The sequence below is a fragment of the Enterococcus casseliflavus NBRC 100478 genome (genome assembly GCF_001544095.1).
In the GTDB taxonomy this organism is placed as follows: domain Bacteria; phylum Bacillota; class Bacilli; order Lactobacillales; family Enterococcaceae; genus Enterococcus_D; species Enterococcus_D casseliflavus.
Window position 1 is genome coordinate 1 of record NZ_BCPT01000014.1, and the last position, 57,671, is coordinate 57,671.

Below are 57,671 nucleotides of genomic sequence, written 5' to 3' on the forward strand. Positions count from 1 at the left end.
ACAAGCCGATAAACTAGGTGCCTTTTATTTATCCTCCTATTCCGCCAAGCGCTTGTTTGCTTGCACGGTAAAATTTACGGTTCATTTTGTTTAATTCGCTTGGGTTATTCGCATCGACATTGCCAATGTGGATATGCTGTTCCATTTTGGAAGGCTGTACTTTGCCGCCAATGCCTTTGCGTTTTTCTTCGTCTGATAAAGGAGTAACAGTTGTCTTGCCGTTTTTATTCGTAAGCAATTCTGGTCCAGCTTCACCAACGATCGCTTGTCCATTTAATACATGACCGCCATCTGCCAAATAAGGCAAAGTGGAAATGCTAAAGCTTTTGCCGCCAACACCAGGTACCCATTTAGGAATCTTGATATTATTCAAACCACCTAAAAATCCATTAATTAAGCCGATCATTCCGTTAATTGGAGCTTTCGCCATAGCAGCGATTCCATCTAATATACCACCGAAAATATTTGCAACACCTTTCCAAGCTAGTTCCCAATCACCAGTAAATGCACCAGTTATAAAATCTATAAAGCCGATAAAAATTTTCTTGCCGGCATCAAAGAAGTTCTGGAAATTTTGTATGATGCCACCAAACACATTACCAAAATATCCTCCAAGAAAATTGAATATCTCTACTGCGACATCCGATATACCTTGAAAGAATGCATTTACACCGTTCCTAAACCATTCTACTTTGTTGTATGCCATCACTAACCCAGCAATCAGTAACACAATACCAGCAACAACCAATGTAAAAGCTCCGCCAGAAAGGCTCAACATTTCAGCACCTTTCATCCATACGCCAAAGAATCCACTAGCCGCTGAAGCTATTTTCGTGATAGAACCAGCGATAGTTCCAAAGGCAATCAATGTAGGCCCGACAACTGCAGCTATACCCGCTATGGTCATAATAGTTTTCTTTGTGTCTTCATCTAAACCTCTAAACCATTGCGCGGCTTCTTTGACTGCATCTGCCACCCTACTGATCGTTGGTGCCAGCTCCTCACCGACATCTTTAGCCGCCATCATCAACTCATTCATGGCTGATTGATACGTGACAGATTCTTCCACACCGTCAGACATTTCTTTTGCTGCACCGTTTGCGTTTTCGTAAGCTTCCTTGTTAGCTTCAAGCGCTCCATTAGCTTGACCCATTGCCTCTACAACTTTTATACCAGCGTCTTCACCTTGAGAGCCAAATAGTGCAGCGATCGCTGTAGCTTTTTCTTGGTCGCTGTTTAGATTACTGATTTCGCCAGCGAGTAGCTGAAAAGCATCCTTGGAAGAAAGGTTTCCATCTTGGATCTGTTTGTACAGATTAACAAAATTACCTCCAAGACTTTCAACCGCCGTCTGTACATCTCCACCAACTAGTCGATTTCCAAACTCTTTTACTAGGTCATTCACCTTATCAAGGTTGTATGCACCCGAATCTAGTCCTGTTTCCAAGATTGCGAACATATCTTCTGCTGAATACCCCGCATCTTTGAAGTTAGTCGCATACTCGGCCAGATTATCTCCTAGTTCATCAGTCTTATCCAAACCATTCTGTCCAGCTTTTGCAATTAAATCAATTGCTTCTTCGCTTGATAACCCAAATTGCTCCATTAAACCATTTACACCACGCATAGTTTCAGTCATATCGGAATCTAGCGTTGTTTGAATAGCTAAAAACTTCTTGGTCATATCAGTGATAGTCTCAGCACTCGCATTGCGCAAATCAGGAAATTGGTTTGCCAATTCCATTACAGCTGTTTTTGATTCGTCAATGCTTGTAACCATTCCAGAAGTAAAAACATCTTCAATCGATTGATTCAAGCTTTCCGCTTCCTTCTTTGTTAGACCAAAAGCCGCTTGTACTTGGGATTGTGCGGTAGATAGATCGCTATACATTTTTGCGCCAGCCGTTGCGATACCTACAACTGGTGCAGTAAATGCAACGCTCAATCCTTTGCCGGCGGTTTTTATTTTCTCGCCAGCTTTTTCAATTTTTTCTAGTTTCTCGGCAGTCGTTAATGCCTTATCTCCTTGCGCATCCAATGCATCATTAGTGCTTTCAAGAGCTTTTCGAAGATTATTTTCGCTAGTTTCAGACTTTAGTAACATCTCGTAAAGCTTACGTGTTTTTTCGGAGTTTTCGCCAGTTTCTTTAGCTGATTTAGCATACTCTTCACGCAAAGCTTCAGTTTTGGCAGCTGCTATATCTAATTGCTTTTCAAGTTTTTGTTTAGCCGCTGCTAATTTTTCAGATGCACTTGCATTTTTGTCCATTGCAGACACCTGGTTTTGATATTCTAGCTTCGCCAATTTCATATCATTATTGATCTCTTTGATCGTCTTAGAATAAGCAACTTCACCATTCATCCTAAAATTGAGGACTACATCAGACTCTTTTGTGTTTTTCGCCATGCTTTATTTCACCCCTTACTTCTAATCGCAATAAATTCGTCTTGTTTTACCTTCATTTCTTGTACTAATTCACGATACTTTGCGCTGTCCATATCATTATTTTTTTGGCGTCCACTAATTAAAAACTTGCAAATCTCCAACCTTTTAGAAAGCAACGAACAATAAGCTTTTATATATTCTCGGTTAGAGCTGTTTCTCTTCTGAATCAGCCTTAATTCTCGCTCGATCGCTTTTAACTTTCGAAGTAATTCTTTGTAATTTAAAATTGAATCAAGAGAGTTTCCCAAGTCTGTTTTTAATGTGTGTTGATACCAAATGTTATCTGCCTTATCCCGCAAAAATTCTAATCTATCCATTTTTTATCCCCCGATCATTCTCTTTTTGATAGAAAGTTCATAAATTCATCCATATCAGGATCGCCTTGTCTTCCACGGTCATTTTCAATTACCAATCTAAGCAATTCTTTAACTGCGGCAGTATATCTATTGATCATCGTGTTATATGTCTTGACTGAAGCCGATTCTTTGTAAAATTCTTGGCTTCCATTCTTGAAAAGTTCAATAGACCCATTTTTATTGATGTCTTCTTCGAGTTCTGACAAAGTAACATTCATAAATGAAACTCGCTCAATCAAACCTTTAACTACTTCAGCGCTACTACTGGGTACTCCGTCCATCAATGTTGTTAGTCTTTCTTTCTCAGCCGCTATTCGTGCTTCTTTTGCTTTCTTTTTCAATGTTTGCCCCCCTCCCGTGTGTGGTCCTGTGTGTTTTTCGGAGTTCCATCCCCGATTCCTATCCGATTTTATTTTTTATAAAAATAACGGGGGGATAAATCAATCCCACACCGTTAATCATTTGATTTAATTTTTAATTTCAAATTTATTATTTGGCATGCCATTCAGTCTAATGATTTCATCTAAGTAGTTACTCACTAATCGTTTAACATCATGGAAATAAGAACCCAACCTTGAGGTATAACCCCATCCTCCTTTGTAGTATTCTCGTTGGACATTATCCAATATGTTTTTGTTCTTAATGCCCAACACATCTATAAGTTGTTTCATTGAGCTGTTATGCGATTTGATTAACTGATCATTTAATTGGAACAGTCTAGTAGTTTCTGTTCCCAGTAAAGCAGTTACTTCAGCGAATCCTTTGTTGTCAAATAGTTCTTTTGCTTCAGACAATAAAGCAGCTTCTTTTCGGTTGGTTTCATTTCTCAACTGATTGATATAATTAAGATAGATACTATTGGTGATCTCTGCACGTTCTTGGTACGCCTCGGCAATCACCTTCTCAAGATCTTCAATATCCTTATTCGCTTCTTTGTTAGCCTTGAATGTTTCTAGACTATACTTACCTTTTGCTAAAGCTTTCTTGTCTCTCTTTTCAACCAGACTATCTAGCTCTTTCTCCAACTCATTGATATTGATATCGATCTCTTTTAATTCTTTTACCTCTGGTGTGGTTACTGTGTACTCTGCTGTCATGCTTGATTCGCTCCTTTGATTTTTTCTTTGAGTTTACTTACTACTGTTTTCTTAGGTTCTTTGATCTGTGTTACTCGTTCTTTCTTATATTGAGCCAACAACTCTCTGCGGCGCTCAATGGCAATTTCATTTGTACTGTCTTCCTCGATCAGCTTATTTAATTCAACCAGCGATAGCTTTTTAATAGCATCTGGATTTCCTTCCAGCTCTTGCTTCATTTGTTGTTCTTCCAGGTATTTCTCCCATTCTCTATAGCTAAAGAAATCATCTTCTGTTTTCATTTGCCAACTCCTCTACTTTCTTACGAGTATCAGGATCTAACCCATTTGTGTTCTTTGCTACCAAGGTGAGCATTGCTTTGCGTTTAAACTCAGCGGTACAAATGCCTTTAAGCAAAACCAACTTCTTCTTATCAGTTAACACTCCATCCCGATCCTCATTTAGAGCATTCTCCACTTGTTCAGGACTTAGCCCTGTGACTTCGCACAAATGCTTCTGTTTGATTTTGCGTGTCTTCATAATCTCTACAATAGTCATTTACACTTTCCTTTCTGCTTAATCAGTCAAACCATATATCAATAAACTTTATATACTCGTCTCGAGGTTCCATTTTCTTTAATCGAAGGTACATCTTTAGCTGGCGACCCTGTATAGAGTCCTGTTTGAATCTTTTCGCTTTGGACCTATCTTGCGTGAAGATATAAGAATCTGGATCCGCGCGCTTTCCCTCGATAATTTGATAATCTTTCAAATAAATAGTCCCAACGCCTAAAATGTATTCCTCTAGTTCGTCAGCATCAATCTCGATAAACTCTTTTCTCAATCTATTAATAATAGTCTGTAATTTCGCCTCTGACTTGCTCCTGATTTTTCGATATTCAAGAACAGATATTCCTCTTCGGTCAGCCAATACCTTATCTGTTATAGGTATATAAGTTCGATAACCGTTATGCATATAACTAAAGTTGGCACCTTGTTCAGTTTCGTAATACTTCTCAGAAAGAATTAAAACATCTTCTTTTGGCAGCTCTTTTAAAGCAGTAAATAGTAGACGAGCATATCCTGCTGTATTCCCCTCTTTTAAATGATTTCTATTTACCACAAAAGCCTTCCATTGAGTGAGTATCCATTTTGGGCGAATGTCATAATCATAAACCACTATCCAAACACCTCCGCCATTAGTGCAATATTCGAAAACAAATCGTCTGTTAGTTCAACCTTTTCTTGCGGAACTTCCCATTCATATCTGAACGCCGCAGCTGTTTCTATCTCGAATATTTCATCGAGTGCTTTCTGTTTCAAAGATGGGCTTTCAACCCCTTTTAAAAGGCTCTCACGTTCAGTTATATGCAATTCATTTAAGAAGTGCATAAAATGTTTGTGCCTAAACTTCCAACGCTCTATCCGCTTGTCAATGAGCATACACGCTTCAACGTTATCTGCTACTAAATAATCAATCTTGGGAGCTTTTGCATGGATAGCAATTTCATCATAGGCAATTCCTGTGCATAGGCTTTGGCAATAAAGTTCTTGCCTGATTAATCGTTTTTCTTCTTCCAGCTTTCTGATATAAGCCTCTATGTTCAAATAGCGGTTTAAATTGTATTCACTATCCATGCTTCCCTCCTAAAAAACAGTATTCTATTATGTTGCGGCTTTGATCGTTGGTCTAGCTTGGGATTGTCATCATCTAGGACGGCTTTTTCAGCAACCGCAGTATACAGTTTTCAAAGGACAACTAATAATAAAAAACGGACACGAGACGTCTGCCATATTACTGGCTTTTTTCGTCTCATATCCGTTGGTTCTTCCTAATCAGATATTATTATTAAGTTGTCTTTATTATACCATATTTGAGCGATAAAATCTTTATAAAACGTTGATATATCAGCTTTTAACACACTTTTTTCAATCTAATTTATTTGTTGTTTTCGTCTCATATCTGACTACTTGACCATCTTTTACGATCAGTATAATTTCCCCATATTTAGGCAGCTCTACACCCACTGTTTTTGTTTGTTTATCAATATATACTTTATCCATACTCATTGTTCATTCTCCTTATTCTGCAATTTTTAATGACTCTTGCCAGTTATTTAGATCTGCTTGTTCAATATTCGTGATTGTTTGTTCCATACTCTTAAATTGGTTTCTAAACGCTTTAAGACCAATAGTCCGTTCATCTTCATTAGTAGCAATGAACATGCCGCCTTCATATCCTCTGACAGAAACAATAGGCACTCCTTTGGCTCGCAGCATTTGAATAACTGCTTTTACGTCTCGTTCGTCCAGATCAATAATAGAGCATATATCAGGTACTTTAATTTTCCTTTCAAACCCTCTTGGGATTAATTCAAGTACCGATTGTTCAATAATCGTAAGTTCTTCCATTACATGCCTCCGCTCATTTTTTTAATTTTCTTCAAACATTGGATAGTCATTTGGGTAGAGATTATGACTTTTAAAATCCAAATCATTTCTTGTAGCTAACTTGATAATGTAACCAGTTTTTTTAAACGGTGAGTGTGGGTTAATGCAATGCGCCACCCTCATTCCATCTTTCTTTCCGTGAAAATGCCATTTCGAACAATACGGACACCAAACTGCATATTGTGATCCTGTATCATAAGCGATTAAAATTGGGTATTTTCTTTCATTTTTATTGGTTTTCAGTGTTTTCACTCCCGCCTTCTTCAGTTGCACTCTCGATTGCAACAGTGTACCCTCAATAGAAATTATGTTTCTACGGCCACATTGGACACCTGTTCTGAAATGCTTTTATATCAGCGTTTAAATGTAACATTATTAATTTTTTTTCGTTTTTACGCTGGACACCTACTTGGACACCCCTTCAACCTGTCCAACATGGTGTCCAAGTGTTTTTCGTTCAAACTTCATTTGTTGTGTTTAAAAATGCTGATATAGCAACGTTTATAGTTATATGTCCAAACTGGCCAACGCTTCTAAGCTTTCCGTCGGGGTATACTCATTTCTTAAATGTAAATGTCTGTATCTCCATAATCGTGTACCTCTAACACTTTGCTTGACTTTTACAATCCCCATTTTCTCGAGTTGTTTGCTAAACTTAGGTTGTGACAATTCACGTAAACTTTCTTGGTAACAGAATTTTTGATATTCTTCGTAAATTGTTTTAGAAGAATCACCTTCACTGGATTCCATATCAATGCTGCATTTTTCTTCAATGAACCTCATAATATGGTTGGATTCTTTCAACCATTTATCTTTTGCTTGATTCATCTTGTCTGATACAGTCAGTTCTTTGCGGTCTAGCGCTTCTTTAAACATCCTTATGCAATAGGTGGCGAATAGTGGGATCTCTTTCTCAATGGCCTTCAAATCGTGCTTAGTTTTAAAGCTTTCGTCTATCACGCAATCAAAAGGAACTACATATAAGCGCCTCTCAAAACCGTGTGTGAAGTCATTGAACGCTGGCAACTCATTGGCTGAAAATATCAACTTCGCAAAATTCACAAACATAAAGTGATCTTTTCCTTTAAACTCAGCAGATAAACGATCCCCACCAGTGAGGGCTTTGAGTAGCCCTGTTGACTTGAGAAACTCGGAATCAACATCCGCAAATAGATTAGCTTCTTTCTGAAATAGGTTGGCACCAGCAAAACGATTCTGTTTATTCCCTAATTCTTGAAGCGTCATATTGCTGGTATTGTCCTTACCGATGACTTTTGTTAGAAAATCTAAGAAAGTGGATTTACCATTCTCGCCACTCCCTTGCAAAATCGTTATGGTTTGAAAAGGTGCATAACTTCGATAGAAACAGTATCCTATGATTTCCATTAAATGCTTTGCGCTTTTTTCATCACCGGTCAAATCTCGCAGCCATTCGATTGCCTTCTCTGGCTTCAAATTTGATTTCGGATCTACAACATAATCATGGCTTTGAAGAATATAGTCTTTAGTATCGTGCGGTTTCAATTCTCCAGTTTTAATGTTGTAAGTTCCGTTTTTAAAATTGGCCAGATACGGCTTGCTATTGTTAAAAGGATTTTCTTTCATAGTCGGGTCAAAAATCTTAATCATGATGAACTTTTTTGTTTCGCCTAGTTTTTGCTGGCTCCACTTATTGAAAGATTCCAATTTGTCAGTGATATAACCGTCTAAAAAGTCGCTTAAACTATCAATTCGCCATGATCCTGTTTTTTTATCAAACCTCGCACCGTAGAGCAAGCCATTTGTTCGGATCATTGGTATCTCGTTCATAATTTCATAACCTAACTTAGAAGCATTTACTTTAGTGTTTCCTTTTTCATCTGTGTAAATCCAAGAAGGCAGTTTCTTTTCTTCGCCAATCTTCTTTTTTTGTAATTCTTGTAACTCAATAATTTCACTCAATTGGCTCCCAACTCCTTCTTTGCTATCGAATAGAATGTTTCCTCCACTTCTTTATCTGACAACGGTTCTGTAAAATATTGATTGGCGACTTTAACTAATTCGAATACTGCCTTTACATCTACTGCTCTTGCCAACAACCCCCCTGTGATTTGTGCAATGCGATTGTTGCGATTTCCCTCTTCACATCCGCATACAATGCTTTCGAAAAGTTCAGTAGTTGTATTCCTATATCTTGACCCGCCTTTTTTGAAATTTGAAGATTTGAATGTTTTATAGGTGGAAACTCCATTTTTAGTATTATGATCTTTAGCCCAATTTCTAGCAGCTTCTACTCCTATATCCTTAGGGAACTTTTTTTCGCCACCATATATAATAATGTCATTCTTATCTATATATTGCGTAAACACAGGTAACAACTGAATTTGCGACCAAGTTAAATTTGAATGGTCCGAATTATTGATTAGTCCCTGCATAACTTTTTTTAAAAAAAATTCAATAAGTTGCTTATACTCTTCCTCTTCGGCATGATCGTCCAAAGGGACAACTAATCTATAACGCACGCCTTTAATTCCATGGCTGATACTTGGATACAGAATGTATTCGAATTTCGCCATTTTACTTTGAATAGATTCTATTAATTCTTCTCTTGAAACGATCACATCATCTAAATCCAAAATGAGACAGTCCCTGCTTTTCACGTTCTCGTTTTTCCTACTAAGTGAAACCATTTCTCCGCTTATAAAACCATCGGCTACAATCGTCTTGAGTTCTTTTTGTTTTTCGGCATCATCAGGAACTTCCACGCGTATAGGGTTATAATCCTTGAAGAATTGGAGAATATCTTTACCAATTGGCGGTTCCATGATCGCTGGCCTGACTTTTCCTATATAAATCATTTTTACTCCTCCTATACTGGATAAATTTCATCGGAGACAGCTTGTATTTGCCCTCGGATACTTTCTAAGGCCTCACCTATTTCGTCAAGCACTCCAGTTCCCAATTGTTTGTTTAAAGAAAATGTATCTTCAGTTACTCGTGAATATTCGATATTCTCGATAAGACGTTCGATGATTTTTAAGTCATTTACTCGTGCTGCAAGGTTCTTGGAACTGGATAGCAATTTCTTTTCATTCATGGTTAGATCCTCCTTGTTTCAATTTGATTGCGTAACCCTCGGTATCAGCTGCATGTCTTCCTGATAACTCTAAAATAGATACTAGCAATGCATTTGCCATGTTTAAATCTTCTGTAGTAATAGTTCCTTGCATCGACATTTGATTGTCAAAAAAAGCTTTAAACCCCTTCAAAGCAAAGTCAACATTAAATGCATCAGTAACTAAATTTTCAATTCCTAAAATATTTTCCATATTTAGTGCGCTCCATTCTCTAATTGTGATATACTAGAGAAAAGAAATAATAGGAAGTATCCTATCGTGTAGCCATTTGCTGATTCCGCCAAGAATCTATACAGCAAAGGCTTTTTCTTTTCTCCATCCATAGTTTTTTTTACTCCACTTCTTTTAAACTTGGAAACTGACTTTCTAGCCATGGGATCATGACCGCTAAATTTTTTCTTGCTTGTTCTTCGGTTAAATTAGCTATTTGATTTTGAAGAACAATTAGATCAGCGTAAAGTCGTGCATTCTCTTTTTCGGCTTCTTTACACTCTTTCAAAATACTTTCTGCTTCTTCTACAATTTCACGTACAGAAAAATTCTTGTACTTCTTAGGTATCCAAACTAATTTCAGCATTTCTATCCTCCTTTTAAAAATACTATTGCGGCTACCAGTTGACTAACTTACTTTCCACTTTGCCCCCAGCGGCTAATTAAATTTCAAATTGCGCCATCCACTCATCAACCTTTTTCCGATTACAACGCTTCGTTTGATTGATCACAGAAACTGGAAAATCCAATTCTTTGATAAACTTAGATAAATTGGATCGTGATACTTGTAGATAATCACAAGTCGTTTCCAAGTCCATCCATTCTTGGAAAATCCGTTTCTCAACTTCACGCTGCATTGTTTCCGCCCACACACGACTAGCAACTTCTGTTAATTGTTGCTCGATAGTCGGGCTTAAATCTACTTCTAACTTCATTAATACTCATCACCTCTCTCTAGTTTATTCATTTTGAATAAAAAGAACGCAAAATTTTTTCTTTTGGAACTGAAAATATTTCAGCCAACAAAATAATTTGATTGGATTTTAACTGTTGCTCTCCACTCTCGATTTTTCTATAACTGGATGGATACTTATATCCCAGTTTTAAAGAAACATCTAGCAGCGTGAGCTTGTTTTTTTCCCTAAGTTCTTTTAATGTACACATATATGTTCTCCTTTCTGTTATTCATATTGAATAACTTTGTGACTTTAGTATACTTATTTTAGAATGATAAGTCAACAAAAATTATTCATTTTGAATAAAATTTGTGCTATACTATCAACATATAGAAAGAAGGTGCTTTTTTTGGATTTTAAGGATAGGTTAAAATACCTAAGAGAACAACGTTCTTGGACGAAAACCGACACCGCAAAAAGAATCGGCGTGTCAACAGGAGCATATTCTAATTGGGAATATGGCAACCGTGAACCGAATCAAGAAATGATTAGAAGAATAGCGCAAGTCTTTTCAGTCTCAACAAATTATCTTTTGACTGGAGAAAGAACATTAAAAGACTTATCTGACAAAGAAAAATTGGAATTAGCTAAACAATTAAAGAAAACAGCTACTTCTCACCTTGAAGGGCGTGATCACTACGTTCAAGCGGTTATTGAATATTTTGATGATGATGCTTTTTCTGAAATGTCTGACGAGGAAATAATATTATTAGGAAGAATAATTACTTTCATGAACGAGACGAGTAAAGAATCCGTAAATTCTTTAGAATTTTTGATTCGACTAATCAACACGGCTATTAAAGAAGATAAACTAAACTCCGATTCGTTTAAGCGACAATATAAGCAAACTGCAGATAATCTTTTGAAAACCTTATTAGATTAACCTCCACCACTTTCCCCCAGCAGTACCAGGAGGGAATAATATTGGCAAAATTTGAACAATATAAAGATAAAAACAATAAAAGAAAATGGTTATTCAGTGGATATGTTGCTACTGACCCTATTACAGAAAAAAAGATTGTCACCACTCGTAAAGGTTTTGACACCAAAGCAGAAGCAAGGCTTGAGTTTGATAAATTGAAAGCAAGCATTCTAAAAGGCTCTAAAAAGAAACGTACAATCACATTCCAAGAGCTGTATGACAATTGGTTGGAACAACACCGCAAAAGTGTTAAATCTTCTACAGTAGCCACCAATAGACGGTTTATTGAAGGTCATGTATTGCCAAAATTCGGCAAGTTAAAACTAGACCAAATAACCGTTTCTTTTTGTCAAAAATGTGTGAACGAATGGCACGACAAATACAAGCAATATCACTATATAAGACGTGCTACTGCTCAGGTCATGAATTATGGCGTATCTATGGAATTAATGGAAAGTAACCCCATGAAAAAGACGATTCTTCCACGCAAAAAAGAAGAGGAAAAGAAACCTAACTTTTATAGTAAAGATGAATTACACGATTTTATGACATTTGTTAAAACACTTGATAACTATAAATATTATGCGTTCTTCCGTTTGCTTGCTATCACTGGCATGCGTAAATCAGAAGCGTTGGGGCTGTATATTAAACACTTGAACCTATTCAACAAGACACTAACAATCGGTAAAACGATAGCCATTGATGAATACGATCAGGTTGTTTTGCAGACCCCTAAAACAAAAAATTCATACCGCACCATCAGCTTAGATGATGAAACGATACGAATTTTACAAAAATGGTTCAGTATTCAAAAAGAAGATTATTTCAAACTTGGGTTTAATACTTCAAAGGCAAAACAACTCATGTTTAGCAATATGAGTAATGATTTATATTATCCGCAAGTGGTAAACGATTGGCTTGATTGGATCTATGATAAAGCAGACAAAGAAGGCTGCGCTTTAAAAAGAATAAGTCCTCATGGTTTCCGACATACTGCTTGTTCGCTTATGTTTGAAGCTGGCGCAACGATTAATGAGGTTCAGAAGCGCTTAGGTCATAAGGATGTAAAGACTACCATGAACATTTATAGCCACGTTACACCGCAACAAGCAGAAAACACCAGTCAGAAGTTAGCAAACTATTTAGGTTTCTGACAAATAGATAGTTTTTCGGATAGTATTTATGAGATTGAAGGCAAATAAAAAGCCAAGAACGCTATAATATCAACGTTCTTAGCCTATAGTTAGGTTCTAACCTACACTGCCTTCCATCTCATAACTAATCAACCGGTTCAATTCGACTGCGTATTCCATCGGTAATTCTTTGGTGAATGGTTCGACGAATCCCATGACGATCATTTCGGTTGCTTCGCTTTCGGAGAGGCCGCGGCTCATTAGGTAGTACAGTTGTTCTTCTGAGATTTTGGAGACTTTGGCTTCGTGTTCTAGGGACACCTGGCTGTTGTGGATCTCATTGAATGGGATGGTATCGGATTTCGATAGGTCATCCATGATGATAGTGTCACACTCGATATGGGAGATAGAGCCTGCGCTCTTCTTGCCGAAGGTGACTTGTCCACGATAGTTTACTGCACCGCCGTCTTTAGAAATTGATTTTGAGACGATGGAGCTGGAGGTATTTGGTGCGTTATGGATCATTTTTGCACCAGTATCTTGGATTTGGTTGGCACCTGCAAAGGCAATGGAAAGCATCGTGCCCCGTGCGCCTTTGCCATCAAGATACACACTTGGGTATTTCATGGTTGTTTTGGCACCTAGGTTGCCATCGATCCATTCAACGGTAGCACCTTCTAAGGCTTTGGCCCGTTTGGTTACTAGGTTGTAGACGTTGTCTGACCAGTTTTGAATGGTGGTGTAGCGGCAATAAGCGTCTTTTAGGGTAAAAATTTCAACGATGGCTGCGTGCAAACTATTGCTTGAATAGGTTGGGGCGGTACAGCCTTCGACGTAATGGACGCTGGCGCCTTCGTCAACGATGATCAATGTGCGTTCGAACTGACCGGTATTTTCGGCATTGATTCGGAAATAGGTTTGTAATGGCACATCGACACGAACGCCTTTTGGTACATAGATAAAGGTACCACCTGACCAAACGGCTGAGTTTAAAGCAGCAAGCTTGTTATCGGTTGGTGGGACTAATTTTGAGAAGTATTGTTTGAACAGCTCAGGGTATTCCTTCAAGGCTGAATCGGTATCGGTAAAGACGATGCCAAGTTTTTCAAACTCTTCTTTCATGTTGTGGTAAACGACTTCTGATTCGTATTGGGCAGAAGCGCCAGCCAGGTATGCCCGCTCGGCTTCTGGAATACCAATGCGCTCAAAGGTCTCTTTGATTTTTTCTGGTACGTCATCCCAATCACGGGCAGGACGATCACTTGGTTTTTGGTAATATTTGATGGCATCAAAATCGATGTCAGACAGGTCTGGGCCCCAGTTTTGCATGGGCATCTTGTTGAAGGCTTCAAGAGACTTCAAGCGGAACTCAAGCATCCATTCTGGCTCTTGCTTGACCCGTGAGATTTCACGGACGATGTCTTCGGTCAATCCTTCGCCGGTACTAAAAACAGGCTGCACGTCATCGTGGAAGCCAAATTTATATTCTTCTAATTCGGGTACACCCATGGTTCTCACTCCTTTTGTAGTGCGGTTGTCTATTCGCTGGTTTCTTCAGTGTCAGATTCATTGGCGTGGCTGTGACTGACAGATGCTTGTGTACTATCAGCAGCAATAGCTTTTTCTAATGCTTTCCAAGCTAAGGTCGCACACTTGATGCGTGCAGGAAACTTCGCCACACCTCCAAGCATGGAAGCATCGCCTAAGCGATCGCTTTGGGGAATGTCATTTCCTTGGACGAGCTCAGAAAACAAGCCTGATAGTTCACCAGCTTCTGCTAGTGTCTTACCGATAATCGCATCCCCCATCATGGATGCACTGGCGGTACTGATGGAACAGCCTTCGCCAGTAAACGCGATATCTTTGATGGTGTCTCCTTCGACAGCGAGCTCCAAGTGGATCACGTCGCCACAGGTAGGGTTATTCAATTCGACTTTATACGTTGAATCATCCAAGGTGCCCCGATGATGTGGGTGGCTGGAATGATCCAGAATGACTTGTCGATACAAATTATCTAATTTCGTTAGTGCCATGTTGGAAAAACTCCTTCGTCAGCTTGATGGCGTCAACCAGTCGATCGGCGTCCTCTCTTGTATTATACAGGTAAAAGCTGGCCCGTGCAGTCGCTGGGACTTGCAAATAGCTCAAGAGGGGTTGGGCACAATGATGACCTGCCCGTACCGCGATGCCTTCCATGTCTAAAGCGGTGGCAACATCATGAGGATGGATGCCTGCTAGATTAAACGCGATCACTCCCGTGCGTTTCGCTGCTTCTTGGGGGCCATAGATGGTCAAGCCTTCAATGGCTTGCAGTTTTGGCAAAACGTAAGCAGCTAAGTCTGCTTCATGGGCGTGGATGTTTTCTAAGCCGATTTCTGTTAAGTAATCCACCGCTGCACCTAAACCGATCGCACCGGCAATATTTGGTGTACCAGCTTCAAATTTCCACGGCAGTTCTTTCCACGTGCTTTCTTGCAGATGGACAAAATCGATCATTTCACCGCCAAATTCGACGGGCTCCATCTGATCCAGCCATTGCCGCTTGCCGTACAAGACACCAATGCCAGTTGGTCCGCACATTTTATGGCCAGAAAAGGCATAGAAATCACAATCCAGTGCTTGGACATCAACTGTCATATGTGGAACAGCCTGAGCACCATCCACCACCATGACGGCTTGGTGCTGATGCGCCAATTTGGTTAGCTCCGCAATCGGATTGATCACGCCTAAAACATTGGAAACGTGAGCGATCGAAACGATAGCGGTTTTTTCTGTGATCTGTTTCTTGGCATCTTCCATGTCCAAGGTGCCTTCTGGCGTCAGCTGGATATATTTCAAGGTAGCTTTTTTTCGGGCTGCTAATTGTTGCCAAGGGATGATATTGGAATGATGTTCCATATAGGAAATCACGATTTCATCGCCTTCATTGACAAAACGGTCGCCGTAGCTGCGGGAGACCCAATTTAAACCAGTGGTCGTCCCTCGAGTAAACAGCACTTCCGCCGTTTCATTCGCATGGATAAAGCTGCGCACTTTTTCCCGTGCGCCTTCATAGGAATGGGTCGCCCGTTCTGCGAGGGTATGGACCCCACGATGAACATTGGCATTGTCTTGATGGTAATAATCGGTGATCGCCTGCAGCACCGCCTCTGGCTTTTGCGTAGTGGCGGCATTGTCGAGGTAGATCAATGGTTCGTCATTTACGAGCTGATCCAAGATGGGAAACGCTTGTTTCACTTTTTGGGCATCGATCATGCGAGTAACTTCCCTTCGATAACGGCAACCAATTCTTGTTGCACTTCTTTGACTGGGATCGCGGTCAAGACGGAGCCTAAGAAGCCACGAATCACCAAACGTTCCGCTTCTGCTTTGCGCAGCCCACGACTCATCAAGTAGTACATTTCTTCTGGATCGACCCGTCCCACACTGGCTGCGTGTCCGGCGGTTACTTCGTGCTCATCGATCAAAAGGATTGGGTTGGCATCGCCCCGGGCTTGGTCAGAAAGCATCAAGACCCGACTTTCTTGTTGCGCGTCCGCCCCTTTTGCTCCTTTTAAAATGTGTCCGATACCGTTAAAGGTTAAGACGCCGCGTTCTCTAATGACGCCGTGTTGCAGGATATGGCCAATGGAATGCGGTGCTTTGTTGGTGACGCGAGTGTCGATTCCTTGTGTTTGACGCCCAGCACTGATTGCGACCGCTTTGACTTCCGAATGCGCGCCTTCGCCTACAAGATCAGAATCAAAGTCCGCCACGACGTCGCCGTCATTCATGACTCCAATTGCCCAATCTACCATCGCATCTCGCAACACGTAGCCGCGACGATTCATGTACGTAGTGATGTTGACACCTAACTGATCAATCGCAGAGAATTTGACCTTCGCACCTGCTTTGGCGATCACTTCCACTACGATATTGCCAGACAGTTTTTTCGCTTGGTCGCCTTTGGTTTGGAAACGTTCCAAGTAGCTGAACTCACTGTGCTCATCAGCAACGATCAAAATGTGTTTAAAGAAATGCGCTTGACTATTGCCATTGTGATAGAAAATCGCTTCAAGGGGTTCTTCGATCACCACGTTTTTTGGTACATACAAGAACATGCCGCTATTCATAAACGCCGCATGTGCTGCGGTCATTTTGTCTTCATCCATTGGTACTGCTTTGGTCATGTAGTATTGATTGACCAACTCTGGTACTTCTTTCATTGCTGTAAACAAGTCGGTGAAGATCACGCCTTTGTCAATCAGCTCTTGCGGTAATTGCTCAAAGATGGTGGTGTCATCAAACTGAACGAGAGTCGGATGGTTATCCATCGCGTCAAAGGCGGGAACCAAGCCAGCACCTGTCTCCTTAGATTCACTTGCAGGTAAGGTTGGATCGATGAAGCCTGCAAATTCTTTTTCACCAGCAAGTGCTTGTTCGTCGATATTGAACAATGGCCAACGCTCGTAACGCACCCGCTCGATTTTTGGAAACGCAAGTTCATCCACTTTCGCAAGGGCTGCTTGGCGTAATTCCAACATCCATTCAGGTTCTTCTTTTAACGCTGAAAAAACGTTGACTTGTTCAAGATAATCCTGTAATTTTGCCATTTACCTTGCCTCCTTACGCTTCTTCTTCTTTGTAGTCGATCCCTAACTCTTTACTGATCCCAGCATAGCCTTCTGCTTCTAGGCGTTTGGCTAAATCTGCCGAACCGGTCATCACGACACGGCCTTCCATCATGATATGAACCACGTCTGGTGTGATGTAGTTTAACAGACGTTGGTAATGGGTGATGATCAAAGCGCCAAAGCCTTCGCCGCGCATTTCATTGACGCCTTTTGCTACGACTTTCAAGGCATCAATATCTAGACCAGAGTCGATCTCATCCAAAATCGCAAAGGTTGGCTCTAGCATCAACAATTGTAAGATTTCATTTCGTTTCTTTTCTCCACCAGAGAAGCCTTCATTCAAATAGCGTTCCGCCATTTCTTCTGGCATATTCAATAAATCCATTTTTTCATCTAATTTTTTCAAGAAATCCATGACAGAGATTTTGTCGTCTTCGTCACGTTTGGCATTGATCGCTGCTCGCATAAATTCCGCATTGGTGATGCCTGGAATTTCACTTGGGTATTGCATCGCCAAGAACAGACCTAAACGAGCCCGCTCATCCACTTCCATTTCCAAGACATTTTCGCCGTCGAACAAAATTTCCCCTTCTGTCACTTCATAATTCGGGTTGCCCATGATGGCAGCGGACAAGGTTGATTTCCCTGTACCGTTTGGTCCCATGATGGCATGGATTTCTCCAGTTTTTAACACTAAGTCAACGCCTTTTAAGATCTTTTTATCTTCGATTTGGACGTGTAGATTTTTGATTTCTAAAACTGACATTTCTTTCCCTCCAGTATCTTTTCTTTCTCACTATTTTAGACTAATTGAGAATGAACTTCAAACGCTATTCCCGACTTTTTTAAAATATTTCTAATCTGTACATTGGAATTATTATAAAGTATTACATAGAGATAGTACATGGTTATTGTCTGTAATGCTAGAAATTTTTTAATTTTTTGTAATAAAAAAAGGAATACGACATTGGCTGCCGCATCCCCTACCTTCACTTCTGCTGTGCCCATTCTTCTCGCAAGATGCCATACTTGATGGAATCATAATAGGTGCCTTCCCAGAAACGGACTTTGCGGATCTGGGCTTCTTTGGTCATCCCTAGCTTTTCTCCTAGTTTCATCATGCGGTGATTGCCCGACCACGTGGTATAACCGACACGCTGGATATGAGGCTGTGATTCAAACAACTCATTGATCCACTGGCGAATTGCTTGGCTGCCAATCCCTTGATTCCAAAGGGAAGCATCATAGATGGCTATCCCGAATTCCAACCACTGCTGCAAGTTATTGTCTTCCCAGTAAGCGGTCGCGATCCCCACGATTCTTCCTTGATAGCTGATCGCTTTACGTAACGGGTTGTCGATACAGCTAGCGCCAAACCCCGTTCGAAATTCTTCCCACGTCAACACGGGGTCTTGGAAATACGGTCCGTCCCATTTTTTCCATTCTAAATCTGCCTTAGGCCCATAGCTGATCGACCAAAGTTCAGCAATCATTTCTTCCGTAATCGGTTGAAGTGTGACTGTTTCTGCCATCTTCAAGCCCCCCTTTCTCCTAAAAAAAGTCGTCTCCTTTATTCGTAGACGACTTTCTTTCTATTTTATCTGAAATTTCCGTAAGTTTAAATAAAGGAGTCCGAAAAAAAGGACTGGAAAAAGAGTAAAGCCAAATTGCGGCTTCAAAATCAAGGCGACAAAAACGGCAACAAACAAAAAGGTTGCTAACAAACTAACAGGCCATTTTTTCAAAGTGAAAAAAAGTGCGGTACGCAGGACATCTTTCTTAGCGGCTTTTGGATTACGCACTTGGAAGTACCACGCGTTGATACTAAGAGCTATGGAAAGCATCCCTAACAAAAGAAAGAAAGGAACGAGCCATTTGCCACTTTCAAATTGAACCGCAAACAGAATATCCACGATCGCAATGACACTTCCCAGCCAGCCGATGAGCCAATAGAGAAACCCGCGCACGGCAAAGGTTCGTAAAAAGTAGCAGAAATCTTTTACTGGATCGATGTCTTTGTGTTCTGCAAAGCGATCGATCGCAGCCAGGAGGCTGATCATGCTTGGACCAATCAGCAAGAGTGCCAATGCAAACCAAAGGAGGTTTCTAGGATCGACTGCCAAGAACATTGCCGTGAGGGTGTAGGGTGTATTCACGACCCAAAAACTGATATTCAGGGCAAAGCCAATATATAGCCAGCGGAAGATCCGCATGTAAAGATTGTTTTCAAAGGTAGGTTTGGTAAACATGATTGATCACCTCAATTTTTCATTCCCGAAGTAGCGATTCCTTCTACGAAGTATTTTTGCATTGCTAAAAAGACGATTGCCACTGGCAAAATGGAGACCACAGATGCTGCCATGATCAGGGCGTACTCGGCATCATATAAGCCGACAAACATTTTCAACCCTAACTGAATGGTTTTGTTTTCGGTTGAGGAGAGGTAGATAAATGGTCCCATATAATCGTTCCATGTATTGACGAAGGTGATGATGGTCAGACTCGCTAAAGCGGGCTTCGTCAGTGGTAGAATGATTTTTCGATAGATCCCCCACTCACTCAAGCCGTCGATCCGCGCACTTTCACACAATGAATCAGGAATACTACTATAGTATTGTTTCAACAAAAAGACGCCAAAGGCACTGAAGGCTTGTAAGAGGACCAAAGACCAAAGCGTGTCTGTCAGCCCGAACTGGCGCATCATGATGAACTGAGGAATCATATAGGATTGCCAAGGAATCGCAATCGTACCGATGTATGTCAGAAACAACAGGTCGCGTCCTTTGAAATGCATCTTCGAAAACCCATAAGCCGCAAAGCTAGAGGTAAACAGTTGGATCAAGGTAATGATGACGCTCAAAAATGCTGTGTTCTTAAAAAAAGTCAGCAAAGAAATGCGATCCCAGATCACCGTATAGTTTTCAGGGTGCCAACTTTTTGGAATCCATTGGATCGGTACGCTAAAAACATCGTTATTGGTCTTAAAAGAAGCAGAGATCATCCAGAGAAATGGGATCAGTGTCACTAACGCGAGAAATGTTAATAAAAGAATCAAGGAGACACTGCCGACCGACAGCTTGGCTTTTTGTTTTGGTTTGGCTTGAACATTCTTTTTACTCAGTGTATTTTCCATCTGTACTCCCTCCTTACACCCGTTCTTGTCTTTGGTTCCACTTAAACTGGATCACCGTGATGCCCAAAACGATCACAAACAAGACCATGGCGATCGCAGATGCGTAACCAAAATTAAATTTCACAAACGCTTCGTTGTAAATTTGATACACCAAGACATTGGTGGCTCGACCGGGTCCGCCGGCAGTCATGACTTGGACCAAATCGAAGATCTTGAAACAGTTGATGACCAGCATGATCGAAACAAAGAAGGTCGTTGGTCGCAAGGACGGCAACGTCACGTTGCGAAACTGCTGCCACTTGTTGGCGCCATCGATCGAAGCCGCTTCATACAATTCCTTTGGCACACTTTGTAACCCTGCCAAGTATAAGATCATGTAATACCCCATGCCACGCCAGACGCTGACTATGATGATCGCCGTCAAAGCCCAATCAGAGCTGGAGGTCCAATTAGGAGGATTTTCAATAAAAAATTTCAAAAACTGATTGATTGGTCCCATCGCTGGGTGAAACAACATGTTCCACACGACAGCGATCGCAACTAACGAGGTGACATAAGGAAAGAAGAAGGCCGTACGGAAAAACTTCATTCCACGTACTTTTTTATTCAATAAAATCGCTAAGCCTAAGGAACATACTAACGTCAATGGAACGACGCCAATCGTATAGAGAAAGGTGTTCTTTAACGAGATCCAAAAGGTGTCGTCCCCTAGCATTTTGCTGAAATTTTTCATTCCCACAAATTCAGGCGAACTAAAGGAATCCCATTCCATGAAAGCCAGAATAAATGAAAACACAACGGGCACTAAGGTAAATAAGAAAAAGCCGATAAAGTTTGGTGCAATAAAAGACAGCGCGGTTAGCGTATTTTTGCGTTTCAACTTATTGGCTGCTTTTGATTTTGAGGTTATTTCCATATTTGTCTCCTGCTGCTTGCCAGCAGGCCCCCTTTCATTAATAAAGAGAAGGAACTTTTTTGCCCAAGTCCCTTCTCTCGTTAGGACTATTCGGTTTCAGATTTCACCCTTTTTTCCATATTCGCAATGCCTTCTTTTGGTGTTTCGTCCCCTACAAGAATCAAGTCATGTTCTTCTTGCAAGATTTTGTCGATCGCTGGTCCATTTTCATCGACAGGAAACTCGATCGCGACGGTTTCTGGATTGAAGGCTTTTTTCGATACTTCATCGGCGGGCATGCCTTCACGGGAGAAGTAAAGTTCATCAATGGCGTCAGTCTTATACGAAGGAACGACACCGACTTCTGCTAATACTTTGGCGCCTTCTTCACCAGAACAAAAGTCTAAGAATTTTTGCGCAGCTTCTTGATGTTTTGAATTTTTATTGATGGCAAAAGCAGTCGGAGAACCAAATGTCGTTACTTCCCCTTTTTCATTTTGCGGCATTTCCGCAATACCCCACTCGACATCTGTCTTGCCATCGTCGATATTGGTCATCAACGCTCCCATATACCAAGTTCCCATGTACATCATGGCTGCTTTTTCATTTTCAAATTGTGATTGATACGTAACTTTCGTTGATTTTGCTGTCCCAAAGTCCATTTGCGCTTTTTCGTCTTGCATCCGCAATGCACGATCATAGTACGCTTCCAAGTAGTCGTATTGAGGATCGATCAAGTTGGCGCCATTTTGGGCAGCTGCAATCGCTTGGGTAGAGGATCGCCACGTGTGTTGATACGCACCATAAATTTGTTCGTCTGGTTTTGTTAGCTGCTTGGCAAGCTCCTCATATTCGTCCCAGGTGATGTTTGATGGGTAGTCTAAACCTGCCTCATCGAACATTTTTTTGTTATAATACAAGACCCAAAAATCCGTCCGATACGGTTGTGCATAGGTTTTGCCTTCTACGTCATACATGTCATAGCTTTCTTGCGCTGGGGCAATATCCAATGATCCGATATGGTCGGTGAGATCCACCAATTGGTCCCGCAACGCATAATTAGAGTAAGAAAGTAAATTTTTCATGGTCAAAATATCTGTCGTATCTCCTGAAGAGAGCATCGTCGTCAGTTTGGTATCATAATCATCTGAAGCAATATCGACAGGTTCAACGGTAATGCCCGGATTCGCTTCTTCAAAGGCACGGAATAGTTTTTCGAATTCAGGTGTCGTATCGTAATTCCAAGTGGTTACGGTCAATTTGATGTCGCCATCTTCAGAAGCAGCGGAATCATCTGTCGCTCCGCCTCCACACGCTGCCAAGGCTGCGATCGTCCCAAACATCGTTGCTGCTAATAAACCTTTTTTCAAAAAGTGCATGTTCATTCCTCCATTAAACATTTTTTTAAAGGGTCGCCCCTAAAACTACCAATAGGAATACCAACTTTGTGACACCCGCATCAGCGCTTCCATGTAATAGTAATCGCCCCAGATCATGCATTCATCGACCCCTTTGAGGGAATTCTTGTCATAAACCCCATGCATCAAAAGTCCGTTTGATTCGGGATGGTCGATCGTTGTATAGTTTTGGGCTAACGACGCCAAGATCGCCAAGGCGTTTTCCTGATAGGCGGCTTGGTTTGGCTGCGTGATCGGTAAATGTTTCGCCAGTTCTAGCAAGCCACAGACTGCGATGGCGGCGGCCGAACTATCCCTTTCTTCCTGACTACCATCGTTAAACACTAAATCCCAATAACTGACCTTGTCCGCCGGTAATTCAGCAATAAAGTAATCCGCAAGGTCTTGAGCAGTCTTCAAGAAACTGGTATCACCGGTGTAAAGGTAACTCAGCGTAAATCCGTAGATTCCCCACGCTTGCCCTCTCGCCCAGCAGGAATCATCGGCATAGCCTTGTTGGGTATTGCCGCCGATCGCCGCTCCAGTTTCAACGTCGAAGTAATAGGTGTGGTACGTCGTGGCGTTGTCTCGCACGATGTATTTCTGGGTCTGCTTGGCATGAGCATAGGCTGCTTGTTTGTAGGATTCATCCCCCGTCATTTGGGAAGCAAAATACAATAGCGGCAAATTCATCAAGCAATCAATAATGATGCGCCCCCGTTGTTGCGGATCATCGAGATTGCCCCACGCTTGAATGATCTGGGCTTTGGGTGAGTAACGGGCCATCAATAGATCGGCGGCGGCAATCGCGAGTTTTTTCGAAGATTCCCGTCCGTTCACTCGATAGTCGGCAATCGCAGTCAAACTATACAAAAACCCGATATCATGGGTTTCTAGTCCAATTCTTTGGTCCAATCGTTCTTGGAAAGAGTGCAGTTGTTTTTCGATGGTTTCATCAAATTCTGTTGATCCCGTCAGTTCTTTACTCAAAAACAACATGCCAGTCCAAAAACTCGCCGTCCAATCATGGTTGGCTTCTGGTCGATAGACAAGCTGTTCACTTGCTGCCGGTGGGACCAACGTGTCAAAGGTCTTAGTATTCTTTCTTACTTGATTAACGGTGAAGTCGATTTGCTCGGCTACCCATTGTGATAGCTGTACGTCATAGCTGGTTTCCATTTTTTCCTCCTATTCGCTCAACCTGGATCATATGTCCGGATTGATTGATCGTAATGTTGTTTGTTGTCACTTCGACGGTCACTGCTTGTTCTTGTTCTTGTGGAAGCAAGCCGGTGACGAGGGAAACGAACAGGTGCTTTCCCGCTTGTCGTTGAGCAGTTAGATACGGCAGCCACGTTGCAGGATACAAGAGGTTCGTATTTGGCTCCGTTCGTAGGACATCGCTCGTTTCATAGCCAGCGATCGCCTCGATTTTCGAATAGCCGATCGATGTTCGTACCGCAGCGCTGCGTGCGTTTTTTTCAGTGATGGCAGTAGGCTCTTTCGGTGATGAAAACCCACCTTCATAGAAAGAAAGGGCGCGCTGAGAATTGATCTCATGAATGCGAAGGTGACTGCCTATCAGTGGAATGATTGTTGTTTTTATCTGGACGTCTTCCCATGGATTCCATTCATGAATGATCCGATCAGGTAAAAGCTGATACTGGCGATCCAATCCTTTAGTGCGAAAGTAATGGTCATCTTCTGATAAAGCCAACGTATTGTCATAATTTCCTTCATAAAACCAATAATTGCTTTTGGGCACGCTATTGCCAAACGTCGTTGAGTAGACAAATTTGCTATATTTGCTGCTGGCATGGCTTTGATAGTTGATACATTGCCCTGCAGGAAACATCAAGGCATGCGTCAAGTCTTGATTGTGTTGATAAAAATTCTTACTGATTGGATGAGCCAGTGTTCTTTCAGTGATCGCTAATGGCGTCGGGGTGACTTGCCAATAGGGATGCTCCTTTGGTACCGCTAACAAAAGAAAGGTTTTTAACGCCCAATAAGGTGAACCTGGTGCATTGTAGCCTTCGGCAAAGATCAGATTCTGGTACGAATAGCCGACCGTCAGTATCCCTTCGGAAGTAAAAATGACTTGCTGCATCCACTGCTGCAGGTGACGACTGATCAACCCTTTGATCTCTCCCCATGGCAATGCTTCAACATCCGCAAAAACCAATGCGCTGAAGAAAGAAACTTGCGCAAAGCGATACGTCAAACTTCGACCAAAAGGAACGGCAGCTCCACCTGCTGCAAACCAATGTTTGAAGGTTTGAGCAAAATCGGTGGCTCGTTGTTTGAACTTCCTTCCCCTTTCAAGATCCTCAGGGACAAATCGACAGTACAGAAGACTATAGTAGTGGATCGCAAAAGATACATAGTAATCGATTTGAGTGGCTACTCCATCACAGTACCATCCTTCCCCTAAATAAAAGGTCTCGATCAATGCCAAGTCAGCATCGATCTTTTCTTGGGAAAAGCTGCGGCCACAACGCTTCATGGCTACATTGACGAGAACCCGAAAGAAATGCCAATTGTTTGCAGGAATTTCTCGTTGATTGACTTGGATCAGCCACGCATGGAGATCATCTTTTTGGCGTTGGGATAAAACATCCCACGTTTTTTCCTTGTTTAATAATAAAAAGGTACTTAGCGAAGCCATTTCCACGATTCGTTGGTCGAAGTCTTCCACAACACCCCAATAATCGGGACTCTCTGGATCTGTACCAGCAATAATTCCTGAGAGATAGGTTTCCATGAATGAATCTTCTTGCTGGGTTAGATAAGGCGCGAGTCCCCAAAGCGGTCGCAAGAACGCTTCAAGTTCCTGTACCTCTTTCTCATAGACAGTCCCATGGCTGCCTAAAGCCAAATGACCGGGACGACTGCTTGCAAAAGCGGGTTTGAGTTGATCCATGATCGTTTTGAAGCCGGCTGCTACATCTTCATAACTTTCAAATTTATTCTTTTTCAATTGCTGCAGCTTCTGTGATTGCATCCGCATCCTTCCTTTCAATCAATGTCGCTTTAATAAAACCATAATATTCTCCGTAGACCGTCACCACATCTTGCAGTTTCAGTTGTTGACTTTGTTCATTGAATACTTGGTACTGTCCAGCCGCTGTTTCTAGAATAAATCGATCCCCTTTCTCAATGTCTGCTGTTTTCGCATCACTCTTTACGATGGTGCCAGATAGCTTCACGAATTCATGCAACGGGACGACACCTTGCGAAAAATCTTCGTCAGAATAACAAAGCGCTCGTTCTTTTAATTGCTTTTCGCTGCTTTGGGAAAATGCTTGCGTCTGCGTTGCTTCATTTGGAGAACAAGCAGTCAACCCTATAAGTAGACCCAGGATAAATAACGAATTAATCCACTTCATTCATGCCACCCTCATTTTTAAAACGCTTTCTTCATTTCAAATCATACTTTTTTTTAGGAAAATAATCAATATTTTTTCCTAAAAAAAGTAAAATTTTTACTTAAGGGCAATTTCTCTCTTGGTTTTTTTACTAAAAAGAAATATACTGAAGAGGAGAAGCATTGGAGGAGGGATTCTATGGCTACGATTACCGACATAGCGACCATAGCTGAGGTATCAATATCAACCGTATCACGGGTTCTGAACTACGATCCTAGTCTTTCAGTGACCGAAGAAACCAAACGAAAGATTTTCGAGGCAGCTGAAAAACTAAATTATACGAAATACAAAAACAAGCAAAAGCAGCGTGAACTACCAGTGGATGTACCAAAAAAACACAACAAATCGATTGGGATCGTTCAGTGGCGGATGGATGATGAAGAATTGGAAGACATTTACTATATGTCGATTCGTTTGGGTGTGGAAAAACGAGCCGCCGAACTGGGTTGCGATCTGTTAAAAATCTCCAACCTTGATGAGTCAGTGATCCAGTCCGTCGACGGCTTACTGGCGATCGGCAAGTTTACAGAAGAGCGGGTCAAAAAACTCCATGAGCTACACCCCAACCTCTGTGTGATTGGCAGTAACTTTCCCCTGGATGACTACGATTCTGTCAATACCGATTTTACGCAAGCAACGGAGTTGGCTCTTTCTCACTTGATGGGACTTGGTCATCAAAAAATCGCCTTTATCGGCGCCGAGGAAAGTCAAAATATGTATGGGTATCGGCGGTACAAAACGCCAACGGTCAACACCTATGTCGATATGATGCAGCATTATCAGCTGTTTGATGAGGATTATTTTATCGTGAAAGAAAATAGTCGGTTGGATGTCCAAACGGGGGAAGAATTAACGGAGCAGGCTTTGGCTTTGTGGCAAGACCGCTTGCCGACTGCGATTTTGGCAGCCAATGATGCCTTTGCGATCGGGGTCATCCATACGTTAACGGCTCATGGAATCAAGATTCCTGAAGACATCAGTGTTATGGGCATCAACGATATTTCGGTGTCCCGCTATGTCTCCCCACCCCTTTCTTCGGTCCAAGCATTTACTGAAGAGATGGGTGAAACGGGGTTAGAGCTACTCTATAACCGCATCGAAAATCCTGGGATCGCCAGACGTATCTTTTTAAGTACCCAGCTGGTGATTCGTCAATCTACCGCAAAACCAAAAGAAGGCTGAGAAGCTGCGGTGTCTTCTTGCATTGATCAACGTCATTGCAAGGAAGCACCGCATCCTTCTCAGCCTTTTTTTATTTTGATGGTCGTTTTGATTTCCCCTGTCTGCTCAAGCGCGTATTCGGCTTGAATCAAATACGCTTGTGCCTGTACACCATGGTGATCTTGATAAGTGACTGGCTGTACTTGGATCTTATCACTGGTAAAACCAAGAACACAGCGTGCTTTTTTTGTCATTAGTTGAACGGTCTTATCTTGCACCATTGGTGGTATGTTCGTAATAAAGTTTTCCACCACCAGATTCTTTGGTTGGTGCTCGTCAAAGACAAAATGGTCTTCGATCGTTACTTGTTGCTGCGAGACCACGAAGCGCCGCTGGTATTCAGTGACCGCTGCTTTCGGATAGAACGCACTGAGGTCTAAGTCAAATTGCTGGTCATTAACCTGTAGCACCGTTGCTTCCTCGGCTGTTGGGCGTTGGGTGTGCTGGTTGATGATCGGCAGCGAATGACTGATTGCGGCTGCGGGAAAGTAGTGATAACGCGTGTTCTCGTCAAAATACTCTTTGGTGTATTCCCCTGCACCAAGGTCCGTCAGAAACAACTCCTCTGTCGTTCCTAATACAAAATGACCGACATCGAGATGATTGTGGCTTTCTTGATTGCTCCCCCCTTTGGCAGCAAAAAAGAGATCCTGCTGCACATCTTTTGCCATGAACCACTGCGCTTGTTCAAAATAGTGATGAAACGAGGCATTCGTTTCTCGTGTGATCGCCTCGTTATGCCAATACAAATTTCGATAGCTATGGGCAAACCGGTAGCAAGGATCAAAATCTAACGGACTGACCCCCGATAATTGGGGAACCGCCACGCCTAAATGCTCGTAGCAATAACTGACCAAGCCACTAGGCAGTTCGATCGCCGAATAATCAGAAAAAGGAATGTAATGGCCTGGAGAAATCATCGTGTAGTAAGGAAAAGCAGCAATTTTTCTGGTTTTAGGCTGCTTAAGGTAGGTATCTTCTTGCAATACTTCTGCCAACAATTGTGCATAATACAAAAAATAACCAAACCCATACGCCCAGTATCCGACACCTTCCACACAAGCCCCATCTTCGCCAAAGCTGTTGAGGTAGCTTTGCATTGCAGTATCCAATCGTTTGATCATCCGCAATTGTCGCTCGCTTTTTTTCGGCAATACATAGAGCGCCGTCATTCCAAGACAGCCACCAATAACTGCGGACCAATTGTTCTCTTTTGTCTCCCACTCCCAGGTTTGCTCCTCGAAGGGTAAAAAAAGCCGTTGATCGATCTCATACAACACTCGCTCTGTGATGACTGGTGAAAGGTCTCCCCCAACCAACATAAACAACTCTGCTAAGGATTGCCCAGTTTCAGCTGTAAAAAGATCGACTGTGTGGCGCGCTTGCGAAGAAAACTGGCCATCGACAATCGGCAGATGCGCTGGCAGACACCATGTATATTCATTGCAGATTTCCCAAATCACTTGCTCCAGCAGCACTTTGATAGCTGCCTTACGCTCCATTTCATAAGCAAGTCCTAAAACCACCAACATCCGTCGGCGGGCAAAATAATGGGATTCGAAGACAACACGATTCCCCGATTCGAGATACTCTTGATAGCCTTGATAAGGCAAATAGGGAACCTCACCAGTGTCAAGGTACGCCTGTGCTGCCTGTAAAATTTCTTCTTTTACATCTGCTGGATTCACGCGTTTTCCTCCTGGATAGAGCGTCCGAAGACTTCGATTTGGGTCAACGCTGGAAATGGTGAGGGATCGTCATTTTGGATCAGCTCATGCAATTTCACCCAAGTGACCGTTCGCGGCTGGAAAGAAAACCGTTGAGGCTGGCTGCTTTTGACCGTCTGCAAGATTTCTTGACTGCCATCGGAAAACGCCAACGTGACTTGTTGCCAATAGCTATCATGGGGAAAATCCGCCCGTAACGTAAGCGCACATTGGTCGATGCGGACCTCATGACCAAAGTCGATCGTCAAAGCGGCATCTGCTTGTTGATTGATCCCCCATGAGCCATAGGGATAATTGCCATGAGACGTATTGGCAAAAATGCCATCAATAGCGTTACAAGCGAAAAACGTCGCATCATCTCTTGTTTCAACATTGGCATGGGCATGCGGATAGGCACCCAAGAATTCTTTTTGATCATGAGGGTTTAAGGCGACATTGCGGTAAGCCGCTAGTTCTTCTTTTGTTGCTACCCGCACACTCAAATAATGGCTTTTCCCAGCAAAACGGCCTTCTGGCGCGGCTTCTTTGGCATTTTCACTAAGATGTACGGGGTAGATCCACTCGTTGCCTTTGATGTACACCAAAGTAGTCGCCAGCGTTTCATCGAGTGTGACCCACACAAATTGTCCACTGCGTGAGAGTGAGACAACGATTTTATCTCCGTCCTCGTAACCATACTCTTGGGATGCCAACGTGACAAAGTCTTCCGCCGTCGCTTGAAGAAGGGTAGGTTCACTTTCAGGTGTTCGTTTGCCTTTTTTTACTTGATGCTTTTGGTCATAAATCGTTAAGGAAATCTGGGTCATTGCATGTAGCTCCTCTCGTATTTTCTCCATTATAGCGATGTCGACAAAAAAATGTAACTGTTTCCAGCGATTTTTTACTATTTTTTTACTTAAAATCGAAAAATGTAACTGTTTCCATTTCTTTATTTTACTAAATAAAGTAAAATAACAAATAAAAGGAGCTGTTTACATGAGAAACTTCCAAGAAGCATTAAGTAAGAACCCTCTTCGAACCAAAACTGATCTAGAAGAGGCTCTTGTTGATCTGGTCACTCCCGTATACGAATGTATGGCACAACAAGGAACTCCCGGGAGGGTCCACCTAGGAAATTCAGGAGCGGTGTACACTCAGGAAAAGAGTGACATCGAAGGCTTTTTACGGACACTCTGGGGATTGGGCCCATTGTTCAGCCAAGAAGAAGCGTGCCTTCGTTACCCAAAACTTTTTCAACAAGCCAATGCCGGGATCGTTGCAGGCACCACCCCGACCTCTCAGGAGTACTGGGGAAAACTGCATGACTACGACCAATTGTTTGTGGAAATGGGTGCCCTTGCTAGCTATTTGATTTTTACCAAACCCGTCTTTTGGGATCTCCTCACACCAAGAGAGCAAACAAATCTCTTTGATTGGCTCAATCAGATCAATCAGCACACCATCCCTAAAACCAATTGGCTCTTCTTTCGGATTTTAGTTAATACCTTCTTTGAAATGGCAGCATTGCCTTTTTTAGAAACGACCCTTTTGGCTGATCAAGAAGAGATCGAGAGGTATTACTTAGCAGACGGCTGGTATTTTGATGGCTATGAAAACCAAATCGACTATTATATTCCTTTTGGGATGCAATACTACGGACTCCTTTACAGTGTTCTTACTTGTCGTTCCCAATGCCCTTATCAGTTTAGCTATCGTCAAAGAGCCGCTACGTTTGCGCAATCCTTTAAGCAGTGGTTCACGAAAACCGGTGCGGCATTGCCTTTTGGTCGTAGTTTAACGTATCGGTTTGCGCAATCAAGTTTCTTTGCTGTCGGTGCTTTCGCCGATATAGAATATGAAGGCTTCACAAAAAATGAAGGAAAATATTTACTGTTACAAAACATGCGTTACTGGTTTCGCCAACCAATCTTTACGCAAGAAGGCTTTTTAAGTATTGGCTATGCTTACCCCAACCTAAATATGGCTGAAGGCTATAACGCACCAGGATCGCCTTATTGGGCTTTCAAAAATTTCTGTGTATTGGCCATCCCAGCGGATGCTGAATTTTGGACGCTTGAGGAGCAGGTGCCAACCTTTGCCACACCGGTGCGCAATCCGCATAGTCGGATGCTTTTGGTGCATAACCAAGAAGGCACAGAATTGCAAGCTTTCACTGCGGGGCAACATTCCCACGAACATGCTCACGGCAATGCCAAATACGAAAAGTTTGTCTATTCGACAACGTTTGGGTTTAGCGTACCGAAAGCAACCGTTTTATTGAAACAAGGTGCCTATGATAATACATTGGCGATCTCAGAGGGGCAGACGGATTTTAAAACAGCTTTTGGTTACGAAGCCTTTGCGATTGAAGATGACTACGTCTATAGTCGCTGGCGCCCCTACGAGCAGGTCGTCATCGAAACCTTTGTGATTCCGATGTATCCTTGGCATCTGCGTTACCATCGGATTCAAACGGATCGAAGGTTGCAACTGGTCAATGGCAGCTTTGCAGCACCAGCTGATGGTGCTGCGCTTTCTAGCAAAGAAGGCATCTTTTATCAAAGCTCGGTTGGCTGTGTCGGTATCAAAAGCTTCCCGACGCATCAAGAAGGTACCCTCTTGATGCCAGAACCCAACACGAATCTACTTTATAGTCGAACAGTCATCCCTCAAATAAGCAAAACCGTTCTCGCCGGACAACAGGAATGGCTCGTTGCGTGTTTAGGCAATGCCTTTTCTGATCAGATTCCACCCTTTGATTTCACTATCACAGCGGACAAAGTAGCAATGAGCCAAGGAGATCAGAGAAAAACCATTCAGCTTAGCTACTAGCAAAAAATTACTGGCAAATGCTAGTAGAAAAGCTACCGAAAACACCTTTCTGATTTACGGGATTGAAGAATGTCCCCCCAGAAGTTCGATTTCAGTCTAAGGTTTCAGCGTCGGTACCTTCTGATCCCTCCGTTTCTATTGGCAAAAAGCAAAAAAATACTTGTACCACAAAACGGTGCTTCACGTATTGTGAAGTGCCGTTTTTTTGGTACAAGTGATCCATGTTTTGATCGACGATTAGTGCTTATTTCCCAAAAAGCTTTTGGAGAAACCCTTTTTTCTCAGGGACTTCCTTTGTTTCAGTCACCTGAAGCGGTCCAGTTTCCTTCACGACTTGCTGAAAGCCACGATTGTCTTGCAGCAACAGACCGTTTAGTTCCAGGATCCCAGACAGACTGCCAATCATCCGCCGCACTTCTCCCGCACTTTTGCCGAAAAAGCGCTGGTCGTCATTTGCTTCGGCTTCTTCCAAAATAACCAGCAGCTGCTGGATGCTTTGATTTTGTTCACCTAAGACGTACGACAACTGGTCAACTTCCGCTGCTGTAGTTGCCGCTGACGGTACTAAATCCGTTACGAGCTTTAAGCTATCTAAATAATCCTTTAAGTCAAAAATGAACGTTTGTGCCGCTTCATTATTCATTAATTGGCTTTGACTCAACTTTCTTTGTAGCGCTTCCAATTCGCTTGAACGTTTAGAAAGTTCGCTTACGATCGTTTCTGTATCCATACGCCACCTCCTAATGACATTGTCCCGTTTTCTCTTTCATCCGTCAAGAATTCGTCGGACTTTTTTTTGCGTTTTTACCGATCAGACCTGCCTATTGCTCCTGTTGGTACTTTGTCGGTGCACAGCCATAGCGCTTCGCAAAGAGCCGATTAAAATGGTTGATGTTTTGGAACCCAGATTGAAATGCCGCCTCTCGAATCGTCAGTGTTTCGTTGCTGCGTAAATAAAAAAACTTTTGAAACCGAGCTTGCAATAAATCTTCTTTGGGCGTGGTATGAAAAAATTGTTGATAGAGCTTATAGAATTGGCTTTTACCGATGGAAAGCTCTCGGTTAAACTGGTAAAAATCCCATTGCTGTTCGCAATTGACTAACATTTTCAACCGCATCGCTTGAAACAGTTGATAGTGTTCGTTTTGTGGTTGCGGGATGCTTTCTTCAAAATTGCGTTCAAGTAAGACCAATAGATTTGTCATATACGCCGCGATCAATTCTTCCGTGTGCCGTTGTGGCAACAAGGATTCATGATTGATCTTTTGGATCAATTTGTTGATTTGTTGAATATTTTTCGGCTGAAACAGTTGGTTACAAGGGATCGCATAGGTTTCTTCGATCACCTGATCCGTTTGAAACTCAACAAAGCTATTAAAAAAATCTTCTTTGCCACGATAATCTTGATAGACGGTTGGAGGAAAAAGAATGCAGCTACCTTTTTCACTAGTTTCTTGATGACCATCTTCAAAAGTGAAAACCATTGGAGACAACGTCAACACGAAAAGATAATGCTTTAAGCCAGAGGGGCGATAAATATGATCGGAAACAGCATTGTGCATTTGAAATCCTGAATAGGTTACGTTCAACTACTCACTCCTTCCTACTTGTCTTTAGTATAAAGAAAACGGACAAAACGTCAATAGAATAAGACAGAATGTAGTGTTTATTTTCATGGACTATCGCTACAATGAAAGAAAAGAAAGGGGTTGCAAAATTGAAGAAAACTACGATGTATTTAGACAAACACTTTATTTTGGCACCAGTCGACGAACGGATCTACGGCTCTTTTGTGGAGCACTTAGGGCGCTGTGTGTACGAAGGGATCTATCAACCAGAAAGTCCTTTTGCCGATGAGCAAGGCTTTCGTCAAGATGTCGCTGCCTTGATCAAGCAGTTGAATGTGCCGATCGTCCGTTACCCAGGAGGCAATTTCGTCTCTGGGTATAAATGGGAAGATAGCGTCGGCCCTAAAGAGCAACGGCCAGCAAAAATCGATTTGGCCTGGCGGGTAATCGAAAGCAATCAGTTCGGCTTAAACGAATTTATGGATTGGACCAAGCAAGTCAATACGGCACCGATGATGGCGATCAATCTTGGGACACGAGGAATCGAAGCAGCGAAAAACCTGATCGAATACACCAATTTAAAAGGCGGCAGCTATTATAGTGACCTCCGTCGTGCCCATGGGGTGGCCGATCCTCATGACATCAAACTTTGGTGTCTAGGCAATGAAATGGACGGTCCTTGGCAAGAAGGACATAAGACAGCCGATGAATATGGCCGTCTCGCAGAAGAAGCTGGCAAAGCGATGCGTCTGGTGGACCCAACGATCGAAACCGTCGCTTGTGGTAGTTCTTCTCTCACGATGCCGACCTTTGGCATGTGGGAAGATACAGTATTAAGTCATTGTTACGATCAAGTCGACTACATTTCCATGCACCAATATTATGGCAACCGTAACGGCGATAGCCAAGATTATCTAGCAAGCAATGTCGCAATGGATCAGTTCATCAGTCAAGTCGCAGCAATCTGTGATGCAGTGAAAGCCAAACGCCGAAGCAAGAAGACGATCAATATTTCCTTCGACGAATGGAACGTCTGGTATCACTCAAATGAACAGGATCAAAAAATTGAACCTTGGAGTCAACACCCACCACAATTAGAAGACGTCTATCACTTTGAAGATGCGTTACTCGTCGCAAGCATGATGATCACGATGCTTCATCACGCAGATCGCGTTAAAATCGCCTGCATGGCACAGCTGGTCAACGTGATCGCACCGATCATGACTTCCGACACTGCCGCTTGGAAACAAACGATTTTTTATCCCTATGAAATGATCAGCAACTATGGTCGCGGTCACGTGTTGCATAGCATCCTTCGAGGAGCTGATTTCGATAGCAGCCACGGAAAAGCTTCTTATGTGGATGCCATTGCGATCGAAAACGAAGATGACTATTTGACCTTTTTCTTAGTAAATAAGGATTTGCAGGATGCCAACGAATTCACTTGCGACTTGCGTCAATATGATTCATTGCAAATCGCTACCCATCAAGTCTTGCACCACCCAGACTTGCATGCCGCCAATACCGAAGCAACCCCGAACAACGTTGTGCCCGTCAATGGAAAAACAGCGGAATTGAATGACGGCATTTTGCGTGTCGTCTTGGAAAAACAAAGCTTCCAGATGCTACGCTTGAAGAAAAACGTCAGCAAGTAACGAGCGTATCTGTTTTAGCCAAAAAAAGCAGCAGCCTTGGTGACATCCTGAAAAAACGAGACTTTTACGGAGTGGAGAAATCCACTCCTTTTTTATGATCCCCCCTGTTCACTTGCTATTTTTCGCATTCTTAACTGATCTGGGCAAGGAAGCGGCAACTGCCAGCTTGTTTTCCAAAAAAAGAGACGACAAAAGAACACCCTGCGGCAGCTAAGATACCGCAAGGTGTTCTTGATTCATTGTTTAGCCGTTATAGGCATCAACGATGATTTGTTTCAATTCAGAGATTAGTGGTTCTTTTGGATTTGCTGTTGTACATTGGTCTTCATAAGCCAATTCAGCCATGCGATCAACTGTTGTATCTAGTGTTTGTTGAGTGACGCCTTGCGCTTTCAAGCTCATATCGATACCAACAGATTGTCCTAATTCGTAAACAGCTGTTGCCAATGCTTCAACCAATTCAGCCGTTGTTTTGCCTTTAAGACCTAAGAATTTCGCAATGTCTGCGTAATCTGTATCGGCACGGAAGAAGTCATATTTAGGGAACATTGCATGTTTTTGTGGGTCTTTGGCATTGTAACGGATGATGTGCGGTAAAAGAATCGCATTTGTACGTCCGTGAGGAATACCATATTCACCACCGATTTTGTGGGCTACTGAGTGACAAATACCTAGAAATGCATTGGCGAAGGCCATACCTGCCATTGTTGAGGCATTATGCATTTTTTCGCGAGATTCCATATCAGGTGTTTTCACTGATTTTTCTAAGTAGTCAAAGACTAACTTGATTGCTTGTAAGCTCAATCCACGAGTGTAATCAGATGCCATTACTGACACATAAGATTCGATTGCATGAGTCAAAACGTCCATTCCAGTGTCTGCTGTAACAGAAGCAGGTACTGACATTACGAATTGAGGGTCAACGATTGCAACATCTGGTGTCAATGCGTAATCAGCTAATGGGTACTTCACGTGTGTTTCACTGTCAGTGATAACCGCAAATGGTGTTACTTCAGAACCAGTACCAGACGTTGTTGGGATACAAACGAATTGCGTTTTTTCTGGTTTGTCGATCTTGTATGTCCGTTTACGGATATCTAAGAATTTTTGTTTCGCGCCGAAGAATGAAGTATCTGGGTGCTCATAGAACATCCACATGCCTTTGGCAGCATCCATTGCTGATCCACCACCAAGGGCGATCACTGTATCTGGTTTGAAATCAACCATCATTTTTGTTCCAGCGTAAACGGTGTTTGTTGATGGGTTTGGTTCTACGTCAGAGAAGACTTCGATTTTCACGTCATTTTTACGACGAGCAAGTACTTCACGAACCGTATCGCAATAGCCGAATTGAACCATACCAGGGTCACAAACGATCATGACACGTTCAACGTTTTCCATTTTCTCCAAGTACATTAGAGAGTTCTTTTCAAAGAAGATTTTTGGTGGCAATTTAAACCATTGCATATTATTTCTCCGTTTCGCTACAGTTTTCACGTTGATCAAGTTCACAGCAGAAACATTTCGTGATACAGAGTTTTTCCCGTATGAACCACAACCAAGTGTCAATGATGGAATCATTTCGTTGTAGATATTTCCGATACCACCTTCTGCAGATGGTGTGTTAACTAAGATACGGCAAGCTTTCATGCGTAGGCCGAATGCTAATTGCAAGTCTTCGTTTTCAGTGTGGATCACCGCTGTATGGCCTAATCCGCCTAAATCAAGCATTGCTTCACATTTTTCGAACGCGTCTTCTGTGTTGTTTGCTTTGATCATTGCTAAAACTGGAGAAAGTTTTTCTCTTGATAGTGGGTAATCAGCACCGACACCGTCAAGTTCAGCGATCAATAATTTTGTTCCTTCTGGTACGTTGATGCCTGCTAATTTCGCGATTTCCATTGCTGAATGTCCAACGATTGCTGGATTTACGGCATATTTCCCTTCGTTCATCACGGCATCTTCAAGTTTTTGTAATTCTTTTGCTTTTACAACATAGACTTGATGTGCTTCAAATTCTGCTTTCACAGAGGCATAGACTTCTTTATCAACGATCACTGCTTGTTCAGAGGCACAGATCATTCCGTTATCAAAGGTTTTTGATACGATCAAGTCATTGACTGCTCGTTTCACTTTCGCTGTTTTTTCGATATAAGCAGGTACGTTCCCTGGTCCAACACCTAATGCAGGTTTACCAGTTGAGTATGCTGCTTTGACCATGCCAGCGCCACCAGTTGCTAATACGATCGCAATCCCTGGGTGGTTCATCAATAAGCCAGTCGCTTCGATTGATGGATGTTCGATCCATTGTACACAGTTTTCAGGTGCCCCAGCAGCGATGGCTGCATCACGAACGATACGTGCAGCTTCTGCTGAACATTTTTGTGCAGATGGGTGGAAAGCAAAAACGATCGGGTTACGTGTTTTCAAAGCGATCATTGCTTTAAAGATCGTTGTAGATGTTGGGTTAGTTGTTGGTGTTACCCCGCAAACGACACCAACTGGTTCAGCGATTTCGATCAAGCCTTTTTGTTTGTCTTCATTGATCACGCCGACTGTTTTGTCATGTTTGATACTGTTCCAAATATATTCTGAAGCGTACATGTTTTTGATCGCTTTATCTTCATAGATACCACGGCCAGTTTCTTCTACTGCCATTTTAGCTAAAGGCATATGTTTGTCTAATGCTGCCATTGCCATTTCATGAACAATGTGGTCCACTTTTTCTTGATCAAAGCTTTCCATTTCTTTTAACGCCACATTTGCCTTCGTTGCTAAATCGTCAATCATTGCTTGTACGTCGATTGTCACTTCTTTTTCCAATGTCTTAGCCATTGTATGTCCTCCTAGTTTTTAAACATGTTTTGTTTGTTAACTACTTCACATACAGATCATACAACATCTTTTTTCGTTTGTAAATAGTTTTTGTGATTTTTTTCACAGTTTTATTAAACTCCCTTTAAATTAAGCGTTTTCAAGAACTTTTAAGGAAAATAAGTGGACAAAAGTTTCGGTTTTTATTAAGAAAAATGTCATGTGCTAAGTTGAACAATAGGTTAAAAAACTTTTTGTTCACTTTTGAAAAAAATCACTCTTCCTTCTACTATTTTATCTAAGATTGCCGTATACTCCCTCTAGTATTCTGCCCTTCTTTCAATGGCTATTAGTGTCTATCGAGGACAAAAAAACGACCAGCCATCGCTGATCGTCTTTCTCTTTAAAACAAATCCTCTTGGTCTGCTTCTGTTAGAGGCTTCCCATGGGCAAGCTGGGAAACAACGTGCGCCATCTTTTTGTAGGAATCATTCAATCCGATTCCGCCTTTTTTCGGCATCTTCAAGATATAGATGTCTTTGGCATAGATTGCCACTGCTGGGTTTTCCTCTGACATCGCTGCAGCCCCTGGAATTCCTTGTGCATTGAATACTTTCGTCAATCCTGCTGCCATTTCGCCAAAATTAGGATAATGCATCGCAGGTCCGCAAAGAACGGCATCGGCGTCAAATTTTTTAGCAAACCCCACAAATTTTTTGTTCACTTCTTCTTGATTCTCGTGATAATATTGGTCACCACAATAAAGCGTTGCAACGATTTGTGCGTCTTGCTCTTGAAAAAGTGGATTCAAGGTTCGACCTGGACCAAGGGCAGCTTTTATGCCGCTTGGCGGCAACTGAGCATTTTCATCACTTCCCATCCCTGCAGTGACATGATTGAGAATCAAAATTATTTTTTTCATGAGCGGTGCCTCTCTTCTTATAGATCATCAAAATCGAAATCGTCAAAATTGATTTCCTCTTCTTCTTGTTCAACGGCATCCGCTTCTTCTTTTAGATATTGATTATCTAAGACTTTGATAAACGGATAATAAATAGCCATTCCTAAGAGGATCAACAAGACTTGTAACACGGACGCTTGCCAACCACTGACTAAGAAACCAGAAATAATCGGTGGCGTGGTCCATGGCAGTTGAATTCCATTGGTATAGTTGACTAACCCAAGATCCATACAGAAGTATGAGATTATAATATTGATCGTTGGCACTAAAGCAAAAGGAATCAGCAGAACTGGATTCAAGACGATCGGTAACCCAAAGATGATGGGTTCATTGATCCCGAAAATACCTGGAATCAACGATAACTGTGATAGTTTTTTGACCCGTTGGCTTTTACAGACTAAGATCATGACTAAAATCAAAGATAATGTCGAACCGCCCCCACCAAAGGTCGCGAACATGTCTTGAAATTGACCGGTGATAATGTTAGGAATTTCTGCGCCATTCTTGAAAGCATCTAAATTTTCAATAGATAATGCTCGTAAGATAGGGTTGAAGACAGCGCCGACCACACTGGAACCATTGATCCCAAAGAACCAGAAAAAATGCAAAAATAGGTAGGCTATGATCATGGCACCTAAAGTATTTCCTAAACTTAACAACGGTGTCTGTAAGAACTTAAAGAGGATCTCTTGGAGATTGCCATAAGACGTCAAGTTGGCTAACCAGTTGGCGATCATAAAGACCGTCACGATCACAAAGCTGGGAATCAACGCCTCAAAGGATTTCACCACAGTTGGGGGAACACCGTCAGGCATCTTGATCGTCCAACCTTTGCGTAATAACGCAACGAACATTCTGGTGGAAATCAAGGCAACAACCATCCCTAAGAACAAACCGCTAGAACCCATCCATCGTAATGGCAGGCTGCCAACTTCATATACTTCCGTAGAGCCTTCTGGTGTGAAAACGGTCGTAAATGGTGTCACGATAAAAAAAGAAACGAGTGAAATAATGGCTGCTTGCATGGCATCAACTTTAAACTGTTTTGCCAAACTATACCCGATCCCACCAACGGCTAAAATCGTCATAATGTCAAAGCTGGCTGTTGCTGGCATATTCAACATCGTTGCCCAATTGTCTCCCAGCAAACTGCTCATCATCTCGTTCCAATTTGGAATCGGAAAATTGGTCAAGACTAAAAAGAGTGAACCCACGATCAACAACGGTGTGGATAATAAGAAACCATCACGAATCGCAATCAAGTATTTGTTTTCACCGATCGTCTTTGCCATCGGTGTTAACACTTTTTCTAACCAGTTTAAAAATTTCTGCATTTTTCTTCCTCCCATCTGCGTGCTATCTGGCAGATAACACGTAGTCCCCTGTTACTCCAACACTTTTATTACTTTGCTTTGGCTTTTTTGATCAAGCTTAAGGCATCTTTCAAGGCTCGTTCGCCATCCATCATGCCGTATGCTTCTGTCGCGATCGTGCCGACTGGAATCCCCATTGGCTCGAAAGTTGCTTTCATTTTGCTATCTAAGTGTCGTACTTGTGGACCTAACAAAATAGCGACTGGTTTTTCTTGTTCGACTTTTTCTTCTGCATGGATCGCAGGGAATGCTTCGATCGTCAAAGGCATGTTGTGCTTTTTGACGACTTCCATCATTTTATTGACCATGATACTCGTTGACATTCCAGCTTCACAAAACAAATAGATTTTTTTCGTTGCCATATCCATTCCTCCAATGTTTGTTTTTCTCAATCGCGGTTGTTAGACCGGCGCTTTGATTCGTTTTTCATACGCCTCCAACCATTCTTTCGTGATGGGTTCGATCACGGTTGTCTGCTCAGGTCCTGGTGTTGCCATAAAAATAGCAGGCGCTTGATTGGTGGTTGCGACACTAAAGGTAAATTCTACATTGGTTGCCACCCCCCAGCGACCCTGTTTATCTAAGGCGATCAGCGAGAAGGCGCCGGCTTTGCCGTAGCGCTTCTTCAATCGCGCTTCAAAGTCGTAAACGGCTTGATCACATGCTTCTTGCGGTGCTAGCCCTTCTCCCATCAAACGAACGATTTCGTAGGAAAGGCAGCCTTTCATCAAGTCTTCCCCTAACCCTGTGGCAGCGGCACCGCCGATTTCACTATCCACATAAAAACCAGATCCAGACAAAGGTGAATCGCCAACACGACCGCTTTTTTTCATAAATAAACCAGAACTAGAGGTTCCTGCTGCCATGCTTTGGTGTTCATCCAGCGCAACTACTCCCACTGTATCGTGGCCGTCATAGGGATCGAGGTTGTTGGCAGCGATCTCTGCTTTGCGCTTTTCCCAAATGGTTTTGGCTCGCGGTGTCAGCATCTCTTTGGGCTGGAATCCTTCGGCAAGCGCATAAGCGACCGCTCCTTGGCCGATCCGAAAACTATTGAATTTCTCCTCACTTAGGCTGCGTGCCACGGAAATAGGATTTTCCACATCGACGATCCCAGCGACGGCACCAATTTTGAAGGTATCACCATCCATGAAGGCAGCGTCCATTTCCAACACGCCTTCTTCGTTGGGCAGTCCGCCATACCCCACCGATTTATAAAATGGATAATCTTCCACTGCTTTAATGGCTGTTTCTACTGCATCTTGGCAGGAGCCTTGTTGCTCTAATATTGCTTTAGCAGCGAGCACGCCATCGTGTGCCATCCGCCATGTAGCAATCATTCCCCACATAAATATCCCTCCATCTTTCATAGCGCTTTCAAGTATATTCTATACGGTATATACTACTATGTCTATACTAAAAAAAGAGTTTCTCAAAAAAATTGGAAAAACTCTTCTTCGTTCGTGTCTTCGCTTATTTTGACAGTGCTTGTAAGCTGCGCAAATAAATTTCAAGATTCGTCCGTAGATCGGCAACCGCCATGTACTCATCTTGGTTATGAGCGATCCCTTTTTGCCCTGGAAAAGACGGACCAAAAGCAAGGATGTTTGGCATCTTGCGGGCATAGGTTGCTCCTGTAGTCGTCACGGGGGTTGGATCATTGCCCGTTACTTGGTGATAGATCGTCGATAGCTTTTGGATTTCGGGAACATCTTTTGATCGGCAGAACCCTGGAATGCTGCGAAGGATCGTAAGGCTTGCCCCTTTTGGCAATGCCTTTTGCACCCCAGCGAGCACTTGTTCCTCCGTTACCGATACAGGATAGCGAAAGGCCACTTCTAACGCTAGTCCACTTGCTGATTTTTGGAGAACCACAGGGGTCAAGATCAATTTTCCTGAGTCGGCATCTTCTAGTACTAAATCAAGGCCTTCGCCATAGTGCTGCTGGTGAAAACTTTGGGTGATCCACTGCAAAGCTGCTTGCAATGACGGTGTCTCCGCTAGTCGCGGTGCCGCTTGCTGCGCAAGTTTTGTAATGGCATTGTCCCCTAGCTCAGGGGCATTGCTAGGGGAGCGTTTGCCTAGTGCTTCAAAGGACTGGCTGCCTACGGTTACCGATAGGTGGTCTGGCACATGATCGCAGAATTGATCGCCAGAAAACGCAGCTAACAGCTGCTGTTCTTGGACGGGCAATGGAAAATCAAGTTGCACATTGACGACACCCCGTTCGCCGTAAACCACTGGATACTTGCAGTCTGGCGTAAAACCAAAACGCGGTGGCTGCTCAACCGCTAGATAATGCGGGATATCCGACATGCCGCTTTCTTCATCTGTACCGAAAATGATCCGCAGCGGTAATTGCGGTTGATGACCAAGGTCTTTCAATAATTTCATGGCAAACAAACAGCTGATGATCGGCCCTTTGTTATCTAAGATCCCTCGGCCATAAAAGTTGCCGTCTTTTTCAGTTAGTGCAAACGGTGGGTAGCTCCAGCCAGAACCTGCCGAGACGACATCCAAGTGTCCTAACACACCGATATAGTCGGTATCCGTTGGTCCCCAATGGGCATAGCCGATCGCATCATCGATGACCGTTGTTTGAAACCCGTATGCTGCGCTTTTTTCCATGACGTATGCTAACACTTCTCGTGGTCCTATGCCATAAGGCGCATGAGGCGCCGGCTCACCTTTGACGCTTGCGATCTGCATCACCTCGCTCAAAAGCGTGAGAAATTCTGACCAATTGGCTTCAATACTTGCTGTGAGTGGATCCATTGTCTTCACCTCTAAAGGATTGATTTTATTTTTGACGCACTAATGTATTTTTGAAGGTATATTTGTCTGCTCGGTAATAGGATGTATCGTATAAGATCGGTTTGGCTGATGCGGAATAGGTCATCGAATGGACCAAAAGCATCGGTTCCTCTTGAGGCACCTGTAAAAGTTTCGCAATATCGGCCGGACTTTTCACAGCTTCCACCTCTTGATGGGAATAACCAATCTCGATGTTGGCTTCAATGACTTGATACAAAGACGACTCTAATTGAGCTTTCGTGAGTTCTGCGGTGTCTTCTTGCAGATAGCGTTTCAGTACGTAAAGATTTTCCACCGTCATCGGCTCATCATCAAAGTAGCGCAAGCGCACCAAATAAACGATTGGTTCCTTGGCGTAATCGCCAAACAGCTGACCAATCTCTATCGGGAGCTCTTTGACGGTTTCGATATGCAAAACTTCCGTACGGGTCTTTTTCCCTTGGATTTTGGCAGTCTCGGTAAAACTTTGGAGCCCGCCAGAGCCGCTTTGGATCTTGGGCTGTTTCATGACATAGGTTCCTTTGCCTTTTTCTTTCACTAACAAATTCTGGCCAATCAATAGATCGATGGCTTTGCGCACCGTTAAACGGCTGCACTGAAATTCCTCTGCTAAATCATAATCGGAAGGAAGCTTTTGGCTCGTCACGTACGTACCTTCATGAACCCGTTGCGCAATCTGCTGGGCAACTTCTTGAAATACTGCTTGTTTTTTCAACGTCTCTCCTACTTTCTTTCACTTTGCTACCATTCATAAAACGATCGATTGGCACTGACGCCAGAAGAAACACTGACAAATGCTTGTTCATCGATTCCTTGGATCATGCCTTCGACAGTCTTGAGTTCTCTATGGGAAATGACCAGTAATAATAGTTTTTTCTGTTGATGATCAAATCCACCTTCGACATCGTTGATGACCGTGATGCCTCGCTGCAAGGCACATTGCAACGTCGTAATGACGGGTTCTGCTTTTTCTGTAACGACCAGCAGCTGTACACGCCGCTGCTTCAGGTTGACGTAGTCGACCATCCGCCCACTGATGAAGAAGGAAATGGCACTATAAAAAGCATAAGACCAGCCAAAGATCAGCCCAGCTGCTAGCTGCAAACTGACATTGAAGCCTATAAAGAAACTGCCGATACTTCTACCAGTGGCTTTTTTCACTAAAATCCCTAAAATGTCAAGCCCACCCGTTGAAAAATCGTCGTTCAATGTCAAGCCAACCGACACCCCGTGCAGCAATCCGCCAAACACGGCACAGATCACCGGATCGGTCGTTAAAGCAATGACCGGTACCACCTTCATCATAACAGAAGACAGGACGACGGTACAAACCGTCATGATGGTAAATTCTCGATCGATTTTGACCCAAGCAACCGCTAACAATGGCGCATTAAAAAAAAGCACCAAAAGCGGGATCGAAAGCTGCAGATTCAACTGCTCATCTAAAAGCTGCGACAACAATTGCGACAAACCAGTGATCCCACTCGCATAAATATTTCCCGGCAGCCAAAAGAGATTTAGGGCAATCGACGACAGCAATGCATAGATCAAAGCAACAAGCATTCGTTTTCTATAACGTGCCATGTTTTTCCTCCTCCACTTCGCTTTTAGTATATATCATTAAGTATATACTGTCACGCAGAAAAAGTAGGCGAAATGAGGGGGAAAACAGGAACGAAGCAAGGTAAAAACACGCCAAAATCAAGGAGAAAAACGTTGGTATCAAAGGTTTTTTAAGATTTTTTTAAAGCGAGTAAATCACTTGAAATTCGCTAAAAAATGAATAAAATAAAAAGTGTAAAAACAAAAGAATAAAGAAAGGATGATTCTTATGACACATGAGATTGTGCCACGCCGCTCAGATTCATACAGTATGACACCTTTTGATTTCTTTGAAGATTTTGGCCGCAGTTTTTTTGATGGGTTTAAATCGAACCTGATCAAAACCGATATTCACGAGAATGACAAGGAATTTCTCGTTGAAGCAGAACTGCCTGGCATCCCTAAAGAAAATATTCAAGTAACCTATGAAAATGGGGTTTTAACGATTACGGGACAACACCAGACGGATCATGCGACCGAAGATGAAAAAGGACGTCTGGTTCGCAGCGAGCGCAGCTTGACAAGCGTTCGGCGGCAATACCTGTTAGAAAACGTCAAAGAGGATGAAATCAAAGCCTCTTACGCTGAAGGAATTTTGAAATTGACGTTGCCAAAAGACCAAGGCAAACAAGCGTCAAAGAAACTGATTCCGATCGAGTAACGAAGGCAATCAAAGCACCGCAGCAAAACGAGCGATCTCTGTTTTGCTGCGGTGCTTGTTTTATTTTAGAAACTGTCCGACTACTAAAAAAAATGCACCGTCGCTTCTGAGAAAGCGACGGTGCGTTTGTGCTTATTCTTTGGTTTCGTCTTGGATGCTCGTTGCGTCTTCGACATCAGCTGGTTCGATTTGTGTCTCAACGGATGCAACAGTTCCGGGTTTCACTGTGCGGATCGCTGAACGATCAAACTCTAAGAAAATTCCTTCACAGTCGATGATCACGGTGCTTTTTTCTGTGTTGACTTCAGAAAGAACGCCGTGGAGTCCGCCGATGGTTACGACTTCATCGCCAGCTTTCATATTTTCTAAAAGATTTTTACGCTCTTGCTGTTGTTTCTTTTGTGAACGACTCATAAAGAACCACATTGCCACTAAAGCAACCAGCATAAAGAGCATTGGTAAAGATTGTGCCATTTTTTTCACCTCGATTTATTTTCTTTCCTATAAGATACTTTATCAGAATTCCTCTATTATTCCCACCATTTTAGTAGAGAATGTTAGAAATTCCTCGCATTTTCCTTGTTGAACCCATACTCTTCAATAAAATGCTCACGGAACTCCAACAATTTGTCATCCATGATGGCTTGACGGACATTTTTCATCAGATTCAATAAGAAGTAGACATTGTGGTAAGACGTCAAACGCATACCAAAGGTTTCATCACATTTGATCAAGTGGCGGATGTACGCACGAGAATAGTTTTTACATGTATAGCAATCACACTTCTCGTCAATTGGTCGAAAGTCACGGGCATATTGCGCATTTTTCACGACTAAACGACCTTTTGAAGTCATACAGGTACCGTTTCTTGCGATCCGTGTTGGTAAAACGCAGTCGAACATATCGACACCGCGAATCACGCCATCGATCAAGGAGTCAGCTGCCCCAACGCCCATCAGGTAACGTGGTTTGTTTTCTGGAATCAAAGGAGTTGTAAATTCCAACACGCGATTCATTTCCGCTTTTGGTTCGCCAACTGACAGGCCGCCGATGGAATACCCTGGGAAGTCCATACTGATCAAGTCTTGGGCACTTTGCTTGCGCAAGTCTTCAAAGCCTGCACCTTGAATGATCCCAAACAAGCCTTGCCGATCGGGATTGGCATGGGCTTTCAAGCCACGCTCCGCCCAGCGAGACGTCCGTTCCACCGATTTTTTGACGTAGTCATAGCTTTCATCAAATGGCGGACACTCATCAAAACTCATCATGATATCTGACCCTAATTTGTTTTGGATATCAATCGCTTTTTCAGGAGATAAAAACATTTTCGACCCATTCAAATGGTTTTTGAAATGGACACCTTCTTCGACGATGTTGCGCATTTCGGCTAATGAAAAGACTTGGAAACCACCTGAATCTGTTAAGATTGGTTGATCCCAATTCATAAATTTATGTAAGCCGCCTGCTTCTGCAACAATGTCTTCTCCTGGACGTAACCACAAGTGATAGGTATTGCTTAAAATGACGCCTGCACCCATTTCTTTCAACTCTTCAGGGGCAAGGGTTTTGACCGTTGCTAATGTGCCGACTGGCATGAACATTGGCGTTGGAAAGGTTCCGTGAGGCGTGATCAATTCGCCTAAACGGGCACCGGTATGCTTTTCTTTCTTTATCAGACGATAACGAATGGCTGGTTCCGTCATTCATTTCCCTACTTTCTCTCTATACTCGATTAACTGTGCAACGCTATCTATGATAAGGGTTGCCCTTACATTTTGCAAGGAAGTTTAAAGAAACTAAGAGTATTTTCTCCTAGTCATGCGAAACATCTATTACTTTTTTTTGAAGATTTAGCGAAAGTTTGCTATCATGTTATTTATATTGAAGGGAGGTTTTTTGAAATGAAATCAAATAGAGAACTAAAAGCAGAAGCAAAAGCAATCCTGAGAGGCCGCTGGAAAGACAGTGTTTTGATGTGTATTGTACCGACTTTGATCTCGATCGCTATCGCATTCGTCATTATCGTCCTTACTGTTATTCCATTGTATCAAAGCGGTATGTTCAATGATCTTGGTTCTACCGATGCAGTCAATTCCGCTGGCGGCAGTGGTGGCAGTGGCGGCGGCGGTTTGATCAGCGGTCTATTTTCTGCCTTATTCGGTGCTGGGATCTCTTGGACTTTCCTTGATCTTTTACGCGGTAAAAAACAGTCGATCCAACCCTTTTCTGATGTCTTTCGTGGCTTCAGTGGTGCTTTCGTGTTAGGGATCATCGTCATTTATATTTTGTCGACTATCTTCACGACGTTGTGGACATTCCTGTTTATCATTCCTGGGATCATCAAAGCTTATTCTTATTCTCAAGCATATTTTGTCTTTTATGATACTTATGAAGAAACTGGCATGCGACCAGATTTTCTCAGCTGCATCACAGGTAGCCGTCATTTAATGAGAGGCTACAAAGGTCAACTGTTCATCCTTGATCTGAGCTTCATCGGCTGGCACATTTTGGCCATCATGACTGCAGGAATCGGCTACTTATGGCTGACACCTTACATCAGTGCAACCAAAGCAGCGTTTTATGACAATCTGCCTAAACGAGCACTTGCTTAAAAGATCGGTTCGCCGGTCTTTTTTTTTGAGGAAAACGACCTTTTTCTTTTGCAAACGCTTCCGTTTCGTGTTATAGTATACGTGTAAGGAAGGTAGCAACTCTGTTGGTGGTTTTCGTAAATATCGCAAACTCAATCTACTAAAAGTTGTTGAACGTACAAGTTTCACCTAGTACCAAACGTGTAAAGTAACAAGAAGAAAAACGTAACAAGGATCGAACATTTCCATATCGAAAAATGATACGTCTCATTTTGTATCGGAATACACGAAACATGTGTAAGTTTGTAAATGAAAACAAATTTTCGAGAAACATTGCTTTGCATGGACCACAAAAAGCGACCACCACTTATACCTTCCTCTAGTAGTAAGCTGGGCGACAAAAAAGCAGTTCTAAAAGTTGAGAAATTGTTTCAACTTAAAGAGCCGCTTACGTCGCTCAGTTTTTTTGTTTATTTTAAGAACATCGCATCGCCAAAGCTAAAGAAGCGATACCGCTCATCGATGGCATGCTGGTAGGCAGAAAGTGTTAGGTCGCGTCCTGCAAAGGCACTGACTAACATCACTAAGGTTGATTTTGGTAAATGGAAGTTGGTAGAAAAAGCTTCCACGATTTTAAACTGATAGCCTGGCGTGATAAAAATACTCGTCCACCCACTATCGGCTTTGATTTGCCCATCAAACTTAGTCCCAATGGTTTCTAACGTACGGATCGAAGTCGTTCCGACTGCAACGATCTTGCCGCCATTTGCCCGAACCTCGTTCAATTGAGCGGCAGCTTCTTCTGTCAAACGGTAAAATTCGCTGTGCATCTCATGATCAGCGATATTATCGACACTCACTGGACGAAACGTTCCTAAACCAACGTGCAAAGTCAGATAAACCAGCTTGACGCCTTTTGCTGCGATCTGCTCCAGCAATTCTGGGGTAAAATGCAAGCCGGCAGTTGGTGCAGCAGCTGAGCCGTTTTCTTTGGCATAAACCGTTTGATAGCGGTCTGGGTCTTCTAGCCGTTCTTTGATGTAAGGCGGTAACGGCATTTCGCCAAGTGATTCCAGAATCTCTAAAAAGATTCCTTTGTATTGAAAACGAATGATCCGGCCGCCGTGATCGAGCTCTTCTTCCACCACTGCCTCTAATCGTCCGTCGCCAAAGGTGATCTTCGTGCCGACTTTGGCTCTTTTGGCTGGCTTGATCAAGGTTTCCCACGTATCCCCTTCAATATTATTCAGTAAAAGGATTTCTAAATGAGCACCTGTTTCTTGTTTTTCGCCATAGATACGAGCTGGTAATACCCGCGTATCATTCATCACCAAAGCATCCCCTGGTGCCAATTCATCAATGATGTTATAGAAGTGCTTGTCCTCAAATTTGCCAGTCTCACGGTCAACCACTAATAAACGGGAACTTGAGCGATCGCTTAATGGCGTTTGGGCGATCAGTTCTTCCGGTAATTCAAAATCAAAATCTTCAGTTGTAAGCATGTTGTTCCTCTCTTTCCCTAAATTCTTCTCTATTCTAGCATGTTTTTATAAAAATTGAAAAAACAGCTTTTTATTCTGCCCTTTCTTAGAAAAAAATAAAGAGACTGCTGCCAAGGCGTTCTGCAAAAAAGCCCCCTTTTTCCCAATGAAAAATAACGGGGGATCTTCGCCGTTTCTTTTCCCTATGCATCGCTCCTTAATTTGGACTTGCTTATGGCGCTATTTTCGGTTTTGTCTATACAATTATGAAAAAAATGGGCAGATTATTTGAATAACAAGGGACTTTTCGGCATACTTAGTACAGATTCTAAGCCATTATTCAGATTGCTTAAATAAAAATAGAGGTGACATCATGATTGAGTTTCAGCAGGTATCCAAAATTTACAAAGGTGGTAAAGTCGCTGTTGAAGATGTGAATCTTTCCTTTGAAAAAGGCGAATTCATTTGCTTCATCGGGACAAGTGGTAGCGGAAAGACGACTTGTATGCGGATGATCAACCGTATGACGGATCCTTCTAAAGGAAAAATCTTGATCAATGGAAAAAGCGTTACAGAGATCAACCCAGTGGAATTACGCCGTCAAATCGGCTATGTGATCCAAAGCATCGGTTTGATGCCTCACATGACGATTCGGGAAAACATTACATTGGTTCAAAAATTGTTAAAAGTCAGCCAAGAAGAACGCAACAAAACTGCCGAGCGCATGATCGATTTGGTGGAATTGCCGCGAGAAATGCTCGACCGCTACCCCAACGAATTATCTGGGGGCCAACAGCAACGGATTGGTGTTGTCCGTGCCTTGGCAGCTGACCAAGATGTCATCTTAATGGATGAGCCTTTTGGCGCACTAGACCCAATCACTCGTGATTCTCTACAAGATTTGGTCAAAGACTTGCAAGAACGGCTTGGAAAAACCGTCGTCTTCGTTACCCACGATATGGATGAAGCATTGAAACTTGCTAGCCGCATCGTGATCATGAGTGAAGGAAAAGTCATTCAATTTGATACACCAGAAAATATTCTGCAACACCCAGCAACACCGTTTGTGGAAGAATTGATCGGTGAAGACCGCTTGTTGCAAGCAAAACCTGACACGACGCCAGTTAAAGACGTGATGTTGAATACCCCGATCGCTATCACACCAGAAAAATCCTTACAAGAAGCGATTCACTTGATGCGAGAAAAACGGGTCGATACCTTGCTGGTTACCGACAATAGCAACGTGCTAAAAGGCTACATCGATGTCGAATCCATCGACCGCAACCGTGGCAAAGTTACTAGTGTCGGCGATATCTTGAACAAAGATGTCTTTTTCGTTCGTGAAACCGCCTTGTTGCGGGATACCTTGCAACGCATTTTAAAACGCGGCTTAAAATATGTGCCGGTAGTAGATGCCGACAAACATTTAGTCGGGATTTTGACCCGTGCTTCCTTAGTTGATATCGTTTATGACGTGATTTGGGGCGATGAGCCATCGATCATGGAAGCCATTGAGTCGGCGAAACCTGAAGAAACTGAGGAGGTCTAGCGCATGCAAAGCTTCTTTAATGAATATGGCGGCCAATTGGTCACCAAAAGTCTTGAACATTTGTATATCTCCTTTGCTGCTTTGCTCTTAGGGATTCTTGTTGCTGTACCGATCGGTGTGATCTTGACCCGTTTCCCCAAAGCAGCAACGGTCGTGATCGGCATCACCAGTGCATTGCAAACCGTGCCTTCTTTGGCACTATTGGCATTGATGATCCCGATTTTAGGTGTCGGAAAAGTCCCTGCTATCGTCGCTCTTTTCATTTATTCCTTATTGCCGATTTTGCGAAATACCTACATTGGAATGAAAAAAGTCGATTGGAATTACCGCGATGTTGCCAAAGGGATGGGGATGACCAACTTACAGTCGATCATCAGTGTGGAATTACCTCTAGCAATCCCAACGATCATGGCAGGGATCCGCTTATCGGCCGTGTATGTTTTAGCCTGGGCTACCTTGGCTTCTTACATTGGCGCCGGTGGACTTGGTGATTTGATCTTTAGCGGACTAAATAACTACCAACCGCCTTTGATTTTTGCTGGGACGATTCCAGTGACGATCTTTGCTTTATTAGCTGACTGGTTACTGGGTTTGTTAGAAAACAAACTGACACCAGCTGCCTTAAGGGGGGATGCGTAATGAAAAAAACTTCAAAATTAGCGCTGTTGTTTTCCTTAAGTGTCGCTTTACTTTCCGGCTGTTCCTTTCCCGGTTTAGCCTCGACTTCTGATGAGAATACCGTGGCGATTACAGGTGGCATCACTTCCGAAGCCCAAATTCTTGGCGCAGTGGTTGCCGGTATGGTCGAACACTATACGGATAAAAACACAACCGTCATTAACAACTTAGCAACAACGACCATCAATCACCAAGCGATGATGAATGGCGATGCGTCGATCTCAGCTGCCCGCTACACAGGCACTGACTTGACCACGACGTTAGGGTTGGAGCCAGAATCTGATCCGCAAGCCGCCTTTGACAAAGTCAAATCAGAATTTGAGCAACGGTACCAACAGACTTGGTTCCCTTCTTACGGCTTTGATAACACATATGTCTTTCTTGTCAGGAAAGACACTGCCGAAAAATACGGATTGGAAAAAGTCAGTGACTTGAAAGATGTCGCAGATCAATTAGTTGCAGGGGTCGATACCGCGTGGATCACACGGGTCGGTGATGGGTACGATGGCTTCCAGAAAGCCTATGGATTCTCTTTCCAAAACATCCTACCGATGCAGATCGGTCTCGTCTATGATGCTGTTGATAACGGAAAAATGGATATCGTTTTAGGGTACTCAACCGACGGCCGGATCGGCAGTTACGATCTCGTGATGCTAGAAGATGATCTAAACTTCTTCCCGCCTTATGATGCCGCACCGATCGTCGATGACAAATTGTTGAAAGAAACACCTGAAATCGGCGATGCCCTGAACAAATTAGCAGGCAAAATCGATACCGAAAAAATGCAAGAATTGAATTACCAAGTGGATAATGACCTTCTAGAACCAACGGTAGTTGCCGAACGTTTCTTAGAAGAAAATAATTACTTCGAAGGAGAGTGACGAAATGGCAGACATGAATTTATTCCAACAATTTCTTTTCTATTTCCAAGAAAATGGCGGCTATGTTTTTGCCCAGTTCATTCGTCACTTCTTGATTTCAATCTACGGGGTACTTTTTGCCTCGATCGTCGGGATTCCAATCGGGATCTTGATTTCTAAAAAAATGCGTTTGGCAGATTGGGTGATTCGTTTCGCCAATATCATCCAGACGATTCCATCTTTAGCGATGATCTCGATTTTAATGATCGGCATGGGCTTAGGTGTGAATGTCGTGATTTTAACGATTTTTCTTTATTCTTTGTTACCGATAATCAAAAATACCTATACCGGCATGCGCCAAGTCGACCGCAATACGTTAGATGTCGGCAAAGGGATGGGGATGACTAGCTGGCAGCGATTGTATATGATCGAATTGCCATTGTCTGTTTCGGTGATCATGGCAGGGATTCGAAACGCCTTAGTCGTGGCGATCGGTATCACCGCTATTGGCGCTTTCGTTGGTGCTGGTGGACTGGGGGACATCATCATCCGTGGAACCAATGCGACGGATGGTGCATCGATCATCTTAGCCGGTGCTTTACCAACTGCCTTGATGGCGATCATTACGGATCTTGGGCTAAGCTTTATTGAACGCCGCTTAGATCCCGCCAGCCGTACTTCACGCTAAACTTATTTGGAAAAAGCAAAAGCCGTTGTGACCATTTATTGGTCGCAACGGCTTTTTTGGTTCGGTCATTTTTCAGAAAAGCATCGCTTCAGCCGCTTTCCTTTTTAGGGTTAACGCCCTGCTCTTTTTTGCTATTTATCCATTCCGTATACTTCGACTTCATAGATTCGGGCTGCTGAGTCTGCTCCTTGTGTTGGTTTATCGATACTGATTTTTACATATTGCACCTTCTTGACGGCAAACGTATTGGTGCTAGTGCCCGCTTCATTTTTCAACGTTCGTGAAACTGGCTCATAGTCTTTGCCATCTTCACTGACGAGCACCGTATACGCCCGCGTATTCATGTCTGGGCCTTCTCCACCAGCTTCCGCATGGGCGAGGCGTACTTCACTGACCGTTTGTGGTCGACCGAGATCGATCATCAACTCATGAGGCGCATTGCCTGTCGCACACCACTTCGTACTCAAATCACCATCGAGGGCAAAAGCTGGTGCTTCGGCATCATTGACAAACGATGAAGCAGTTGCTTCGGCATCTTTTGAAAGCAGCAGCAACTCTTTCGGCGCATCAGCAGAAATCGTGATCAATCCCGCCATTTCCAGAGGGGTCTCTCCTGCTTCGTTTTTGGCAACAAGCGTGACTTTGTAGGTACCTGGTTCCGAATAAGTCACTTGGGGATTTTCTTCTGTACTGCTGGTGATATCTCCGCCTTCAAACGTCCATTCAAATGCTTCGGCATTCGCAGATGAGGTATTCGTGAAGGTGATCGTTTCCCCCGGTGCCGCTAAGGTTTTAGAGGCTGTAAAGGCTGCTTTTGGCAGCTGATTGTTCGGCCAAGTGATCTCCACCGTATCGGATAGCTTGCCGCGATTGCCATAGCGATCCACTGCCACCACCGCGAACTTGGTTTTCGTTCCTTTTGGTCGTTCAACGGCATTCAAATAGTGGTTGGTTGCTGGCGTAGCTGCTAAGAAAGAGCGTGAGCCGTCATCGTTCAATTGGTAGATCTCATAAACCGCAGCTGTCTTGTCCTTGGCAGCTTCCCACGTTAAACGGACACCCGCATAGTTGCCCTCTTCTTCATCAAAGAGCACATCCTCAACCGTTAATGCTTCGGCAGCGAATTTCTCCGCTTTCTGATCTCCGATCGTTAATTGCCCTAGATTCAACTCATAGACATCACTGGTATCTTTCGTGGTTATGTCATAACCGATCGCTGTCACTTCCCCTTTGATGTCTTTCAATGAGTAAGTGATCGTCGTCCAGTCTGTTGCGACCTCTTTGTCTCCTTTGATCGTTTGTGTTGAACCATCGGCTAAGGTCACGACCAAATCAAGAGCTGTCGGTACCGTTGCTTTGACAGTCGTCGTCAGCTTCGTCTTTTTCGTCACAGGAAATGCTGTCTGATACAATGCCATGTGACTGGTACTACCTTTTGTCATCTGTCCACGTAGTTTCAGTGCATTTCCGCCATTATAGGCATCCGCATAATTGATTGATACAGCCAAATTATTGTCTTTTCCATGGTCAAAGACCCAACGATAGGTCGGCAAAATAGCTTGCAAGCTTCGGTTGTTCCAATTGCGGCTGGACACTTTTTCTCCCTCGATAAAATAGTTGTAGCCATTCCCCAGACTAAAATTCGTCACAAAAGGCAGCTCTGTGATAGCGGTCTGTTCCAGGGCATAGGTGGAGATCCCAGGCCACTCTGTCGCTTCTGGCAGCTGGCTTTCCCGAGGATCGCCTGTGTTATTGACCCAAAAAGCATTCTCTTTGCTTTGGAAATCATCCGGCGTACTAGCAGAAGAATAGGTCCAGCTTGGCACATACAGGCCTAATGAGGTATAAGGAACGCCTTTTTCATCCGTAAACAGATCCCAGCGTACAGGCGTTGAATAACCATTTTCTTGCACATCGATCCCAGCAAAAAGATCGTAAGGATCGACACCGATTTCATGGGCTTTTTCATTGGAGGCCTTCAACAGCTCTTTGTCCGCCAGTTTGTCAGTGGTCCACCAGAAATTCAAGAACATACTATCTGCCAATGGGTTCATCTCTGCATCCACCAAATAGGCTTTGTTCTTATCCGTCAAAGCGTTTTGCCAATCCATTTTCCCATCACTCGTCATGGAATCATACCACATGATCTCTAAATGCTCGTCGGCTTGTTCTTTGAATTGGGCGATCAATTCTTGCATCGCTTTGGCGTGGCTTTCATTTAGTCCTTTACCATCAGCCCCCGATTGTTCGACACCTTCCGCTGCATCATCAAAACTAGTGACCGCCGTATCGGTTTCTTGATTGATGAACCAGCCATCAAAGCCATACGTATTGGCAACTTCGATCATCTTTTCTACGATCGGAAAATTGCCATCCTCATCCTTAGCTAAAAACGTATCTAGCCATTCCAGTTTCCCACCATGGGCAGTTTGCGGAAAGAAGATCGTTCCTAAAACCGGCACGCCATTCCTATGAGCAGCATCTGTCACATCAGGACTTGGTGGTACGATGATCCCTTCGCCAGAAGAGCCGCCCCAATAAACCAATTGATCGATGTATTGCCAATAAGAAAAGACATTGGCATCAAAGGTATTGATCCCTCGTGGTGCATTGCCGCTCGTACTGCTATTCATGATCGAAAGCGCTACGACTTTGGTTTCTGCCGTTTGCGTGTCATTCATCTTCGGCAACGTCTCTTTAGCTGCCCGCTGCGCTAATGGAACAACGCTGGTATTGTATTTCGCATCTGGATCTTTTTCAAAAGACCATGCCAACAAATCTTCTGGGAACCAATAAGACGACTCCGGTTGATTGTCCATCGCTTTTTCCAACGTACTTTTGGCTGTTTCTTGGTAAACGACTTTTCCAGTTGTCTTCGCCTCACTTTGGGTGCAGCCGCCGATTGCCGTTGCCGCTGCCAATACCAACAAAGATACGCCAACTTTACTGATTTTCCTTGTCACACTTCTTCCTCCTTGTTTTACATAAACCCGCCAACATTCCTACACTAAAACGATAACGCTTTCAAAGATAGGAATATAGGAACAAATTAAAGAAATCATGCAACAAATCCAAGAAGGTTGAGTTTAGAAAAAAAAAGAGCCTCCTTTTAGGGAAGCTCTTTGGCCCTGCTTACTTCTTACTTCTTTCCAACGAGCGGCAGCCAAACGCGCATTTCGCCTATGCCCCGATTGCCCCATAAATGGTATGGGATCAGTTGCCACGTACGAGGTATGACCGTTTCCGCTCGTTCTTCGTAAAGGGTTGTTCCCAACCATTCTTCGCTTTGGTAGCCTTTGATCGCCAAGCGTAAAGTAGTTGGCAACAACGTATCCTCTTTCGAAAAGGTCGCCTCCAGCGCCTGTGGGTCGATGCGGCAACGCCAGAGTGCTTGACCATTGTCGGCTTCTTCTATGCAATACACGAAGGGACCACGTTGCAATGCGACTTGATTGATGTCTTGAATAACTTGAGGATTCGCACGCAAGATTTGCAATGGTTGTTCAAAACGGATATTGGCCGTCACGTTTTCGACTGCCTCAAAGATGATTGCCTCGCTCGTCTCCTGCCATTCGTGTTCACTATCGATTTGAAACTTACTTAGTCCGTTAGGTTTGTGGATGATGAGCGTCTTTGGAATGCCTTGATAGCGAATCGTGAGGTCCTCTGTAAAAGGAAACCCGCCCGTTTGTTCAAACGTAAATTGATCAGGTTCTTCTAAACGGCTTGCTACAAATAAATTCACGTAAAGCTTCTCTTGATCGCAAGTGTAAACCAAGCGCTGCAGCGAAGCGACCATCCGTGCAAAATTGGGCGGACAACACGCACAACCGAGCCAATCAGGTCGTTGAGCTTTGACGTGGCCTTTGCCAGGATTTTCCTGATCTCGTTGGGGATTGACCTCCAAAGGATTCACGTAGAAAAAGTGTTTGCCGTCAATTGCCGCACCAGAAAGGACGCTATTATACAACGCTCGTTCCATCGTCGCTAAATATTTTGGTTCATTGGTTAGTTTGAACAGCTCAAAAGAAAATTGGACCAATGCAATGGCTGCACAGGTTTCACAATACATCGTATCATTTGGCAAATCATAGGGACCGACAAAGGCTTCCCCGTGAACGGTTGAGCCGACGCCACCGGTCACATACATTTTCTTACAGGCGATGTCTTCCCAGATCGCTTCGCAAGCATCGATCAATTCTTGATCTTGGGTATGCTGGGCGACTTTTGCCATCCCGCTTGCCATATACAGCATTCGTACCGCATGACCTTTGGCTTCATGCTGCTTTTTAGGTTGATCGTAGGCTTGTAAATAGGTGAGGTCTACCCTTGGCGTTTCATCTGATAAGCCATCCGCTTGGTTTTTCAAGATTTCTTTTTCGTAAAAGGCAGGATCTTCCCCACGTACTTCAAGAAAGAAATCAGCTAATGTCAAATAGATTTGTTTACCGGTGTATTCATACAAACGCACCAGAGCCAATTCGATCTCTTGATGGCCATCAGCACCTTGAATTTTTCCAGGCTCCCGCCCAAAATACGTGCAAATATTGGCGATATTTTTCTCTGCCACGGTCAGTAATTTATCCTTGCCTGTTGCTTGATCATAAGCGATAGCCGCTTCGACTAGATGCCCGGCACAATAAAGTTCATGACTGAAATACAGCTGACGGTATTTTAACTTCGGTCGGGTCAATTGAAAGAAGG

Annotated in this window: 59 protein-coding genes (1 of these 59 running past the window's edge); 11 read left to right on the forward strand and 48 right to left on the reverse strand. The window is 43.1% G+C overall.

Annotated elements, in window-relative coordinates; translation table 11 throughout:
- Positions 1-28 precede the first annotated feature (28 nt).
- The 18 genes from ECA1_RS12115 to ECA1_RS12195 all read right to left on the reverse strand — a co-directional run bounded on the left by ECA1_RS12115 (position 29) and on the right by ECA1_RS12195 (position 10,600).
- On the reverse strand, positions 29-2,407 hold the full coding sequence (locus ECA1_RS12115) for a phage tail tape measure protein (protein ID WP_060792592.1): 2,379 nt from the start codon (positions 2,405-2,407) through the stop codon (positions 29-31).
- A gap of 8 nt (positions 2,408-2,415) precedes the next feature.
- Positions 2,416-2,763, reverse strand: a complete 348-nt coding sequence (locus ECA1_RS12120) for a hypothetical protein (RefSeq protein WP_060792593.1) — start codon at positions 2,761-2,763, stop codon at positions 2,416-2,418.
- A gap of 14 nt (positions 2,764-2,777) precedes the next feature.
- Positions 2,778-3,143: a hypothetical protein gene (locus ECA1_RS12125; RefSeq protein ID WP_060792594.1), complete on the reverse strand. Its 366-nt coding sequence runs from the start codon at positions 3,141-3,143 to the stop codon at positions 2,778-2,780.
- Between the two features lie 126 nt (positions 3,144-3,269).
- Positions 3,270-3,899, reverse strand: a complete 630-nt coding sequence (locus tag ECA1_RS12130) for a hypothetical protein (protein WP_060792595.1) — start codon at positions 3,897-3,899, stop codon at positions 3,270-3,272.
- Positions 3,896-4,180, reverse strand: coding sequence for a hypothetical protein (locus ECA1_RS12135; protein WP_029487050.1), 285 nt, complete (start codon positions 4,178-4,180; stop codon positions 3,896-3,898). Before ECA1_RS12135 ends, ECA1_RS12130 begins: the two co-directional genes overlap by 4 nt.
- The gene (locus ECA1_RS12140) at positions 4,164-4,436 is read right to left on the reverse strand and encodes a hypothetical protein (protein WP_029487051.1); all 273 of its coding nucleotides are present in this window, start codon (positions 4,434-4,436) and stop codon (positions 4,164-4,166) included. Before ECA1_RS12140 ends, ECA1_RS12135 begins: the two co-directional genes overlap by 17 nt.
- A gap of 22 nt (positions 4,437-4,458) precedes the next feature.
- A complete protein-coding gene (locus tag ECA1_RS12145; protein ID WP_060792596.1) occupies positions 4,459-5,058 on the reverse strand; it encodes a hypothetical protein in 600 nt (199 codons plus the stop codon).
- Positions 5,058-5,516, reverse strand: a complete 459-nt coding sequence (locus tag ECA1_RS12150) for a hypothetical protein (protein ID WP_060792597.1) — start codon at positions 5,514-5,516, stop codon at positions 5,058-5,060. The genes ECA1_RS12145 and ECA1_RS12150 overlap by 1 nt, the downstream gene beginning before the upstream one ends.
- A 291-nt stretch (positions 5,517-5,807) precedes the next feature.
- Positions 5,808-5,948: a hypothetical protein gene (locus ECA1_RS17640; protein ID WP_169793693.1), complete on the reverse strand. Its 141-nt coding sequence runs from the start codon at positions 5,946-5,948 to the stop codon at positions 5,808-5,810.
- A 12-nt stretch (positions 5,949-5,960) separates the two neighbouring features.
- Positions 5,961-6,290 carry a hypothetical protein gene (locus tag ECA1_RS12155; RefSeq protein WP_010750024.1) on the reverse strand — a complete coding sequence of 110 codons (330 nt, stop codon included), beginning with the start codon at positions 6,288-6,290 and terminating at the stop codon, positions 5,961-5,963.
- A 21-nt stretch (positions 6,291-6,311) separates the two neighbouring features.
- On the reverse strand, positions 6,312-6,581 hold the full coding sequence (locus tag ECA1_RS12160; RefSeq protein ID WP_225001454.1) for a hypothetical protein: 270 nt from the start codon (positions 6,579-6,581) through the stop codon (positions 6,312-6,314).
- Positions 6,582-6,836: 255 nt separating this feature from the next.
- Positions 6,837-8,270 (reverse strand): DNA primase family protein, encoded by a 1,434-nt coding sequence (locus ECA1_RS12165; RefSeq protein WP_060792598.1) that lies wholly within the window; start codon positions 8,268-8,270, stop codon positions 6,837-6,839.
- Positions 8,267-9,166, reverse strand: a complete 900-nt coding sequence (locus tag ECA1_RS12170) for a primase alpha helix C-terminal domain-containing protein (RefSeq protein ID WP_060792599.1) — start codon at positions 9,164-9,166, stop codon at positions 8,267-8,269. The genes ECA1_RS12165 and ECA1_RS12170 overlap by 4 nt, the downstream gene beginning before the upstream one ends.
- A gap of 11 nt (positions 9,167-9,177) precedes the next feature.
- Positions 9,178-9,405, reverse strand: coding sequence for a hypothetical protein (locus ECA1_RS12175; RefSeq protein WP_060792600.1), 228 nt, complete (start codon positions 9,403-9,405; stop codon positions 9,178-9,180).
- Complete coding sequence (locus ECA1_RS12180; protein ID WP_060792601.1) at positions 9,398-9,637, reverse strand: hypothetical protein; 240 nt, start codon at positions 9,635-9,637, stop codon at positions 9,398-9,400. The genes ECA1_RS12175 and ECA1_RS12180 overlap by 8 nt, the downstream gene beginning before the upstream one ends.
- Positions 9,638-9,776: 139 nt before the next feature.
- On the reverse strand, positions 9,777-10,022 hold the full coding sequence (locus tag ECA1_RS12185; protein WP_010776730.1) for a hypothetical protein: 246 nt from the start codon (positions 10,020-10,022) through the stop codon (positions 9,777-9,779).
- Between the two features lie 76 nt (positions 10,023-10,098).
- Positions 10,099-10,371 (reverse strand): hypothetical protein, encoded by a 273-nt coding sequence (locus tag ECA1_RS12190; RefSeq protein WP_060792602.1) that lies wholly within the window; start codon positions 10,369-10,371, stop codon positions 10,099-10,101.
- 28 nt (positions 10,372-10,399) lie between these two features.
- Positions 10,400-10,600, reverse strand: a complete 201-nt coding sequence (locus tag ECA1_RS12195; RefSeq protein WP_060792603.1) for a helix-turn-helix domain-containing protein — start codon at positions 10,598-10,600, stop codon at positions 10,400-10,402.
- 141 nt (positions 10,601-10,741) lie between these two features.
- Between ECA1_RS12195 and ECA1_RS12200 the strand changes: the two genes are divergently transcribed.
- Complete coding sequence (locus ECA1_RS12200; protein ID WP_060792604.1) at positions 10,742-11,275, forward strand: helix-turn-helix domain-containing protein; 534 nt, start codon at positions 10,742-10,744, stop codon at positions 11,273-11,275.
- 41 nt (positions 11,276-11,316) lie between these two features.
- The gene (locus tag ECA1_RS12205) at positions 11,317-12,468 is read left to right on the forward strand and encodes a tyrosine-type recombinase/integrase (protein ID WP_060792605.1); all 1,152 of its coding nucleotides are present in this window, start codon (positions 11,317-11,319) and stop codon (positions 12,466-12,468) included.
- Positions 12,469-12,564: 96 nt separating this feature from the next.
- On the opposite strand, the gene sufB is transcribed toward ECA1_RS12205, so the two are convergent.
- The 13 genes from sufB to ECA1_RS12275 all read right to left on the reverse strand — a co-directional run bounded on the left by sufB (position 12,565) and on the right by ECA1_RS12275 (position 25,874).
- Positions 12,565-13,956 (reverse strand): Fe-S cluster assembly protein SufB, encoded by a 1,392-nt coding sequence (sufB, locus tag ECA1_RS12210; RefSeq protein WP_005232103.1) that lies wholly within the window; start codon positions 13,954-13,956, stop codon positions 12,565-12,567.
- Between the two features lie 29 nt (positions 13,957-13,985).
- Positions 13,986-14,480 carry a Fe-S cluster assembly sulfur transfer protein SufU gene (gene sufU / locus ECA1_RS12215; RefSeq protein WP_005232105.1) on the reverse strand — a complete coding sequence of 165 codons (495 nt, stop codon included), beginning with the start codon at positions 14,478-14,480 and terminating at the stop codon, positions 13,986-13,988.
- Complete coding sequence (locus ECA1_RS12220; RefSeq protein ID WP_015508911.1) at positions 14,458-15,702, reverse strand: cysteine desulfurase; 1,245 nt, start codon at positions 15,700-15,702, stop codon at positions 14,458-14,460. Before ECA1_RS12220 ends, sufU begins: the two co-directional genes overlap by 23 nt.
- On the reverse strand, positions 15,699-17,039 hold the full coding sequence (gene sufD, locus ECA1_RS12225) for a Fe-S cluster assembly protein SufD (RefSeq protein WP_015508910.1): 1,341 nt from the start codon (positions 17,037-17,039) through the stop codon (positions 15,699-15,701). The genes ECA1_RS12220 and sufD overlap by 4 nt, the downstream gene beginning before the upstream one ends.
- 13 nt (positions 17,040-17,052) lie before the next feature.
- Complete coding sequence (gene sufC / locus ECA1_RS12230; RefSeq protein WP_005227367.1) at positions 17,053-17,826, reverse strand: Fe-S cluster assembly ATPase SufC; 774 nt, start codon at positions 17,824-17,826, stop codon at positions 17,053-17,055.
- A gap of 223 nt (positions 17,827-18,049) precedes the next feature.
- On the reverse strand, positions 18,050-18,592 hold the full coding sequence (locus tag ECA1_RS12240) for a GNAT family N-acetyltransferase (protein ID WP_060792607.1): 543 nt from the start codon (positions 18,590-18,592) through the stop codon (positions 18,050-18,052).
- Positions 18,593-18,652: 60 nt separating this feature from the next.
- Positions 18,653-19,309 carry a YesL family protein gene (locus ECA1_RS12245; RefSeq protein WP_010748767.1) on the reverse strand — a complete coding sequence of 219 codons (657 nt, stop codon included), beginning with the start codon at positions 19,307-19,309 and terminating at the stop codon, positions 18,653-18,655.
- 11 nt (positions 19,310-19,320) lie between these two features.
- Positions 19,321-20,193: a carbohydrate ABC transporter permease gene (locus ECA1_RS12250; protein WP_060792608.1), complete on the reverse strand. Its 873-nt coding sequence runs from the start codon at positions 20,191-20,193 to the stop codon at positions 19,321-19,323.
- A 13-nt stretch (positions 20,194-20,206) separates the two neighbouring features.
- Entirely contained in the window at positions 20,207-21,109 is a 903-nt protein-coding gene (locus tag ECA1_RS12255) for a carbohydrate ABC transporter permease (RefSeq protein ID WP_060792609.1), read from the reverse strand.
- 86 nt (positions 21,110-21,195) lie between these two features.
- Positions 21,196-22,467 (reverse strand): ABC transporter substrate-binding protein, encoded by a 1,272-nt coding sequence (locus ECA1_RS12260; protein WP_060792610.1) that lies wholly within the window; start codon positions 22,465-22,467, stop codon positions 21,196-21,198.
- A gap of 45 nt (positions 22,468-22,512) precedes the next feature.
- A complete protein-coding gene (locus ECA1_RS12265) occupies positions 22,513-23,664 on the reverse strand; it encodes a glycoside hydrolase family 88 protein (protein WP_016609652.1) in 1,152 nt (383 codons plus the stop codon).
- On the reverse strand, positions 23,648-25,489 hold the full coding sequence (locus tag ECA1_RS12270) for a DUF2264 domain-containing protein (RefSeq protein WP_060792611.1): 1,842 nt from the start codon (positions 25,487-25,489) through the stop codon (positions 23,648-23,650). Before ECA1_RS12270 ends, ECA1_RS12265 begins: the two co-directional genes overlap by 17 nt.
- Positions 25,452-25,874, reverse strand: coding sequence for a hypothetical protein (locus tag ECA1_RS12275; protein WP_060792612.1), 423 nt, complete (start codon positions 25,872-25,874; stop codon positions 25,452-25,454). Before ECA1_RS12275 ends, ECA1_RS12270 begins: the two co-directional genes overlap by 38 nt.
- A 177-nt stretch (positions 25,875-26,051) precedes the next feature.
- On the opposite strand from ECA1_RS12275, the gene ECA1_RS12280 reads away from it, so the two are divergent.
- A complete protein-coding gene (locus tag ECA1_RS12280) occupies positions 26,052-27,095 on the forward strand; it encodes a LacI family DNA-binding transcriptional regulator (protein WP_005232137.1) in 1,044 nt (347 codons plus the stop codon).
- Between the two features lie 59 nt (positions 27,096-27,154).
- Here the strand turns inward: ECA1_RS12280 and ECA1_RS12285 are convergent, their stop codons facing one another.
- Together ECA1_RS12285 and ECA1_RS12290 are read right to left on the reverse strand one after the other, a co-directional pair.
- Entirely contained in the window at positions 27,155-28,822 is a 1,668-nt protein-coding gene (locus tag ECA1_RS12285; RefSeq protein WP_060792613.1) for a heparinase II/III family protein, read from the reverse strand.
- Positions 28,819-29,667, reverse strand: a complete 849-nt coding sequence (locus ECA1_RS12290; RefSeq protein WP_060792614.1) for a hypothetical protein — start codon at positions 29,665-29,667, stop codon at positions 28,819-28,821. Before ECA1_RS12290 ends, ECA1_RS12285 begins: the two co-directional genes overlap by 4 nt.
- Positions 29,668-29,836: 169 nt before the next feature.
- Here ECA1_RS12290 and ECA1_RS12295 point away from each other — a divergent pair, with 169 nt between their 5' ends.
- Positions 29,837-31,672, forward strand: coding sequence for a DUF2264 domain-containing protein (locus tag ECA1_RS12295; RefSeq protein WP_060792615.1), 1,836 nt, complete (start codon positions 29,837-29,839; stop codon positions 31,670-31,672).
- A gap of 244 nt (positions 31,673-31,916) precedes the next feature.
- Here the strand turns inward: ECA1_RS12295 and ECA1_RS12300 are convergent, their stop codons facing one another.
- Both ECA1_RS12300 and ECA1_RS12305 read right to left on the reverse strand, forming a co-directional pair.
- Positions 31,917-32,402, reverse strand: coding sequence for a hypothetical protein (locus tag ECA1_RS12300; RefSeq protein WP_060792616.1), 486 nt, complete (start codon positions 32,400-32,402; stop codon positions 31,917-31,919).
- A gap of 91 nt (positions 32,403-32,493) precedes the next feature.
- Positions 32,494-33,261: a helix-turn-helix domain-containing protein gene (locus tag ECA1_RS12305; protein ID WP_060792617.1), complete on the reverse strand. Its 768-nt coding sequence runs from the start codon at positions 33,259-33,261 to the stop codon at positions 32,494-32,496.
- A 101-nt stretch (positions 33,262-33,362) separates the two neighbouring features.
- Here ECA1_RS12305 and arfA point away from each other — a divergent pair, with 101 nt between their 5' ends.
- Positions 33,363-34,895, forward strand: a complete 1,533-nt coding sequence (arfA, locus tag ECA1_RS12310; RefSeq protein ID WP_015508906.1) for an arabinosylfuranosidase ArfA — start codon at positions 33,363-33,365, stop codon at positions 34,893-34,895.
- A gap of 243 nt (positions 34,896-35,138) precedes the next feature.
- Here the strand turns inward: arfA and adhE are convergent, their stop codons facing one another.
- From adhE to ECA1_RS12350, 8 genes are all read right to left on the reverse strand, one after another.
- Complete coding sequence (gene adhE, locus ECA1_RS12315; protein ID WP_010748754.1) at positions 35,139-37,730, reverse strand: bifunctional acetaldehyde-CoA/alcohol dehydrogenase; 2,592 nt, start codon at positions 37,728-37,730, stop codon at positions 35,139-35,141.
- A 382-nt stretch (positions 37,731-38,112) separates the two neighbouring features.
- A complete protein-coding gene (locus tag ECA1_RS12320; RefSeq protein ID WP_060792618.1) occupies positions 38,113-38,631 on the reverse strand; it encodes a GrdB-related putative oxidoreductase in 519 nt (172 codons plus the stop codon).
- A 17-nt stretch (positions 38,632-38,648) separates the two neighbouring features.
- Positions 38,649-40,004 carry a PTS cellobiose transporter subunit IIC gene (celB, locus tag ECA1_RS12325; RefSeq protein ID WP_005227350.1) on the reverse strand — a complete coding sequence of 452 codons (1,356 nt, stop codon included), beginning with the start codon at positions 40,002-40,004 and terminating at the stop codon, positions 38,649-38,651.
- 68 nt (positions 40,005-40,072) lie between these two features.
- The gene (locus ECA1_RS12330) at positions 40,073-40,405 is read right to left on the reverse strand and encodes a PTS sugar transporter subunit IIB (protein ID WP_005227348.1); all 333 of its coding nucleotides are present in this window, start codon (positions 40,403-40,405) and stop codon (positions 40,073-40,075) included.
- 39 nt (positions 40,406-40,444) lie between these two features.
- Positions 40,445-41,392 carry a glycosylasparaginase gene (locus tag ECA1_RS12335; protein WP_060792619.1) on the reverse strand — a complete coding sequence of 316 codons (948 nt, stop codon included), beginning with the start codon at positions 41,390-41,392 and terminating at the stop codon, positions 40,445-40,447.
- A 124-nt stretch (positions 41,393-41,516) separates the two neighbouring features.
- Complete coding sequence (locus tag ECA1_RS12340; RefSeq protein WP_060792620.1) at positions 41,517-42,818, reverse strand: Sapep family Mn(2+)-dependent dipeptidase; 1,302 nt, start codon at positions 42,816-42,818, stop codon at positions 41,517-41,519.
- 25 nt (positions 42,819-42,843) lie between these two features.
- A complete protein-coding gene (locus ECA1_RS12345; protein WP_016609636.1) occupies positions 42,844-43,572 on the reverse strand; it encodes a GntR family transcriptional regulator, LSA1692 subfamily in 729 nt (242 codons plus the stop codon).
- A gap of 26 nt (positions 43,573-43,598) precedes the next feature.
- A complete protein-coding gene (locus ECA1_RS12350; RefSeq protein ID WP_060792621.1) occupies positions 43,599-44,441 on the reverse strand; it encodes a YitT family protein in 843 nt (280 codons plus the stop codon).
- 247 nt (positions 44,442-44,688) lie between these two features.
- Here ECA1_RS12350 and ECA1_RS12355 point away from each other — a divergent pair, with 247 nt between their 5' ends.
- A complete protein-coding gene (locus tag ECA1_RS12355) occupies positions 44,689-45,120 on the forward strand; it encodes an Hsp20/alpha crystallin family protein (RefSeq protein WP_060792622.1) in 432 nt (143 codons plus the stop codon).
- 132 nt (positions 45,121-45,252) lie between these two features.
- On the opposite strand, the gene yajC is transcribed toward ECA1_RS12355, so the two are convergent.
- On the reverse strand, positions 45,253-45,594 hold the full coding sequence (gene yajC / locus ECA1_RS12360) for a preprotein translocase subunit YajC (RefSeq protein ID WP_005232170.1): 342 nt from the start codon (positions 45,592-45,594) through the stop codon (positions 45,253-45,255).
- A gap of 83 nt (positions 45,595-45,677) precedes the next feature.
- Positions 45,678-46,823 (reverse strand): tRNA guanosine(34) transglycosylase Tgt, encoded by a 1,146-nt coding sequence (gene tgt, locus ECA1_RS12365; RefSeq protein WP_060792623.1) that lies wholly within the window; start codon positions 46,821-46,823, stop codon positions 45,678-45,680.
- A 198-nt stretch (positions 46,824-47,021) separates the two neighbouring features.
- Here tgt and ECA1_RS12370 point away from each other — a divergent pair, with 198 nt between their 5' ends.
- The gene (locus ECA1_RS12370; protein ID WP_034857863.1) at positions 47,022-47,732 is read left to right on the forward strand and encodes a DUF975 family protein; all 711 of its coding nucleotides are present in this window, start codon (positions 47,022-47,024) and stop codon (positions 47,730-47,732) included.
- Positions 47,733-48,181: 449 nt separating this feature from the next.
- Here the strand turns inward: ECA1_RS12370 and queA are convergent, their stop codons facing one another.
- A complete protein-coding gene (gene queA / locus ECA1_RS12375; RefSeq protein WP_010748742.1) occupies positions 48,182-49,213 on the reverse strand; it encodes a tRNA preQ1(34) S-adenosylmethionine ribosyltransferase-isomerase QueA in 1,032 nt (343 codons plus the stop codon).
- A gap of 352 nt (positions 49,214-49,565) precedes the next feature.
- On the opposite strand from queA, the gene ECA1_RS12380 reads away from it, so the two are divergent.
- From ECA1_RS12380 to ECA1_RS12395, 4 genes are read left to right on the forward strand one after another with little or no spacing between them, the layout of a single operon-like run.
- Positions 49,566-50,741: a betaine/proline/choline family ABC transporter ATP-binding protein gene (locus ECA1_RS12380; RefSeq protein WP_005227327.1), complete on the forward strand. Its 1,176-nt coding sequence runs from the start codon at positions 49,566-49,568 to the stop codon at positions 50,739-50,741.
- Positions 50,742-50,744: 3 nt separating this feature from the next.
- Positions 50,745-51,380, forward strand: a complete 636-nt coding sequence (locus tag ECA1_RS12385) for an ABC transporter permease (protein ID WP_016609633.1) — start codon at positions 50,745-50,747, stop codon at positions 51,378-51,380.
- The gene (locus tag ECA1_RS12390; protein ID WP_060792624.1) at positions 51,380-52,300 is read left to right on the forward strand and encodes an osmoprotectant ABC transporter substrate-binding protein; all 921 of its coding nucleotides are present in this window, start codon (positions 51,380-51,382) and stop codon (positions 52,298-52,300) included. Before ECA1_RS12385 ends, ECA1_RS12390 begins: the two co-directional genes overlap by 1 nt.
- 4 nt (positions 52,301-52,304) lie before the next feature.
- Positions 52,305-52,967 (forward strand): ABC transporter permease, encoded by a 663-nt coding sequence (locus ECA1_RS12395; RefSeq protein ID WP_005227316.1) that lies wholly within the window; start codon positions 52,305-52,307, stop codon positions 52,965-52,967.
- 131 nt (positions 52,968-53,098) lie between these two features.
- Here ECA1_RS12395 and ECA1_RS12400 read toward each other — a convergent pair whose 3' ends face one another.
- Together ECA1_RS12400 and ECA1_RS12405 are read right to left on the reverse strand one after the other, a co-directional pair.
- Complete coding sequence (locus tag ECA1_RS12400; protein ID WP_060792625.1) at positions 53,099-55,930, reverse strand: endo-beta-N-acetylglucosaminidase; 2,832 nt, start codon at positions 55,928-55,930, stop codon at positions 53,099-53,101.
- A 176-nt stretch (positions 55,931-56,106) separates the two neighbouring features.
- Positions 56,107-57,671, reverse strand: partial view of a glycoside hydrolase family 127 protein gene (locus ECA1_RS12405; RefSeq protein ID WP_060792626.1) — the 3' portion only. 376 nt of this gene lie beyond the right edge of the window; 1,565 of the gene's 1,941 nt are visible here — the last part of the coding sequence; its start codon lies beyond the right edge, outside the window — the gene reads right to left on this strand; its stop codon occupies positions 56,107-56,109.

Coding starts and splice junctions, on each gene's coding strand:
- ECA1_RS12115 (WP_060792592.1), bottom strand. CDS start 2,407: ATGGCGAAAAACACAAAAGAGTCTGATGTAGTCCTCAATTTTAGGATG.
- ECA1_RS12120 (WP_060792593.1), bottom strand. CDS start 2,763: ATGGATAGATTAGAATTTTTGCGGGATAAGGCAGATAACATTTGGTAT.
- ECA1_RS12130 (WP_060792595.1), bottom strand. CDS start 3,899: ATGACAGCAGAGTACACAGTAACCACACCAGAGGTAAAAGAATTAAAA.
- ECA1_RS12135 (WP_029487050.1), bottom strand. CDS start 4,180: ATGAAAACAGAAGATGATTTCTTTAGCTATAGAGAATGGGAGAAATAC.
- ECA1_RS12140 (WP_029487051.1), bottom strand. CDS start 4,436: ATGACTATTGTAGAGATTATGAAGACACGCAAAATCAAACAGAAGCAT.
- ECA1_RS12150 (WP_060792597.1), bottom strand. CDS start 5,516: ATGGATAGTGAATACAATTTAAACCGCTATTTGAACATAGAGGCTTAT.
- ECA1_RS17640 (WP_169793693.1), bottom strand. CDS start 5,948: ATGAGTATGGATAAAGTATATATTGATAAACAAACAAAAACAGTGGGT.
- ECA1_RS12155 (WP_010750024.1), bottom strand. CDS start 6,290: ATGGAAGAACTTACGATTATTGAACAATCGGTACTTGAATTAATCCCA.
- ECA1_RS12170 (WP_060792599.1), bottom strand. CDS start 9,166: ATGATTTATATAGGAAAAGTCAGGCCAGCGATCATGGAACCGCCAATT.
- ECA1_RS12175 (WP_060792600.1), bottom strand. CDS start 9,405: ATGAATGAAAAGAAATTGCTATCCAGTTCCAAGAACCTTGCAGCACGA.
- ECA1_RS12180 (WP_060792601.1), bottom strand. CDS start 9,637: ATGGAAAATATTTTAGGAATTGAAAATTTAGTTACTGATGCATTTAAT.
- ECA1_RS12185 (WP_010776730.1), bottom strand. CDS start 10,022: ATGCTGAAATTAGTTTGGATACCTAAGAAGTACAAGAATTTTTCTGTA.
- ECA1_RS12190 (WP_060792602.1), bottom strand. CDS start 10,371: ATGAAGTTAGAAGTAGATTTAAGCCCGACTATCGAGCAACAATTAACA.
- ECA1_RS12195 (WP_060792603.1), bottom strand. CDS start 10,600: ATGTGTACATTAAAAGAACTTAGGGAAAAAAACAAGCTCACGCTGCTA.
- sufB (WP_005232103.1), bottom strand. CDS start 13,956: ATGGGTGTACCCGAATTAGAAGAATATAAATTTGGCTTCCACGATGAC.
- sufU (WP_005232105.1), bottom strand. CDS start 14,480: ATGGCACTAACGAAATTAGATAATTTGTATCGACAAGTCATTCTGGAT.
- ECA1_RS12220 (WP_015508911.1), bottom strand. CDS start 15,702: ATGATCGATGCCCAAAAAGTGAAACAAGCGTTTCCCATCTTGGATCAG.
- sufD (WP_015508910.1), bottom strand. CDS start 17,039: ATGGCAAAATTACAGGATTATCTTGAACAAGTCAACGTTTTTTCAGCG.
- sufC (WP_005227367.1), bottom strand. CDS start 17,826: ATGTCAGTTTTAGAAATCAAAAATCTACACGTCCAAATCGAAGATAAA.
- ECA1_RS12240 (WP_060792607.1), bottom strand. CDS start 18,592: ATGGCAGAAACAGTCACACTTCAACCGATTACGGAAGAAATGATTGCT.
- ECA1_RS12245 (WP_010748767.1), bottom strand. CDS start 19,309: ATGTTTACCAAACCTACCTTTGAAAACAATCTTTACATGCGGATCTTC.
- ECA1_RS12250 (WP_060792608.1), bottom strand. CDS start 20,193: ATGGAAAATACACTGAGTAAAAAGAATGTTCAAGCCAAACCAAAACAA.
- ECA1_RS12255 (WP_060792609.1), bottom strand. CDS start 21,109: ATGGAAATAACCTCAAAATCAAAAGCAGCCAATAAGTTGAAACGCAAA.
- ECA1_RS12260 (WP_060792610.1), bottom strand. CDS start 22,467: ATGCACTTTTTGAAAAAAGGTTTATTAGCAGCAACGATGTTTGGGACG.
- ECA1_RS12265 (WP_016609652.1), bottom strand. CDS start 23,664: ATGGAAACCAGCTATGACGTACAGCTATCACAATGGGTAGCCGAGCAA.
- ECA1_RS12270 (WP_060792611.1), bottom strand. CDS start 25,489: ATGCAATCACAGAAGCTGCAGCAATTGAAAAAGAATAAATTTGAAAGT.
- ECA1_RS12275 (WP_060792612.1), bottom strand. CDS start 25,874: ATGAAGTGGATTAATTCGTTATTTATCCTGGGTCTACTTATAGGGTTG.
- ECA1_RS12280 (WP_005232137.1), top strand. CDS start 26,052: ATGGCTACGATTACCGACATAGCGACCATAGCTGAGGTATCAATATCA.
- ECA1_RS12290 (WP_060792614.1), bottom strand. CDS start 29,667: ATGACCCAGATTTCCTTAACGATTTATGACCAAAAGCATCAAGTAAAA.
- ECA1_RS12295 (WP_060792615.1), top strand. CDS start 29,837: ATGAGAAACTTCCAAGAAGCATTAAGTAAGAACCCTCTTCGAACCAAA.
- ECA1_RS12300 (WP_060792616.1), bottom strand. CDS start 32,402: ATGGATACAGAAACGATCGTAAGCGAACTTTCTAAACGTTCAAGCGAA.
- arfA (WP_015508906.1), top strand. CDS start 33,363: ATGAAAGAAAAGAAAGGGGTTGCAAAATTGAAGAAAACTACGATGTAT.
- adhE (WP_010748754.1), bottom strand. CDS start 37,730: ATGGCTAAGACATTGGAAAAAGAAGTGACAATCGACGTACAAGCAATG.
- ECA1_RS12320 (WP_060792618.1), bottom strand. CDS start 38,631: ATGAAAAAAATAATTTTGATTCTCAATCATGTCACTGCAGGGATGGGA.
- celB (WP_005227350.1), bottom strand. CDS start 40,004: ATGCAGAAATTTTTAAACTGGTTAGAAAAAGTGTTAACACCGATGGCA.
- ECA1_RS12330 (WP_005227348.1), bottom strand. CDS start 40,405: ATGGCAACGAAAAAAATCTATTTGTTTTGTGAAGCTGGAATGTCAACG.
- ECA1_RS12335 (WP_060792619.1), bottom strand. CDS start 41,392: ATGTGGGGAATGATTGCTACATGGCGGATGGCACACGATGGCGTGCTC.
- ECA1_RS12340 (WP_060792620.1), bottom strand. CDS start 42,818: ATGGATCCACTCACAGCAAGTATTGAAGCCAATTGGTCAGAATTTCTC.
- ECA1_RS12350 (WP_060792621.1), bottom strand. CDS start 44,441: ATGGCACGTTATAGAAAACGAATGCTTGTTGCTTTGATCTATGCATTG.
- ECA1_RS12355 (WP_060792622.1), top strand. CDS start 44,689: ATGACACATGAGATTGTGCCACGCCGCTCAGATTCATACAGTATGACA.
- yajC (WP_005232170.1), bottom strand. CDS start 45,594: ATGGCACAATCTTTACCAATGCTCTTTATGCTGGTTGCTTTAGTGGCA.
- tgt (WP_060792623.1), bottom strand. CDS start 46,823: ATGACGGAACCAGCCATTCGTTATCGTCTGATAAAGAAAGAAAAGCAT.
- ECA1_RS12370 (WP_034857863.1), top strand. CDS start 47,022: ATGAAATCAAATAGAGAACTAAAAGCAGAAGCAAAAGCAATCCTGAGA.
- queA (WP_010748742.1), bottom strand. CDS start 49,213: ATGCTTACAACTGAAGATTTTGATTTTGAATTACCGGAAGAACTGATC.
- ECA1_RS12380 (WP_005227327.1), top strand. CDS start 49,566: ATGATTGAGTTTCAGCAGGTATCCAAAATTTACAAAGGTGGTAAAGTC.
- ECA1_RS12385 (WP_016609633.1), top strand. CDS start 50,745: ATGCAAAGCTTCTTTAATGAATATGGCGGCCAATTGGTCACCAAAAGT.
- ECA1_RS12390 (WP_060792624.1), top strand. CDS start 51,380: ATGAAAAAAACTTCAAAATTAGCGCTGTTGTTTTCCTTAAGTGTCGCT.
- ECA1_RS12395 (WP_005227316.1), top strand. CDS start 52,305: ATGGCAGACATGAATTTATTCCAACAATTTCTTTTCTATTTCCAAGAA.